Below are 56493 nucleotides of genomic sequence, written 5' to 3' on the forward strand. Positions count from 1 at the left end.
AACACCACGTCTTCGGCGCGCACCGGGTGGCCGTCGTGGAAACGCGCTTGCGGGCGCAGGTAGAAGCGCACCCAACTGTTGTCGTCGGCTTTCTCGATCTTGCTGGCAATCAGGCCGTACTCGGTGAACGGCTCGTCGAGGCTGTGTTTGGTCAGGGTGTCGTAGATCTGGCCGATGTCATCGGCCGGCACGCCTTTGTTGATGAACGGGTTGAGGCTATCGAAGCCGCCGAAACCGGCTTGGCGGAACACGCCGCCCTTGGGCGCATCAGGGTTCACGTAGTCGAAATGCTTGAAATCGGCCGGGTATTTCGGCGGCTCGTTGTACAGGGTCACGGCGTGTTGCGGGGCGGCCCAGGCCAGCCCGGCGAACAGCAAGCCGCCGGCCTGCACGAGCAGGGTGCGAACAGCGTTCATCGATCTTTCTCCGAAGACTTCAGCCACCATGCGCTCAGGCCCAGGGTGTAGGGCGGCGTGGTGACAAAGGCCAACCGGTTGCGGTAGGCCAGACGGTGATAATTGAGGTACCAGTTGGGAATGCTGTAGTGCTGCCAGAGCAGCACGCGGTCGAGCGCTTTGCCAGCGGCGACCTGCTCGTCGCGGGTGCGGGCGGCGAGCAATTGTTCGAGCAGGTGATCGACCACCGGATTGGCGATGCCCGCGTAATTCTTGCTGCCCTTGACGTTCACCTGGCTGGAGTGGAAGTACTGCCACTGCTCAAGGCCCGGGCTCAGGGTCTGGCCGAGGGTCATCGAGATCATGTCGAAATCGAATTGATCGAGGCGCTGTTTGTATTGCGCACGATCAACGGTGCGCAGGCGCGCGTCGATGCCGATGCTGTTGAGGTTTTCGATGTACGGCTGATAGAGCCGCTCCAGGCTCGGGTTGACCAGCAGCAGTTCGAAACGCAGCGGTTGGCCGTCTTTGTCTTGCAGGCGCTGGCCGTGGAGCTTCCAACCGGCCTCGGCGAGCAGGGCCAGCGCCTTGCGCATGGTTTCCCGGGGAATGCCTCGGCCGTCGGTCTTCGGCAGGGTAAACGGCTCGGTGAACAGCCGGGCTGGCAACTGCTCCTTGTAAGGCTTGAGCATCAGCCATTCATGGCCGACCGGCAGGCCGGACGCAGTGAATTCGCTGTTGGGGTAGTAACTGCTTGTGCGCTTGTAGGCATCGCTGAACAGCGCACGGTTGGTCCACTCGAAATCGAACATCAGGCCCAGCGCTTCGCGGGTTTTTACGTCGGCGAACGTCGCGCGGCGGCTGTTCATGAACAGGCCCTGAGTCTGCGTCGGAATCTGATGCGGGATCTGTGCCTTGATCACTTCGCCACGACGTACAGCAGGGAAGTTGTAGCCGTTGACCCAGTTCTTCGCCTGATGCTCGATGTAGATGTCGAACTCACCGGCCTTGAACGCTTCGAAGGCGACATCGCTGTCGCGGTAGAACTCGACGTCCATGCGATCGAAATTGTACTTGCCGCGATTGACCGGCAGATCCTTGCCCCAGTAATCCTTGACCCGCTCGAAAATCAGCTGCCGACCCGGCGTGACCGACGTGATGCGGTACGGCCCGCTGCCCAGCGGTGGTTCGAAGGTGGTGGCTTTGAAGTCGCGGTCTTTCCAGTAATGCTGCGGCAGCACCGGCAACTCGCCCAGGCGCAGGATCAGCAGCGGATTGCCCGAGCGCTTGAACACAAAGCGAATGCGCTGTTTGTTGAGGATGTCGACCCGTAGCACTTCCTGCAAGGCCGTGCGATACAGCGGATGACCGTCCTTGAGCAGCGTTCGATAGGAGAACGCCACGTCGTAGGCGGTGATGGGCGCGCCGTCGTGAAAGCGTGCTTCGGGGCGCAAATTGAAGACGACCCAGCTGCGATCTTCGCTGTACTCCACCGATTGTGCGATCAAACCGTAGCTCGACGCCGGCTCGTCTCCGGACGGCGAATACTGTCCGGTACCAACCATCAGCGGCTCGTTGAGCTCGTTGATGCCGTACTGGAGAAAATTGGCGGTGGTAACCGGGCTGGTGCCCTTGAAGGTGTACGGATTGACCGTATCGAAGGTGCCGAACGCCATCACCCGCAACGTACCGCCTTTGGGCGCTTGCGGGTTGACCCAGTCGAAGTGGGTAAATCTGGCCGGGTACTTGAGCGTGCCGAACTGCGCATAACCATGACTTTCGGTAATCGTTGCGCTTGCGGGTGAGCTCAAGGCCAGGCTGATCAGGAGCAGGGAGAGGGCACGCTTCAAGTCAGATCCGATCCAGCGGCTTGGGCTTTGTGGGCCGTACAGTAACAGCTTGTCTGGACAGGAAAAAGATGCGGGTTAATGCCGGGTTAATCGTTTGCGCGAAGAGCCCCTCACCCTAACCCTCTCCCGGAGGGAGAGGGGGCTGATCGTGGTGTCTGGGCGAATTGCACCGACGTGCGATACCGAGTCGAAGTCAGTTTCTGAAAAGCCCCCGATCGGCTCCCTTTCCCCCTCTCCCCCCTGGGGGAGAGGGCTGGGGTGAGGGGGATGGATCTAAGCACACCACAAAAACTTCATCCAAAAAAAGCCCCTGAAATATCAGGGGCTCTTCAATCAGTGCGGCTGATAAACCGTAAGCATCTGCCCAGGCTTGAGTGCCTTGCCCGCACCCGGGTTCCAACGCTTGAGATGTTGCATCTCGACGTTGAACCGCTTGGCCACCACATACAGGGTGTCGCCGCGCTTGACCTTGTACTGGGTCTGCTGCTTGCTCTCGTCCTTGCCTTTGGTCTTGGTATTCGCCGCGACCACGGTGTTGACCCGGCCGGATTTGCGCGCCGGTGCACGCTTGGTGTTGTCCTGCATGACCAGGGTCTGGCCGACCTTGAGATTCTTGCCGGTCAGCTTGTTCCAGCGCTGCAGATCCTTGACTTCGACCTTGTTGGCCTTGGCGATGGAACCGAGGTTGTCGCCACGCTTGACCCGATAGGCGCGTTTGAGCTGTGCCACTTCCGACGGATCGGCGCCTTCGAACACCGGTTTCAGCGAGCGCGGGCTGATCAGTTCGTCCGGGCGCATGGTCTGCAGACTGGCGGTCAGCAGTTGCGCCTTGGACGTCGGCACCAGCAAGTGCTGCGGACCGTCGATGGTGGTGCGCTGTTTGAACGCGGGGTTGAGCTGGAACAGTTCGTCTTCATCGATGTTCGCCACCGCAGCGACCTTGGACAGGTCCATGCGCTGGTTGATTTCGACGACCTGGAAGTACGGTTCGTTGGCGATCGGGTTGAGGTTGACGCCGTAGGCTTCAGGCGCCAGTACCACTTGCGACAGTGCCAGCAACTTCGGCACATAGGCCTGGGTTTCCGCCGGCAGTGGCAGGTTCCAGTAGTCGGTGGGCAGGCCGAGCTTTTCGTTGCGCTCGATCGCCCGGCTTACGGTGCCTTCACCAGCGTTGTAGGCTGCCAGCGCCAGCAGCCAGTCGCCGTTGAACATGTCGTGCAGGCGGGTCAGGTAATCCATCGCGGCCGTGGTCGAGGCGGTAATGTCGCGACGACCATCATAAAAACGCGTCTGGCGCAGGTTGAAATAACGCCCGGTGGACGGAATGAACTGCCACAGGCCCACCGCATCGGCGCGGGAATAGGCCATCGGGTTGTAGGCGCTCTCGATCACCGGCAGCAGGGCCAGTTCCAGCGGCATGTTGCGCTCTTCGAGGCGTTCGACAATGTAATGAATGTAGAGGCTGCCGCGTTCGCCGGCATTCTCGAGAAAAGAGGGGTTACTGGCGAACCACAGGCGCTGTTGCTCGATGCGCGGATTGACGCCAAGGCCTTCCTGCAACTGGAAGCCCTGACGCATGCGTTCCCAGATGTCCTGGGGCGCCACTGGAGTGGGCTTCTCGGTCAGCCAGATCGGCTTCTGCTTGGCTCGCGCAGCAATGTTCGGCGTATGCGTCGCTTCAGTCTGCGGAGCGTGGCTGGAGCAACCCGCCAGCGTGGCGGACACAGCCACCGCGATGGCTTGTGCCAGGCGGGTCAAAGCATCTGAATTGACGGACTTACGTATGGATGACGACATTGGCTGGAAGTAAGTTCCGGGCAAAAATGTCGGGCGATTCTAGAAAGCGCACCCCCTGCGGTCAACCATTGAGAATTTTTGCCCCGGCCGGCGCGCTTGTCAGAACTTGTCTTTCCATGCCCGCAGAGCCGCAAATACCTCGCTCGGCGCCCGGTTTTGAGCGCCTTCCCGTTCGTCCACTTTTTGTGTAACCAATGTTTCAGAAGTGCGTAAAAACGGATTGGTCAGCTTTTCCAGGGCCAAAGTCGACGGCAATGTCATCACGCCGTTCTGCCGTTGCTGCGTGACCTTTTCCAGACGGGCGGCGACTTCCGGGTTGCCCGGCTCGACGGCGGCGGCAAATTTCAGATTGCTCAAGGTGTATTCATGGGTGCAGTAGACCAGCGTATCTTCCGGCAGGGCCGCAAGACGGCTGAGCGAGCGGTACATCTGCTCGGGTGTGCCTTCGAACAGCCGGCCGCAACCGGCGGCGAACAGGGTGTCGCCGCAGAACAGCAGACCATGGTGGTAATAGGCGATGTGCCCCAGGGTGTGACCGGGTACCGCATAGACGTCGAAGTCCCAGCCGAGCACGCTGACGCTGTCGTTGTCCTTGAGCGCTACGTCGCGCGCCGGGATGCTTTCGCTGGCCGGGCCGTAGACCTTGGCGCCGGTCGCGGCTTTCAGGCGCTCGACGCCGCCGACATGGTCATGGTGATGGTGAGTGATCAGAATATCGCTGAGCACCCAGCCCGGATGCGCGTCAAGCCACGCCTGCACCGGGGTGGCGTCGCCCGGATCGACCACCGCGCAGCGCTGGGTCTGATGATCCTGTAACAACCAGATGTAGTTGTCGGTGAACGCGGGCAGGGCACTGATCTGTATCATCGTCGGAATTCGCCAAGCAGAAAACATTGGCGCATCTTAGTAGTTCCTGGCGCGTTGGAGAATGACATGACCGATAAAGCGTTCGCTCAGGCCGATCCCGACTGGCTGGCATTGATCAGCGCCGCCCGCGAATGGCTGTCGGGGCCGCTCGGGCAATTTCTGCTGGATGAAGAGCGGCGCATGCTCGATGACGAGCTCGGCCGCTTCTTCGGCGGTTATCTGGTGCATTACGGGCCGTCCGCCGAAACCCCGCCGGCCGCGCCGCAAGTGCAGCGCAACGTGCGTCTCGGCGCACCGTTGCCCGGAGTCGAGATCGTTTGCGAAGAGCAGGCCTGGCCGTTGAGCGAGCACGCCGCCGACGTGGTGGTGATGCAGCATGGCCTGGATTTCTGCCTGTCGCCCCACGGTTTGCTGCGTGAAGCAGCGAGCAGCGTGCGCCCCGGCGGGCATCTGCTGATCATCGGCATCAACCCCTGGAGCACTTGGGGGCTGCGGCATTTCTTCGCCAATGATGCCCTGCGCAAGGCGCGCTGCATCTCGCCGTCGCGGGTCGCCGACTGGCTCAATCTGCTGGGCTTCGCGCTGGAGAAACGCCGCTTCGGATGCTATCGTCCGCCGCTCGCGTCACCCAAGTGGCAGAACCGTCTGGCCGGCTGGGAACGCAAGGCCGGTGACTGGCAATTGTCTGGCGGCGGCTTCTATCTGCTGGTGGCGCGCAAGATCGTGGTGGGGCTCAGGCCGTTGCGCCAGGAACGCCGCGAGCCGATGGGCAAGCTGATTCCGCTGCCGATGGCCAAGGTCAACCGCCGCCGCATCGAACCGTAAATCTTCTTTTATTTGTGGCCGGGCTTGTCCCGGCCGCGGTCATTGTCGATCCGCGATTGGCAGGACAGGCATTTTTCTGGAAAGACTGGCATGAGCGAAAGCGTGGAAAGCGTCGACACCGTAGAACTGTTCACCGACGGTGCCTGCAAGGGCAACCCCGGTCCCGGCGGCTGGGGCGCGCTGCTGGTGTGCAAGGGCGTCGAAAAGGAACTGTGGGGCGGCGAGGCCAACACCACCAACAATCGCATGGAGCTGCTCGGCGCGATTCGTGGCCTGGAAGCGCTCAAGCGCCCCTGCGAAGTGCTGCTGGTCACCGACTCGCAATACGTGATGAAAGGCATCAACGAGTGGATGGCCAACTGGAAGAAGCGCGGCTGGAAAACGGCTGCGAAAGAGCCGGTAAAGAATGCCGATCTGTGGAAAGAGCTGGACGAGCAGGTCAACCGCCACAAAGTCACCTGGAAATGGGTGCGCGGGCACATTGGTCATCACGGTAACGAGCGGGCTGACCAATTGGCTAACCGTGGGGTCGATGAAGTTCGCGGTTACAAGCAGAGCTGATTTCGCTTCTAACCGTGGCGTGGCCGTTCGCGAGCAGGCTCGCTCCCACAGGGAAATGTATTCCAGGCCTTGAATTGGAATGCATTCAGTGTGGGAGCGAGCCTGCTCGCGAAGGACCCGCCACGGTCTGACTGAAACACCCCGCCGAGCGTGTTAACATCCGCGCTTTTGCATGATTGACCCGTTGAGAGCTGAGCACTGATGGCCACCAGATCCGTTGTACTCGATACCGAAACCACCGGCATGCCGGTGACCGATGGTCACCGGATCATTGAAATCGGTTGCGTCGAACTGATCGGTCGGCGCCTGACGGGCCGGCATTTCCACGTTTATCTGCAACCGGATCGCGAGAGCGACGAAGGCGCGATCGGTGTGCATGGCATTACCAACGAATTCCTCGTCGGCAAGCCGCGCTTTGCCGAAGTTGCCGATGAGTTCTTCGAGTTCATCCAGGGCGCGCAACTGATCATCCACAACGCGGCGTTCGACGTTGGCTTCATCAACAACGAATTTGCCTTGATGGGCCAGCACGATCGCGCCGATATCACCCAGCATTGCACCATCCTCGATACCCTGATGATGGCCCGGGAACGTCACCCGGGGCAGCGCAACAGCCTCGACGCGTTGTGCAAACGTTACGGCGTCGACAACTCCGGCCGTGAACTCCACGGCGCCTTGCTCGACTCGGAGATTCTCGCCGACGTCTACCTGACCATGACCGGCGGCCAGACCAGCCTGTCGCTGGCTGGCAACGCGTCTGACGGCAATGGCACGGGCGAGGGCGCCGACAACTCGGCTACCGAAATCCGCCGCCTGCCGGTCGATCGCCAGCCAGCACGCATCATCCGGGCGACCGAAGAAGAACTGGCGGCGCATCTGGTGCGGCTGGAAATCATCGCCAAATCGGCGGGAGCGCCGGCGTTGTGGACGCAGATTGCCGAGGCTGATGCGCAGGTCTGAAAGATCGAAAAATCAAAAGATCAGAAGATCAAAAGATCGCAGCCTTCGGCAGCTCCTACGGGGAATGCATTCCATAGTGGGGACCAGGAAGGCAGCGATTTTTTGCATTTGGCGACATGAAGCCAAGTTGCCACCCTCGCCACATTCGTCGCAACCCTCTACCCTGAGTGCACTGGTCAGGTGCAAATCTGCCGCCTCAGGACACTGAGCCTCATGTACAAAGAGTTGAAATTTGCGCTGGCAATCATCCATCGCGACGGTAAGGTCGACACCGTCGGCTGCGTCAAGGAATGAGGACTTTTCCCAGTATGCAACCGGTCATGAATCCGAAATACCCAGGGTTGTCGGTGCGTGTAGCCGACGAAGGTTTTGCGCCGTATATCTGGGGCAGCGACTTCAGTTTCGAGGTCGCTGCCTACGGCGCTGCCGTGATCGGCAAGCCGGTCGAGCAGTGGCCGGTGACGCCAATCGTGCCGTACCGCAAGTGCTACGGCATCGATCCCGAAGAATTCAGCGCCTTTCACAACGCGCCCGACAGTGCGATTTTCATGGCGTACCTGGACGACGAGCCGGTCGGTCACCTGGTGATCAGCACCAACTGGAACGGCTTTGCCCACATCGATGAACTGGCGGTGCACGCCCCGGCCCGCCGCCACGGTGTGGCCAAGGCGTTGCTCGATGTCGCGCAGTTCTGGAGTCGCAAGAAGAAGCTGCCGGGCATCATGCTCGAAACCCAGAACAACAATCTCGGCGCCTGTCGTCTGTATGAGCGTTGCGGTTATGTGATCGGCGGCATCGACCAGTTACGCTATCGCGGCATCGATCCGCATACCGCTGAAGTCGCGTTGTTCTGGTATCGCCTGTTCGATAATCCGCTGGAAAAACCACTCAGCTCGACAACATCGCCTCGGCTTGTTCCGTGACGATCGCCAGCAAGGTCTGAATCGCCGCCGACGGCGCGGCATGTTTGAAGGTCAGGGCGTAGAGGCTGATCGGCACCGCCGGTGACAATGGGCAGACGTCCAGGCCACCGGCGCGGGCGCCCAGAGCGGTGAACGGATCGACGATGGCCAGACCTTCGCCGGCCTCGACCATGCTGCGCATCATCTGATGGGTCTGCACGCGGGTCTGAATGCTCGGTGCCGGGCGCAAGGCCTGAAGTTTGTTTTCCAGCGCCGGGCTCAGTGGATCCTGACCTTCGAGACCGACCATGGCCTGACCGGCCAGATCCACTAGGGAAATGTATTTCTGTTTCGGCTGCAGCCAGCCGTGCGGAGCGAGCAATTGCAGCTTGCCCTGGGCCAGCGGCTGGCAGTGGATATCGGGGTGTTCGGGATCGTGCAGGCTCAGGCCCAGATCGCTTTCGCGCAATAACAGGCTGCGGACGATGTCGCGAGTCGGCGCGCTGAGCAGGCTGCAAGGTGCGTCCGGCAAGCGCCGACGCAGAGTCGCAAGGCTTTGTGGCAGTAATTGTTGAGCCAGCGGCGGGGTGCCGATGATGCGCAGGGGTGGGGCGAGGTATTGCTTGAGGCTGCTGGCCAGACGCTGCACCGGCTCAAGCGCCTCATAAACGTGTGCGATTTCCACTTGCAGGGCGCGCGCTTCGGGGGTCGATTGCAGGCGACCGCGAACGCTGGCGAACAGCATGAACCCCAACTGACTCTCGGCTTCGCGCAAACGCTCTTCGACCTCGGTCACCGGCAGTTGCAGCCATTCGGCGGCGGTGCCCAGGTGACCGGTCTGCAAGAGCGCCTGAATCACTTCGATGTGGCGTAAACGCATGCGTGAAGTCCATGTTCAGCAGGTGGGGTCAGACGCTGAATCCTACCCCAAGTCCGCTCGCATGACTTCTGCTCATAATGCAGGGTTATGAAGCAACGGTTGGCTCGGGTTCGCGGATCAGGGTAATGCCTGATTGAACCAGGAGAAACTCGCTGTCACTGACCTTGTTGACCCGATCGCCAATGGCGAGTTTGTAAATGGGCTCCGAGCCAGTGGATCCGTCTGCAGACGGGTTCGATTCCTGGAATTCATGCACGGAATAAACGCGGCCTTCCGCATCTCTTGCATGAAACTGACCGACGAGTACTGCTGCCATCTGCTTAGAACCTCTGGAGATAAAACGCTTGATTTGCGGCTTTGTAGACCGTCAGCAAGCTCGGTAAGTTTTCCTACATGAAAAAAATATTCCTCGCGCAGGAAAAACCAATGACCACTGGTGAAAATGTCACTGGATCATCTATAACTAGCGACTCTTCCCACGGACCATCGAGAGTCATCCATGAGCAATGTCTACAACGTCGCTGTAGTGGTCGGTAGCCTGCGCAAAGCATCGATCAATCGCAAAGTCGCACTGGCCCTCGCCGAACTGGCACCGGCCAATCTCAAGCTCGAGATTGTCGAAATCGGTGAACTGCCGCTGTACAACGAAGACATCGACGGCGCTTCTCCGCCGGCAGCCTACAGCACTTTCCGTCAGAAAGTGGCGTCATCCGACGCGGTGCTGTTTGTCACCCCCGAGTACAACCGCTCGATCCCGGCACCGTTGAAGAACGCCATCGACGTCGGTTCGCGCCCTTATGGCCAGAGCGCGTGGAGCGGCAAACCCGGCGCGGTGATCAGCGTATCGCCAGGCGCCATCGGTGGCTTCGGCGCCAACCAGCACCTGCGCCAGACCTTTGTTTTCCTCGATATCCATTGCCTGCAACAGCCGGAAGCCTATCTGGGCGGCGCGGGCAACGCGTTTGATGAAGCGGGCAAGCTGAGCGACTCGGTGAAACCGTTCCTGCAGAAATTCATCGATGCGTACGGCCAGTTCGTCGAGCAACACAAGAAATAAACTTACCGAAACTCACTGTGGGAGCGAGCCTGCTCGCGAAGGCGGACTGTCAGATAACAATTTCGCGTCTGACACACCGCTTTCGCGAGCAGGCTCGCTCCCACATTTGTTCGATTTTCACCCGTTTCGCTATTTGAAGGCTTCTGCGAATGCTCGCTGCGTCACTGATTTTCCTGCTGACCATCACCCTCGTTATCTGGCAACCCAAGGGGCTCGGCGTCGGCTGGAGTGCAACGTTGGGCGCCGTGCTGGCGTTGATTTTTGGCGTCGTTCACCTCACGGACATCCCGCTGGTCTGGCAGATCATCTGGAACGCCACCGGCACCTTCGTCGCGCTGATCATCATCAGCCTGTTGCTCGACGAGGCTGGTTTTTTCAACTGGGCGGCGCTGCACGTGGCGCGTTGGGGGCGGGGCAGTGGGCGCAAACTGTTTGCCTTCATGGTGCTGCTCGGCGCGCTGGTCTCGGCGCTGTTCGCCAATGACGGCGCGGCGCTGATTCTCACGCCGATCGTGATTTCAATGCTGCTGGCGCTGCGCTTTTCACCAGCGGCGACGCTGGCCTTCGTCATGGGCGCCGGGTTTATCGCCGATACGGCGAGCCTGCCGCTGGTGGTGTCGAACCTGGTCAACATCGTTTCGGCGGACTTCTTCCATATTGGCTTCAACCGCTATGCCGCAGTGATGGTGCCGGTGAACTTCGTCAGCGTGGCGGCGACGTTGGGCATGTTGCTGTGGTTTTTTCGCCGCGACATCCCGGCCGCTTACGACCCGGAACAACTGGAAAATCCGCAAACCGCGATCCACGACAAAGCGACGTTCTACGCCGGTTGGGCGGTGTTGGTGATCCTGTTGATCGGCTGCTTTGCCCTCGAACCGCTGGGCATTCCGATCAGCGCTATTTCCGCTGTGTGCGCCGCGCTGCTGCTGGGTATCGCTGCGCGCGGCCACAAGATCTCCACGCGCAAAGTGATGAAAGAAGCGCCGTGGCAGATCGTGATTTTCTCGCTGGGCATGTACCTGGTGGTGTACGGCCTGCGCAACGCCGGGCTCACCGGTTACCTCGCCGGGTGGCTGGACGTATTCGCCGGTCACGGCGTGTGGGGCGCGGCCATGGGCACCGGGGTGCTGACGGCGCTGCTGTCGTCGATCATGAACAACTTGCCGACGGTGTTGATCGGCTTGCTGTCGATCGATGCCAGTCAGGCCAGCGGCGTGATCAAAGAAGCGATGATCTACGCCAACGTCATCGGCAGCGACCTGGGGCCGAAGATCACTCCGATCGGCAGCCTGGCGACCTTGCTGTGGCTGCACGTGCTGGAGCGCAAAGGCATCCATATCGGCTGGGGCTATTACTTCCGTGTCGGGATTGTGTTGACGGTGCCGGTGTTACTGGTGACGTTGGCGGCACTGGCGGTGCGGCTTTCGCTGTAGACCGGGGTGGGCCCAATCGCTGGCAAGCCAGCTCCCACAGATTTGTATTCATCGCGAAACCTGTGGGAGCTGGCTTGCCAGCGAAGGGGCCAGTTCAGGCACTACAAATCTCAGGTTTGGCCGGGGACATTCGGCCAAAGATCCGCCACCAGAAACAACCGCTCCGCCTCTTCCCATTCGCCCTGGGCATTCTCGGTCAGGCGTACCAGCAACTGCGCCGGGGCCAGTGCTGGCAGGTCTGCCAGCCACAAACGCAGGTGCTCATCTGTCCAGACCTGATCCGCCGGGTAATGCGCCGGCGCCAGCCACGCATGGCGGGGCAGGGGTTGCCAGCGGCCCGGCGGGCTTTGGTCGACAAATGCCGGCCAGTCCTTCTGATGCAGCCAACTGCCACGCAGATGTTGTGGATGCGCGCCGTTCGGTGAGTCGGCCTGCCCGGGCCACGGATACAGCAGATAACCGCCCAGCCACAACTGCGCGCTGAAGGTTTCGATATCCAGCGCCGCGAGCACCTCGCGGCTTTCCGGGCGCGCCGAGATCGGCAATTGATGCTCGGCCAGATGTGCCAGTTTGCGATCCAGCCGGTCATGACAACCCGGCCCCAGCCACTGCGCGGGATCGCGGCCATCGCCATCCTGCGGGCCAAGGTAGAGCTTGATCGCCAGTTCCAGATGATGCACGCCGTCGCGGTCACGCAGCAGCATGTCGAGTTCGCCGAGGGTGTGCCCAGCGCGGCGGATTGGCAGGTTGGCGGCGATCAGTTCGATGCCCGGCGCATGCGAGACGGCGAACTGCCAAAGACGCTCGTAATACAGACCCAGACGCCGGGTGCGCGCCTGCGACAGCCATTGCAGCAGGCCGTAACTGTCGCGGTCGAGCTGGTGCAGCCAATGTTCGAGGCGCTGCGGGTCGTGCACCCAGTCGCTGCCGGCAAGCGGATGGCGCTGGGGCCACGGCGTGGCGGCGAGCATCGGCGGCGCGAGGATCACCCACGCCAGGTCCCGCACTTCGGGATGGCGTAATCGATGGGGCAATTGCAACAAGTCGGGGAACAGGATCATCTTGCGAGCATAGCCTTAAACCTGAGTGCACCCTTGAGGCTGAAAGGATTTTGTCTATCTGGCGCTTTCGCCCATAATCGGGTTTTCGCGTTTTCGATTGTCCGCAGAGGTCCCATGGAGCAATTTCGTAATATCGGCATCATCGGTCGCCTGGGCAGTTCCCAGGTGCTGGATACCGTCCGCCGACTGAAACGCTTTCTGCTCGACCGTCACCTGCATGTGATCCTCGAAGACACCATCGCTGAAGTCCTGCCCGGCCATGGCCTGCAAACCTCGTCGCGCAAGATGCTCGGCGAAGTTTGTGACATGGTCATCGTCGTCGGCGGCGACGGCAGCCTGCTCGGCGCCGCGCGGGCGCTGGCCAGGCACAATATTCCGGTGCTGGGCATCAACCGCGGGAGCCTTGGCTTCCTCACCGACATTCGCCCCGACGAGCTGGAAATCAAGGTCGCCGAAGTGCTCGACGGCCACTATCTGGTAGAAAACCGCTTCCTGCTGCAAGCCGAAGTGCGTCGCCATGGCGAGGCCATCGGCCAGGGCGATGCGCTCAACGATGTCGTGCTGCACCCGGGCAAATCGACGCGGATGATCGAATTCGAGCTGTATATCGACGGCCAGTTCGTCTGCAGCCAGAAGGCCGACGGCCTGATCGTCGCGACGCCCACCGGCTCCACTGCCTACGCGTTGTCTGCCGGCGGGCCGATCATGCATCCCAAGCTCGACGCTATTGTGATTGTGCCGATGTACCCCCATACCTTGTCGGGACGGCCGATCGTGGTCGATGGCAACAGTGAGCTGAAAATCGTCGTGTCCAAAGATATGCAGATCTACCCGCAGGTGTCCTGCGACGGGCAGAACCACTTCACCTGCGCACCGGGCGACACCATTACCGTGAGCAAGAAAGCGCAGAAGCTGCGCCTGATTCATCCGCTCGATCACAATTACTACGAGGTGTGCCGCACCAAGCTTGGCTGGGGCAGCAAGCTGGGGGGCGGAGGCGACTGATGCTCGATCCCGCGCGCAGTTACGACCTGATCGGTGACGTGCACGGATGCGCCATGACCCTTGAACACTTGCTGGACCGTCTCGGTTATCACAAGCAGGGCGGGGTCTGGCGGCATCCGTCACGCATGGCGGTGTTCGTCGGCGACATCATCGACCGTGGCCCGCGCATTCGCGAGGCGCTGCACATCGTTCACGACATGGTCGAGGCGGGGCAGGCGCTGTGCATCATGGGCAACCACGAATTCAACGCGCTCGGCTGGGTCACCCCGGCGCCACCGGGCAGCGGCAAGCAGTTCGTGCGCGAACACACCAAGCGCCATGCGCGGCTGTTGCAGGAAACCCTGAGCCAATTCGAGGACCATCCCGGTGACTGGCATGACTTCCAGCAGTGGTTCTACGAGTTGCCGCTGTTCGTCGATGCCGGGCGGTTTCGCGTCGTCCACGCCTGCTGGGATGCCGGGCTGATCGAGCCGCTGCGGGCGCTGTTCCCCAATGGCTGCGTCGATGAGCATTTCCTCCAGGCCTCGGCGGTGCCCGGCAGCTTCGCCTGCACTGTGTTCGACCGCTTGCTGCGCGGCACCGACATGCGCCTGCCCGGTGGCCTGACTATGACCAGCGGCGACGGTCTGGTGCGTTCGTTCTTCCGCACCAAGTTCTGGGAAGACGACCCGAAAACCTATGGCGACATCGTGTTCCAGCCCGATGCACTGCCCGAACCTGTCGCGCAGACGCCGCTGACGTCCACTGAAAAGAATTCCCTGCTGCGCTACGGCGTCGACGAGCCGTTGCTGTTCGTCGGCCACTACTGGCGCAGCGGCAAACCGGCGCCGATCCGCCCGAACCTCGCGTGCCTGGATTACAGCGCCGTGCTCTACGGCAAACTGGTGGCCTATCGTCTGGACCAGGAAACGCTCCTGGATCCGCAAAAATTCGTCTGGGTCGATGTCGAGCGGCCGGAGGTGCTGCAATGAGTGCGGTAGCGGTATTGCGCCTGCCGTTGGCGGTGGATCTGAGCGGTTTTGTCAAACTGCTGCAACGCATGCAAGTGCCCCATCGCGTCAGCGAAGAGGCGGGCGAACAGGTGCTGTGGGCACCAGAAGAAATCAGCGAGGACGTGCGTTCCTTGTACGAGCGCTTCCCGGCCGGCGACCCGGATCAGCAACTGGACCTACCCATGGGCCAGACCTTCAAGCGCCCGAGCTTCGCCGAGCAGCTGAAACACGCCAAAGCCACCGGGTTGATTCTGCTGTTGAGCCTGATCGTCGGTGGTCTGACCTTCCTCGGCGAAAACCTCGAGACCTTGCGCTGGCTGACCTTCCTCGATTTCCGCGTGATCGGTGAGTACATCCACTTCACGCCGCTGGCCGACAGCCTCGCGGCGGGGCAGTGGTGGCGGCTGGTCACGCCGATGCTGATCCACTTCGGCATCCTCCATCTGGCCATGAACGGTATGTGGTACTGGGAGCTGGGGCGGCGCATCGAGTCGCGCCAGGGCAGCATCAACCTGATCGGCCTGACGCTGCTGTTCAGTCTGGTGTCCAACTACGGGCAGTTCGTCTGGAGCGGCCCGAGCCTGTTTGGTGGGCTGTCCGGCGTGCTTTACGGGTTGCTCGGGCATTGCTGGATCTTCCAGTTGCTGGCGCCGAACCCGGCCTATCGTTTGCCGCGCGGCGTGCTGGTGATGATGCTGGTGTGGCTGGTGGTGTGCATGTCCGGGCTGATCTCGCTGATCGGTTTCGGCCAGATCGCCAACGCCGCGCACCTGAGCGGGTTACTCATCGGATGCTTTACCGGTTTGTTGGGCGGTTTGTATAACCGCCGTAAACTGGCCGTCTAACATTTTTGTTTCAGCAAAGAGCACGGAGACCCTGATGTCCTCTTTCAACGACATGATCAACAACATCACCCCGGACATCTACGAAAGCCTGAAACTGGCCGTGGAAATCGGTAAATGGTCCGACGGCAACAAGCTCACTGCCGAACAGCGCGAGCTGTCGTTGCAGGCGATGATTGCCTGGGAAATCCAGAACCTGCCGGAAGACCAGCGCACTGGCTACATGGGCCCGCAAGAATGTGCGTCGAAGTCGATCGAAGTGCCGAACATCCTGTTCAAGTCGGATGCCATCCATTGATCGAGATTGGCCGCGGTGCAATCAGCAAAATGTCGGCGCGTCTGGACGGGTCGAACGTGCAGTACGCGTTTCGTCTGGATGACGTCGAGGTGCCGGTCAATCCGTTGATCGGCAGCACGCTGCGTCTGGAGTTTTTGGGGGCGATTCACTGCACCCATTGCGGGCGCAAAACCAAAACCAGTTTCAGTCAGGGCTATTGCTACCCGTGCATGACCAAACTGGCGCAGTGCGACCTGTGCATCATGAGTCCGGAGCGCTGCCACTTCGACGCCGGCACCTGCCGCGATCCGGAGTGGGGCGAGAAATTCTGCATGACCGACCATGTGGTTTACCTGGCCAATTCGTCAGGCATCAAGGTTGGCATCACCCGTGCTACGCAGTTGCCGACCCGCTGGCTCGACCAGGGTGCGAGTCAAGCCTTGCCAATCATGCGTGTATCAACACGCCAGCAATCGGGGTTTGTCGAGGACCTGTTCCGCAGCCAGGTGGCGGACAAGACCAACTGGCGCGCGCTGCTCAAAGGTGATGCGGCGGCGGTGGATCTGGCGCAGGTGCGCGATCAGTTGTTCGAAAGCTGCGCCGAAGGCCTGCAAGGGTTGCAGGAGCGATTCGGCCTACAGGCGATTCAGACGATTGCCGATGTCGAACCGCTGGAAATCCGCTATCCCGTCGAGCAATACCCGGCGAAAATCGTCAGCTTCAACCTGGACAAGAACCCGATTGCCGAAGGCACGCTGCTGGGGATCAAGGGCCAGTACCTGATCTTCGACACCGGCGTGATCAACATTCGTAAATACACGGCTTACCAGCTCGCCGTGCATCAATAAGGATTCCAGCATGCGCACCGAACAACCGAAGATGATTTACCTCAAGGACTATCAGGCGCCCGAGTACCTGATCGACGAAACGCACCTGACCTTCGAGTTGTTCGAGGACCACAGCCTGGTTCACGCGCAACTGGTGATGCGCCGCAACCCGGATCGCGGCGCCGGCCTGCCGCCGCTGGTGCTCGACGGCCAGCAACTGGAGCTGCTGTCGGTGACGCTGGCGGATCAGGAGCTGAGCGCCGCTGACTATCAAGTCTCGGACAGCCACCTGACTCTGCAGCCAACCAGTGAAACGTTCACCCTCGACACCAGCGTGCGCATCCACCCGGAAACCAATACCGCGCTGGAAGGCCTGTACAAGTCCGGCACGATGTTCTGCACCCAGTGCGAGGCCGAAGGCTTTCGCAAGATCACCTATTACCTCGACCGCCCGGACGTGATGAGCAAGTTCACCACCACCGTCGTGGCCGAACAGCACAGCTACCCGGTGCTGCTCTCCAACGGTAACCCGATCGCCTCCGGCCCCGGCGAAGATGGCCGGCACTGGGCGACCTGGGAAGATCCGTTCAAGAAACCGGCGTACCTGTTTGCGCTGGTCGCCGGTGATCTGTGGTGCGTCGAAGACACTTTCACCACCATGAGCCAGCGCAATGTCGCGCTGCGCATTTATGTCGAGCCGGAAAACATCGACAAGTGCCAGCACGCGATGAACAGCCTGAAGAAATCCATGCGCTGGGACGAAGAGGTGTACGGTCGCGAGTACGATCTGGACATCTTCATGATCGTCGCCGTCAACGATTTCAACATGGGCGCGATGGAGAACAAGGGCCTAAACATTTTCAACTCCAGCGCCGTGCTGGCCCGCGCCGAAACCGCGACCGACGCCGCGCACCAGCGGGTCGAGGCGATCGTCGCCCATGAATACTTCCACAACTGGTCGGGCAACCGCGTGACCTGCCGCGACTGGTTCCAGTTGTCGCTCAAGGAAGGCTTCACGGTGTTCCGCGATGCCGGTTTCTCCTCGGACATGAACTCGGCGACGGTCAAGCGCATTCAGGACGTGGCCTATCTGCGTACTCACCAGTTCGCCGAAGATGCCGGGCCGATGGCCCACGCCGTGCGTCCGGACAGCTTCATCGAGATTTCCAACTTCTACACCCTGACCGTGTACGAAAAAGGCTCGGAAGTGGTCGGCATGATCCACACCCTGCTGGGCGCCGAAGGCTTCCGTAAGGGCAGCGATCTGTATTTCGAACGCCACGACGGTCAGGCCGTGACCTGCGACGACTTCGTCAAGGCCATGGAAGATGCCAATGGCGTTGATCTCAGTCAGTTCAAACGCTGGTACAGCCAGGCTGGTACGCCGCGTCTGGCCGTCAGCGAGTCCTACGACGCTGCGGCGAAAACCTACAGTCTGACCTTCCGCCAGAGCTGCCCGCCGACTCCGGACAAGGTGGAAAAACTACCGTTCGTGATTCCGGTCGAGCTCGGGCTGCTTGATAGCCAGGGCAACGAAATCGCCCTGCGTCTGGCTGGTGAAGCTTCGGCACAAGGCACCACTCGGGTGATCTCGGTGACCGACGCCGAGCAGACCTTCACTTTCGTCGACATTAACGCACAGCCGCTGCCGTCGCTGCTGCGTGGCTTCTCGGCGCCAGTGAAATTGAGTTTCCCGTACAACCGCGATCAACTGATGTTCCTGATGCAGCACGACAGCGACGGTTTCAATCGCTGGGATGCCGGTCAGCAATTGTCGGTGCAAGTGCTTCAAGAGTTGATCGGCCAGCATCAGAAAGGCGAGAGCCTGAAGCTCGATCCGCGTTTGGTGTCGGCGCTGCGCACGGTGCTGTCCGACGAGTCGCTGGATCAGGCGATGGTTGCCGAAATGCTCTCGCTGCCGGGTGAGGCTTATCTCACCGAGATCAGCGAAGTGGCCGACGTCGAGGCGATTCATGTCGCGCGCGAATTCGCCCGCAAGCAACTCGCCGAAGGTTTGTTCGAAGCGCTGTGGCTGCGTTATCAGGCCAACCGCGATCTGTCGAAGAAAACTCCGTACGTGGCTGAGGCCGAGCACTTTGCCCGTCGCGCCTTGCAGAACATCGCCCTGTCGTACCTGATGCTCAGCGGCAAGCCGGAAGTGCTGGCGGCGGCGCTGGAGCAATTCGAGACCGCCGACAACATGACCGAGCGCCTGACCGCGCTGGCGGTGCTGGTCAACTCGCCGTTCGAAGAGCAGAAGGCCCTGGCTTTGGCCAGCTTCGCCGAGCACTTCAAGGACAATCCGCTGGTCATGGATCAGTGGTTCAGCGTGCAGGCCGGTAGCACCTTGCCGGGCGGTTTGGCGCGGGTGAAGGCGTTGATGCAGCACCCGGCGTTCAACATCAAGAACCCGAACAAGGTGCGGGCACTGATCGGCGCGTTCGCCGGGCAGAACCTGATCAACTTCCACGCGGCGGACGGTTCCGGTTATCGCTTCCTTGCCGATCTGGTGATCGAACTGAACGGCTTCAACCCGCAGATCGCCTCGCGCCAACTGGCCCCGCTGACCCGCTGGCGCAAATACGACAGCGCGCGTCAGGCGTTGATGAAGGCTGAGCTGGAGCGGATTCTGGCGTCCGGGTCGCTGTCCAGCGATGTGTATGAAGTGGTGAGCAAAAGCCTGGCGTAACGCCGATTAAATGTTGGGGCCTTTAATTGATCGTTCCCATGCTCTGCGTGGGAACGATCAACAAAAAAATGCCGCTCAACGAGCGGCATTTTTATTGACACAACAAACAGCTATTTACGCAGATCAAACCGATCCAGATTCATCACCTTCGTCCAGGCCTTGACGAAATCGTTAACGAAATGCGCCTTCGCGTCGGAACTGGCATAGACCTCGGCCAAGGCGCGCAATTGCGCATTGGAGCCGAACACCAGATCCACCCGCGTCGCCGTCCACTTTGGCGCCCCGGTCTTGCGGTCACGGCCTTCAAACTCATCAGCATCCCGTGACGTTGGGGTCCACTCCACGCCCATGTCCAGCAGGTGGGTGAAGAAGTCATTGCTCAGCGTTTCGGTTTTATCGGTGAACACGCCATGCCGCGTCTGGCCGACATTGGTGTTCAATACCCGCAAACCACCCAGTAGCACGGTCATTTCTGGTGCCGTGAGAGTCAGCAACTGCGCCTTGTCGATCAGCAGGGTTTCTGCCGCAACCGTGTATTTGCCTTTGCTGTAATTGCGGAAGCCATCGGCGATCGGTTCGAGGAAGCCGAACGATTCGACATCGGTCTGCTCCTGCGAAGCATCGACGCGGCCCGGTGAAAACGGCGCCGACACCGAATGCCCGGCGTTCTGCGCGGCTTTTTCCACCCCGGCATTACCGGCCAGGACGATCAGGTCCGCCAACGAGATCTTCTTGCCATTGGCAGCAGAACCGTTGAACTCGTTCTGAATGCTTTCCAGCGTGCTCAGCACTTTGTCCAGTTGTTCGGGCTGGTTGGCCTGCCAGAACTTCTGCGGGGCCAGACGCAAGCGTCCGCCGTTGGCGCCACCGCGCTTGTCCGAACCGCGGAAGGTCGATGCAGCAGCCCACGCGGTCGAAACCAGTTGCGACACTGACAACCCTGAAGCCAGCACCTTGTTTTTCAGCGCCGTGGCGTCGCTGTCATCGATAAGCGGGTGCGTCACATCGGGCAGCGGGTCTTGCCAGAGCAGCTCCTCTTGCGGCATTTCCGGGCCGAGGTAGCGAGAGAGCGGCCCCATGTCCCGATGGATCAGCTTGTACCAGGCGCGGGCAAATGCGTCGGCGAGCTGATCGGGATTGGCCAGGAAACGCCGGGAAATCTGCTCGTATGCAGGATCGAAGCGCAACGCCAGGTCGGAGGTGAGCATGGTCGGCGAGAGCTTCTTGTTCGGATCGTGAGCGTGGGGAACGGTGCCTGCACCCGCGCCGTTTTTCGGTTGCCACTGATTGGCGCCCGCCGGGCTTTTGGTCAGCTCCCACTCGAAGCCGAACAGGTTTTCCAGATAGTTGTTGCTCCACTGCGTTGGCGTGGTGGTCCAGGTCACTTCCAGACCACTGGTGATGGTGTCGGCGCCTTTACCGGTGCCGAAGGCGTTTTTCCAGCCCAGACCCTGTTGCTCCAGACCGGCCGCTTCCGGTTCGGGGCCGACATTGTCAGCCGGACCGGCGCCATGGGTCTTGCCGAACGCGTGGCCGCCGGCGATCAACGCCACGGTTTCTTCGTCGTTCATGGCCATGCGGCCGAAGGTTTCGCGAATGTCCTTGGCCGAGGCCACCGGATCCGGGTTGCCTTCAGGGCCTTCCGGGTTGACGTAGATCAGGCCCATCTGCACGGCGGCGAGGGGATTTTCCAGATTGCGTTCGCCCTGATCGGTGCGGCTTTCTTCACGGCCATGCAAATCGGGCTCAGCCACCAGCGTGCCGTCACCGGGCTCTTGCACTGGGCCATTGCTCTTGCCGTAACGGTTGTCGCCGCCCAGCCACTCGGTTTCCGAACCCCAGTACACATCTTCATCCGGTTCCCAGACATCGGCGCGGCCCCCGGAAAAACCGAAGGTCTTGAAGCCCATGGATTCCAGAGCGACGTTGCCGGTGAGCACGATCAGATCAGCCCAGGAAATATTGCGCCCGTATTTTTGCTTGATCGGCCACAGCAGGCGGCGGGCCTTGTCGAGGCTGACGTTGTCCGGCCAACTGTTGAGCGGGGCGAAGCGTTGCTGCCCGGAGCCGGCGCCACCACGGCCATCGGCGGTGCGATAGGTCCCGGCGCTGTGCCAGGCCATGCGCACGAACAGCGGGCCGTAGTGGCCAAAGTCGGCCGGCCACCAGTCCTGAGAATCAGTCATCAGTGCTTTGATGTCTTGTTTCAGCGCCTGGAAGTCGAGGCTTTTGAAGGCTTTGGCGTAGTCGAAGTCCTGGCCCAGCGGATCGGACTTGGGGGAATGCTGGCTGAGGATTTTCAGATTGAGTTGATTCGGCCACCAGTCACGGTTCGTCGTACCGCCGCCGGCGGCGTGGTTGAACGGGCATTTCGATTCGTTTGCCATGTTCGGATCCCTATCAGGTCTGCGGCCGGCTCGTGCCGACTTCGGACTGGTAAGGCTAGACCCGAGTTGGCAAGTCGGCTAATAGCCGCAGTCTTGGCAGGCGATAGGCAGGCTCTTTTGCTAGCGCGATATCGTGATGAAAAAGCAGCGTTATTTCGAAGCGATCTTAAAAACTGTCAGCTTTGACAGTGGTTGATACCACGCAATCCCAATACGTTGGAGTCAACGCAACGTCACCTTTACCTCAAGGGAATATCGACATGTCTCAGGACGAAACAAGTGACCTTCTGAACAAACGAAATGCTACCGGTAGCTTTGTCGCGTTTCTCGATGACGTTAAATTTTTGGAGAGCAAGTTATGTGTTTATGCAGAGACCGAGACGGAATTTATCATCATCGGAACTGACGATTTTATACACACGGTCGAGTTGTCTGTGCCGAATGCGTTGGAGGGAGATGGTCCTCACACAGTGACTTTTCCAACCATGGGACGGTATTGGAAGGTTGTGATCAATCATTTTGACCAACCTATTATTGAGGGTGAACTCATCGTCACCTTTGCCAATTTTCGCAAAAACGTAGCAGGCACTTTTGCTCTGGATCTGGGAAAAGCCAGGAAAGTGACAGGCAAATTCGATCTTACACTCGATACCCCGAAGCAAAGTGACAGGCGAGTGCAGCCTTTATAAATAAAGACGTCAACTCGATTGCGCGGTGTCGTCCTCGGGCACGTCATCAAGAATGTCATCCTGCCCCGGCAGTTCAGTGATCACGCTGAAGTCCGATACTTCAACCGCGCCATTGCCATAGCCCAGCAAATGAAACGAGAAGGCTTTGCGCGGCTGCGGGTTTTCAAAGCTGAAATCCATCTCCAGCGGCTGATCCGCCGTGGCGACCATTTCTGCTGGCAGGCCCAGTTGCACGTCCTGTTCAAATTCCTTGGCCTTGAGCTGAATGTACGCCGCCTGCTGCGGATCGACCGAGCGCACGGTCAGGCGCACGCGGGTGTGCGAGCCTTTGGGCATTTCCAGGTATTGCGCGCCGATCAGGTTGTCAGCCCAGTCATCCTTGATCTGCGCTTGCAGAGGGATGATGTTGTTGCTGCCGAACTGGTAGCGATGATTGAGCGGTGTGCGCAGCAAGGACAGGTCCAGCGCCTCGGCGCGCGCGGCGATTTGCCGGGCCGGGTGGCCGCTGTAGGTGCCTTTGTATGTGGCACTTTCGGCGATGAAGCCGGTGCTTTGGTAATAGCGGCAGCGGCGCGGCAGATCGCACTCGGAGAAGATGCCCTGACCGTTGTGGTAGCGCAGTTTGCCGTTGGTGAACGACATGATTTCGCGCCCGGAGTCGTAGTCGCGAAACAGCGACCGCCCGCTCAGCGCGGTCGGCACCGGTAGGTCGAAATAGTCGAGGATCGAGGTGCTCAGATCGACGTGGCCGTAGACCCCGGCATTCAGACGCGGCAGTTGCGCCTGCTCCGGTGCCAGCGTCAGGTTGAAACCCCACGAGGAGGCCAGCCGCACGCCGTCGATGCCATGGGATTCATCCGAGGTGATCACCACCAGTGTGTCCTTGAGAACGCCCTGGCGCTCCAGCCCTGAAAGAAATTCATCCAGCGCATCGTCGAGATAACCGACGGCAGCCTGCTTGGGCGTCTCATAACGCTGCAGATAATCCTCCGGTGCGGAGTAGGGCTGATGGGTGCCGACCGTCAGCAGAGTCAACATCCACGGCTGCTTTTGCTTTTTCAACTGGCCGACGTAATCCAGCGCACCTTCAAAAAACGCCTTGTCATCCTTGCCCCACGGGAACTCCAGATAGTTGCTGTTGCTGAACCATTCCAGGCCGTGGGTCGCATCGAAACCGATGTGCGGCATGATCTTGTCTTTGGCCATGAAGCGCAGGCCGGCGCCCTGCAAGTAATGAGTGCTGAAACCGTGTTCGCGCAGCTGCGCCGGCAGGCAGGCCTGATTGCGCTCGTTGAGGGTGAGCATTTCCACGCCTTTGGGCGTGCCGTTGTTGAGCTTATCGTAGTCACCGCACAGCATGGCGTACAAACCGCGAATGGTCTGATGGGTGTGCAGCACGTAATCCGGTGTGTTCATGCCGCGCTCGGCCCAGCGGCTGAGGTTGGGCATCAGGTCTTCCTGGTAATGACTGCCGATCGCCTCGCGGTTGGCGCGGATGTAGGCGCCGGGAATGCCTTCCAGGGCAATGATCAGCACATTGCGCGCCTGACCCGGCGCGGCGAGCAGCTTCTGGCCAATGAGATCGACGTCGGTGAGCCCGGCCATCGCCGGTGTCGGTTCTTCGACGTCGCCGTCCAGCCACTCCTCGGCCTGGATCTGCAGGTCGGCCACTTCGCTGGCGAGCAATTGATGCGGCAGGTTGTACAAACGCCAGGCATCGCCGTCATTCGGCCACAGGTTTTGCGCGCCCCAGTGCGCGGCGAACAAAGCGATCGGCGCGGCCCAGGCAGCGCGCGGCAATGCCGGCCGAGCCAGACCGCGCCCTATAAATTGGGCCAGCAGCCAGAAAACCAACGCACCCAGCAAAGCAATGGCCAGGGCAGGGTGCGCAAGTCCGCCGCCAGTGGAGTTCTCGACGAACTGCGGGTCGATCAGGTAGTGAACATCCGAAGGCGTCGGCAGGCGGCCGACGGCGCTGACCAATTCTGCCGTGGCGATCGCCAGCAGCGCCCAAAACACCAGCACCGGCAAGGCCAGCCACCACATACGGCGATGCAGCGCTACCACCAGCAGACTACCCACGGCCAGATCCGACAAAAAGCCCAGCGGTGTCGACCAGCCCAACGCTGCACGCAGGCACACCGGCACGATCATTACCAAAACGATTAGAGAAAGAAGGCGGGCATTCGGCCGCCGCAGCCAGTTGAAAAGAGCGCTCACAAAAAAGGCCTGCTTGTCATCAAAGGGTCAAAAAAGTGTGGGTGATGATATCAAGGGCAGGAAGGCTGATCGGCTTTTTAAACCTGCGGCCGGCGATCCCCGAAACGGCGCGTGCCCATAGCGGGCGTGGGTTGTGGGGCGCAGTGCCATTTTTCCCGAGGGCAGTTTTTTGTTTCAGACTGTTGTAGGTTCATCCACTGCTCCTGAATTCCAGCAGCAGACGTCAAATCGCTCAGTGCTATCGATATGCGATAAGGGTATTTAATTTCTATTTTTTATAGCTATAAAGTCAGGCCTTTCAGCCCACCCCCATGCTGCGAGGTTGTCATGGCCACACCGTTCAAACGTTCTGCGCTGACTCTGTTGGCCGCTACTCTGGCAGCGGGTGCGCTGTTCAGTAGCGGCGCCCAAGCCGAGGGCAAGATCAGCATCGCCCAGCAATTCGGCATCGGTTACCTGATTCTCGATGTCGTACGCGATCAACAGCTGATCGAGAAACACGGTAAGGCTCAGGGTCTGGACATCAAGGTCGACTGGAACAGCATTTCCGGCGCCACGGCGATGAACGAGGCGCTGCTGACCGGAGCGCTGGATGTGGTCTCGGCCGGCGTGCCGCCGATGCTTAGTGTGTGGGACCGCACCAAGGGCAAACAGAACGTCAAAGCCATCGCCGCGCTGGGCTCGATGCCTAATTACCTGCTGACCAACAATCCGAATATCAAAACCCTCAAGGACTTCAGCGACAAGGACCGTATCGCCGTGCCGGCCGCAGGCGTGGGTTTTCAGTCGCGCACCCTGCAAATTGAAACCGCGAAAGAATTCGGTGATGACCAGTTCAAGAAATTCGATAACATTTCAGTCAGCCTGCCGCACCCGGACGCCACCGCCGCGCTGATCGCCGGCGGCTCGGAAATCAATTCGCATTTCTCCAGCCCACCGTTTCAGTACCAGGCTCTGCAAAACCCCAACGTGCACAAAGTGCTGAGTTCCTACGACATCCTCGGCGGCCCGGCGACGTTCAACGTGCTCTACACCACGGAAAAATTCCACGACGAAAACCCGAAAACCTACAAGGCGTTCTACGACGCACTGGCCGAAGCCGAGCAGATCATCAAAGCCGACAAGCCCGCCGCTGCCCAAGCCTACATCCGAGTAGAGCAATCGAAATTGCCGCTGGCTCTGGTCGAGCAAATCGTCAAAGATCCGGAAATCGACTTCACCGTCGTACCGCAACGCACGTTTATATATGCCGAGAAATTGCAGGAACTGGGTGTGTTGAAAAACAAGGCGGCGAGCTGGAAGGATTACTTCTTTGAAGAGGCGCATGGTGGTGCGGGGAGTTGAGGGATTGGACATCACCCAGAATTAATGTGGGAGCGAGCCTGCTCGCGAAAGTAGAGTTTCAGCCACAGATGATTTGACTGACCTGACGCCTTCGCGAGCAGGCTCGCTCCCACAGGTTTAGCGGCGTAAGCCTTCTTCCGGCCAATAAAAAACGGGGCGGCCCGATCATCGATCAGGCCGCCCCGTTTATGTGTCGGGCGAACAGTCTTTCCGTCAGCGATCAATGCATCTTGCTGTGATCGTGGCCGCCCATGTTGGTCAGCGCGCGAACCGGTGCTTTGACTTCGATGGTTTCTTTCTCGCCCTTGGTGTTTTCCACTGTCAGGGTCAGCGGCACGCTGTCGCCTTCCTTCAACTGACCGCTCAGGCCCATCAGCATGACGTGGTAGCCGTTCGGGTCGAAGCTCACGGCTTTGCCGGCAGGCAGCTCAACGGACTTCACCCGGCCCATGGTCATCACATCGTTCTTCATGCTCATTTCATGAATCTGAACGTCCTTGGCCACTGGCGAGGCAACGCTGAGCAGCTTGCTGTCGGTGTCGGCAGTGACGGTCATGAACGCGCCGCTGGCGGACTGGGTCGGCACGGTGGCACGGACCCAGGCATCGTCGACTTTGGTCTGCGCCGACACCTGGAAGGCCAGGCCGAGCAGGGACAGTGCACATACGGTGCGTTTGAGGTGATTCAGAACGGGATGCATCAGCAGACCTCCATAACAGTAAGCAAATCTTCCGTGCACTCTTGGGCTGTCAGCGAAGTGGACAGGCCCAGGCGCAACTCACCACGCGAGTCGTAGACGTAGCTGGTGGACGTATGGGAGATGGTATAGGTGTCGCCGGCCGGGACCTTCTCGTAGAACACGTCGAATTCCTTGGCGGTGGCCTTGGTTTCCTCAAGTGTGCCGTACAGCGCGACGAAGCTCGGATCGAAGGCTTTGACGTAGGCGTCGAGGATCTGCGGCGTGTCGCGCTCAGGGTCAAGGGTGATGAACACCACTTGCAGGCGGTCGCCGTCGCGGCCCATGAGTTTCTTGATCTGCGCGGCGCGGGCCAGGGTGGTGGGGCAAACGGCCGGGCACTGGGTGAAGCCGAAGAAGATCATCGGCATCATCCCGCGAAAGCTCGACAGCGACATGGTTTCGCCTTCGGGGTTCTTCAGCTTGAAGGTGCGTCCGAGGATCTTGTCGCTCAGATCCTTGCCGTACTTGTACGACAGTTGGCCACGTGTGTCGCAACCGGCGAGCAGGCCGAGCCCGAGCACGCCCATTCCCGCAAGTACCTTGCGGCGAGTCAACAAAGCCGTCATCTAATACCGCCTTTTGCAGCCCGCGAGTCGGCAGGACTGGCGGGGGGTTAACCGTAAAAGCGCCGCATGATAGCAAACTGAGGCTGATCGCCGGCTGCCGATCGCCGCGCGGTGCGGGATCGGACGACAAAAGGTGTAAGAAGAAATGACGAATAAGCGATGCGTTCGCCGCGACCAAACTTGATTTAAATAGTATGACGATTGGAGGCGAGCGCAGAAACACGTACTCTTGCCGCTGCGCTGCAAAGACCAAAACAACAACAGGAGTCTGTAATGCAACCGATTCGTCTCGGCCTGGTGGGCTACGGCAAGATCGCCCAGGATCAACACGTCCCCGCCATCCTCGCCAACCCGGCGTTCCAGTTGGTGGCGGTCGCTACCCAAGGCAAACCTTGCGTCGGCGTGGAAAACTTCCAGTCGCTGGGCGAACTGCTCGAAAACGGCCCGACTGTCGACGCAATTGCGTTCTGCACGCCGCCACAGGGGCGCTTCGCACTGGTGCAACAGGCGTTGGCGGCCGGCAAGCACGTGCTGGTGGAAAAACCGCCCTGTGCGACATTGGGCGAGGCCATGGCCCTGGTCGATCAAGTCGCCGAACAAGGCGTCAGCGCTTTGTTCGCCTGGCACTCGCGCTACGCACCGGGCATCGCCGCCGCCCGCGACTGGCTTGCCAGCCGCACCCTGCAAAGCGTGCAGATCGACTGGAAGGAAGACGTACGCAAGTGGCATCCGGGTCAGGCATGGATCTGGCAACCGGGCGGCCTCGGCGTCTTCGACCCGGGCATCAACGCCTTGTCGATCATCACCCACCTGCTGACGCTGCCGCTGTTCGTCGAAGCCGCCGAACTGCGCGTGCCGAGCAACTGCCAGTCGCCGATTGCTGCCTCGATCAAAATGTCCGATGCGCGTCGGCTCGACGTGCGTGCCGAGTTCGATTTCGACCATGGCCACGATGAACTGTGGAGCATCGAAATTCGCTGCGTCGAAGGCGTCCTGCGTCTGGACAATGGCGGCGCGGTGCTAAGCATCGACGGCGTGAAGCAAAGCGTGTCGGAGGAGGGCGAGTACGCAGCGGTCTACCGCCACTTCCAGCAATTGATCAGCGACAAGGCCAGCGACCTGGATCTGCAACCGTTGCGCCTGGTGGCGGACAGTTTCTTTGTCGGTAGTCGGGCGTTGGTTGAGCCGTTTTACGATTGAAGTGGATTGTCCGGTTTGAGTGGACGGTGAAACACTTTTCAGCCGATTTATCCCTTTGCTGTGCGTCAGTAATCTGTACCCAACTTGAACGCAACAACAAAACTTCAAACTTGAAAAGGGACGCACACCATGACCACTCCAACCTACAACCGCCTGAACAAAGACGACGCTATCGTGCTGCTGGTAGATCACCAGACCGGTCTGATCTCGCTGGTGCAGGACTTCTCGCCGAACGAGTTCAAGAACAACGTGCTGGCGCTGGCGGATCTGGCCAAGTTCTTCGACCTGCCAACCATCCTCACCACCAGCTTCGAACAAGGCCCGAACGGCCCGCTGGTACCGGAGCTGAAAGAGATGTTCCCGGACGCGCCGTACATCGCTCGCCCAGGTCAGATCAACGCTTGGGACAACGAAGATTTCGTCAAGGCGATCAAAGCCACCGGGCGCAAGCAGATCATCATCGCCGGTGTCGTGACGGATGTGTGTGTAGCGTTCCCGACCCTGTCGGCGCTGGCGGAAGGTTTTGATGTGTTCGTAGTGACTGATGCGTCCGGCACCTTCAACACGACCGTGCAGCAAGCCGCGTGGAGCCGCATGACTCAGGCTGGCGCGCAGATGATGAACTGGTTCTCTGTAGCCTGCGAACTGCACCGGGACTGGCGCAACGATATTGAAGGCCTGGGCAATCTGCTGTCGCAGCGTATTCCCAACTACCGCAACCTGATGAACAGCTACTCGGCGCTGACGCAGCAGAAGTAAGCCTCCTACACAACGCAAAAGCCTGCTTTAAACAGCAGGTTTTTTGCGTTCAGGGCCGGCCGGCGAGTCACCGTTCGTCCATTGCCGGGCACTTGTCACGCGCCGGCATTTCACACGTTCAGGTGTCTATCGCTGAATCACATCGGAGACCGACATGGACATTGATGAAAACGCACCGGGCAACCAGTCGCAACAAGCCGTGACGCGCACCACCGACAACGAGACCGGGCACGATCCCAAGCGGGAAAATCCCGAGGTGCCTTTGCCGCCGGACGATGAGGCACCGGTCGAGGAAGATATGTCAGATGTGGATGCGGCCAACTCGGTGTCAACCGAACATCCGCCGTCACGCTGATCGAGCGATTTAATCGATGCCTCCCACTCTGGAATTAGAGTGAGAGGCTCTCCCGCGCACCCTTATGCAGTTCAGTCACCGACATCGTGAAAACCAGTATCGACCGGCCAGGGTTGGAATATCCGTGCGCTAAATTCCCGGTGGGAGCGAGCCTGCTCGCGAAGACGGCGGCACATCCAGCATCTTTGCCGACTGACCCGCGCTTTCGCGAGCAGGCTCGCTCCTACAGTTGATTGTGATTCATCTGGTCTCAGTAAGGGCTCGCGGTCGGGCGCACGATCAGTTCGCTGACGTCGACATCCGCCGGTTGTTCGACGGCATACGCAATCGCGCGGGCGATGGCTTCGGCGGGGATGGCGATCTTGCGGAATGACTTCATCTCTTCGCGGCCGCCTTCATCGGAAATGCTCTCGGCCAGTTCCGATTCGGTCACGCCCGGTGCGATGACGGTGACGCGGATATCGCCGCCCACTTCCTGGCGCAAGCCTTCGGAAATCGCCCGTACGGCGTATTTTGTCGCGCAGTACACCGCCGCAGTAGGGCTGACCGCGTAAGCACCGATCGAGGCGATGTTGATGATCTGCCCGGCGCGCTGGCGCTGCATCAAGGGCAGACTGGCGGCAATGCCGTGGAGCACGCCACGGATGTTGACGTCGATCATGCGGTTCCACTCATCGATCTTCAGCGCATCCAGCCGTGACAACGGCATGACCCCGGCGTTGTTGACCAGCACATCGACGCGGCCGTAATGCTCGACGGCAAAATCGACGAAGCGCTGCACATCCTGCTGATCGGTGACGTCCAGTGCGCGGAACTGCGCGTGGCCACCGGCGCCGTTGATCTCTTCGGCAATCACGGCCAGACGCTCGGTGCGCCGTGCGCCCAACACCACTTTGGCGCCACGTTCGGCGAGCAGGCGTGCGGTGGCTTCGCCGATGCCGCTGCTGGCGCCGGTAATCACGATCACTTTGTCTTGAATGTTCAGCATGATGTCGTCCTCTTCTGTGTGCCCGTGAGTGGGCCTGGAAGAAGATTAAGTGCGGCGGCTCATGGGCTATTAATCGATTCCTCCTCGGGATTTGCCCAATTCTGCTGCATCGCTTTTCGACAGGTTTTCAGGCCCCGCGTGGCGCGTCCCGGTAGGCACTCGGAGTGACCCCGACTTCACGGCGGAACACCTGGGAAAAGTGGCTGGGGCTGGAGTAGCCGACTTCCAGGCCAATGTCGATCACGCTGCGTGCGGTCTCCAGCAACAGATGACGCGCGCGGCTCATGCGCAGGCGGATGAAGTATTGCGAGGGCGATAAACCGGTGGCGCGCTTGAAGGTGCGGCTGAAGTGGTAGTCGCTCAGCTCAGCGACTGCGGCCAGATCACCGAGGCTGAAATCTTCCGCCAGATGCGCATTCATGGCTTCGATCACCCGGCGCAGTTTGTAGGCGGGCAGGGCGTTGTCGCGGCGCGGGTTGCTGTCGGGGTCGAGGTAATGACGCAGCAGATGGATCGCCAACGCCTGAGCCAGGCTGTGCACCAGCAGTGCACTGGGTTGGCGCTGTCCGGTCAGTTCGATGCGCAGTTGCTCAAGAATGAAGCTGACCTGCTCGTCACGCGCACCCGACACATCGACAAACGTCACTGCACCGGCCTGTTCGCCGAACGCTTCGCGCGCCGCGTGTTCGATCAAGCCCAGACCAAGATAAAGGTGCATGACTTCGAAGACCTCGCAACCTTCGGTCTGCCAGCGCATTTCATAAGGTTCGCGGGTGTTGGTCAGGAAGAAGTCGCCCGCCGTGACCTGGCTCGCCTGCCATTCTCCACCCAACGAGCGTTCTTCGACCCGGGCAGTGCCGGCCAGTACCAGCACCAGCAGCGGTTCGGCCACGCACGGCACGCGGATCGGCTCAAGCAGGGTTTGATGGCGGAACAGCTGCACCACCGCATCCTTGATCTGCGGCCGCGGCGTGGTCGTTTCCGCAACACCGGGCAGATGCTCCGGCATGGCTTCGGCGGCGATGCGCGCGGGCTGGCTGATTGTCGGTGTAGCGGGGCTGGAAGAGGGCACAGGACGCTCCATGAAAAGCTTCGGCTGCGAATGATTTTGAAGGTTAGGGCGGGCGAACGAGAAACTCCAGCGCAAAACCCCGACAGTCCCGGCAATCACCCGAAAGCCCGGCGGCGGACAGTGCGCGACAGTGAAGCCGTGTTCACGACCGCGCCATCAGGCGCAACACCGATTCGCTATCGAGGAGTTAAAACCATGACTGATTTCAACCACAACCTGCCCCAAGAAGTCGCCGGTAAAGTTGCACTGGTCACTGGCGCGGCCAGTGGTATCGGCAAAGCGATTGCGCTGATGCTGCACGCTCGCGGCGCCAAGGTGATTGCCGAAGACCTCAACCCGGCTGTCGAAGAACTGGCTCGTCCCGATCTGGTGCCGCTGGTGGCGGACATCACCGAGGACGGCGCCGCCGAACGCGCAGTAGGCCTTGCCGTCGAGCAGTTCGGGCGCCTGGATATTCTGGTCAACAACGCCGGGATCATCATCAACAAAGCCGTGATCGACATGAGCCGCGACGACTGGGAAAAGATCCAGGCAGTGAATGCCACGGCAGCCTTCCTGCACTGTCGCGAAGCGGTGAAAGCGATGATCCCGAACAAGTCCGGTGCAATCGTCAATATCGCCTCCTATGCCTCGTACTTTGCCTTCCCGACCATCGCCGCCTACACCGCTTCCAAAGGTGCGCTGGCACAACTGACCCGCACGCTGGCCCTGGAAGTCATCGAGCACGGCATTCGCGTCAACGCGATCGGCGTCGGCGATGTGGTGACCAATATTCTCAACGATGTGGTCGAGGACGGCCCGGGCTTCCTCGCGCAGCACGGCGAAGCAGCGCCAATCGGTCGGGCGGCGCAGCCGGAAGAGATCGCCGAGATCGTGACCTTTCTGGTCTCCGACCGCGCCAGTTTCATGGTCGGCTCGGTAGTCATGGCCGATGGCGGCATGACGGTAACGGCAGGCTGATAGCAGTGCGGCAAACCATGGGCACGTCAGATGATGTGCCCATGGTTTACCCCGATCTGACCGACGCAGAATCAGGCAAATCTGCAGCATCTTTGATCTAGTCGCCGCTGGGTAAAACTGGCTAATCTTCCTGGGCAGTTGACCTACCTTCGTCTGCTTTCGAGGCCCTTTGCATGGATAACCACGACGCTTCCATCCTCCACGACACGGCGGTGTATCGCGCCGAGCTGGTGCGCTTGCTGACTCAGCGCTTCGATGCGCCAGGCACCTACGAAACCGCGATTGCGCCGCTGCACGTGATCCGTCTCGATGGGCCGTCCGAGCTGATCCATGTCGTGCACCGCCCGGCGCTGTGCCTGATCGTGCAGGGCCGAAAGGAAGTCGGGCTGGGCGACGAACGTTTCCTCTACGACCCGTTGAATTACCTGGTGGTGTCGGTGACGTTGCCGGTGTCGGGACGGGTGATTGAAGCCTCACCCGAGGCGCCGTATTTTTGCGTACGGCTGGACTTCGATCCCGCGCAACTGACGCAACTGATTGCCGAGTCGCCGCTGACCGGCATGCCGCAAGACGCCGGGCGCGGCATGTTTCTCGACAAGATCGACGTGACATTGCTCGACACCATGCTGCGTCTGGTGCGCCTGCTGGATAACCCGCGCGACATCGGCATGCTCGCACCGATGGTGTTGCGTGAGCTGTATTACCGCCTGCTGCGCGGCCAGCACGGGCATCTGCTGTATGAAATCGCCGTCAGCGATTCGCAGACCCACCGGGTCACGCGGGCCATCGACTGGCTGAACAAGAATTTCACTGAACCGCTGCGCATCGACGCGCTGGCGCAGGTGGCCAATCTGAGCAATTCGGCGCTGCATCACCGCTTCAAAGCCGTCACCGCCATGAGCCCGCTGCAATATCAAAAACAGCTGCGCCTGCAAGAGGCGCGGCGGCTGATCATCAATGAAGGGCTGGACGTCTCGAGCGCCTGCTACCGCGTCGGCTACGAAAGCGCTTCGCAGTTCAGCCGCGAATACAACCGCCAGTTCGGCTGCCCGCCGTCCAAGGAACTCAGCCGCCTGCGTCAGACCGGCTGATTACCGCGGGTGTCCCGCCCATTCCTCACGAAACCCCAGCAGAAAATCCACAAACGCCCGCACCCGCTGCGGCACGTAGCGGCCGTGCGGGTAGAGCAGGGTGTAGGGGCGCGAACGTCCGGCGTACGGCTGCAGCACTTCAATCAGGCGGCCATCGGCGAGTTCCTGCTCGACGATGAACCGGTAAGTCTGAAACAGCCCTGCGCCGTGCTTGGCCAGCGTCACACCGCCGAGCACATCGTCGGAGCAGGAATAGCCACCGTCGGAAATCACTTCCAGGTCCCGGCCGTTTTCCTGAAACAGCCAGGAAATCCGCCGCCCGCTGCTGGGCAATTCGAACTGGATGCACTCATGCGCAATGAGATCGTCGAGGGTCTGCGGCGTGCCGGCTCTATGCAGATATTCGGGGGCGGCGACCACCACCAGGGCGGCGTCTTCCAGCAAGCGCGCGATCAGGGTCGAGTCCGGTTGCGCGCGTACGCGTATCGCCAGGTCGTAGCCTTCTTCAACGAAGTCGATATTGCGATTGCCCAAGTGCACGTCGACCGTGACCTCGGGGTACAACGCGCGAAATTTCGGCAGCAGCGGCAGGATGCGGTGATGCCCGTAGGTGGTCGGCAGGCTGATGCGCAGTCGCCCCGACGGCGATGTCTGCGCGCCCATGACTTCCTGCTGCGCTTCGACCAGTTGCGTCAGGGCCTGGCTGCATTGTTCGAAGAAGCTCCGTCCGGCGTCGGTGAGGCGAATGCTGCGCGTAGTACGGGCGAACAGTCGCGAACCCAGGCGTTGCTCCAGACGCAGAATCGACCGGCTCACCGCAGCGGGCGTGACCCCGGCCAGTTGCGCGGCGGCGGTGAAGCTGCCGGCTTCGGCGGCCAGGCAGAACAGTTCGATACTGCCTAACTGCAAATCTTCAAAATGGCGTTTCATTGTGGCTCGCACCGAGGATCGACGGACGTTCATCCTCTGTGTACCACAACCAACGACGCCGCCGGTATCCACCGGCGGCGTTGCAGGGTTTCGATCAATGGCCGGCGCTCTGGCCACCGTCGACATGCAGGATCTCGCCAGTGACGAAATTCGCCCCGTCGAGGTAGAGGATCGCTTGCACGATGTCGTCGATTTCACCCATGTGGCCGACCGGGTGCAGGCTGCCCAGCGCCTGATGGGTTTCCTCAGCGTGCATCGGCGTTTTGATGATGCCCGGCGACACGGCGTTGACCCGGATGCCGCGCTTGGCGTACTCGATCGCCAGGGATTTGGTCGCGGCGTTGATGCCACCCTTGGTCAGCGACGCCAAAACCGAAGGCACGCCGTCGATTGCATGATCGACCAGGCTGGTGGTGACGCTGACGACGTGGCCGCTGCCGTGTTTTTCCATCTCGGCGATGGCCAGTTGCGAGATGTAGAAGAAGCCGCTCATGTTGGTCGCCACGACCTGGGCATAGTCCGCCTGGCTGTAAGCGGTGAACGGCTTGGCCAGAAAGATCCCGGCATTGTTGACCAGCGTATCGACGCGACCGAAGCGGGCAACGGCGGCACGAATCACGCGCTCGGCGGTTTGCGGATCGGCAATGTCGCCGGCAACGGTCAGGACATCCGGGTCACTCGACTCTTTGATCGAGCGCGAGGTTGCGACCACTTGATGGCCAAGGGCGCGAAAGCCTTCGACCAGACCTGCACCAATGCCTTGCGAGGCGCCGGTGATGACAACTACTTTTTTCGATGTGCTCATGATGATTTCCTCTGTCGCTGGCCCGTCAGGATGGCGGGTGGCTGTTGGAGGAGACTTTAGGAAGTTGCGTGGAGTTGATAAATGGGGGCTGAGGAACATCATTTGTACTGTGGTGTATCTAATCAGAGCGGGCCTCGAATGATTGTCCGGTTTGAGTGGACGGTGAAACGCTTTTCAGCTGATTTATCCCTTTGCTGTGCGTCAGTAATCTGTACCCAACTTGAACGCAACAACAAAACTCAAAACTTGAAAAGGGACGCACACCATGACCACTCCAACCTACAACCGCCTGAACAAAGACGACGCTATCGTGCTGCTGGTTGACCACCAGACCGGTCTGATCTCGCTGGTGCAGGACTTCTCGCCGAACGAGTTCAAGAACAACGTGCTGGCGCTGGCGGATCTGGCCAAGTTCTTCGACCTGCCGACCATCCTCACCACCAGCTTCGAACAAGGCCCGAACGGCCCGCTGGTACCGGAGTTGAAAGAGATGTTCCCGGACGCGCCGTACATCGCTCGCCCAGGTCAGATCAACGCTTGGGACAACGAAGATTTCGTCAAGGCGATCAAGACCACCGGGCGCAAGCAGATCATCATTGCCGGTGTGGTGACGGATGTCTGTGTAGCGTTCCCGACCCTGTCGGCGCTGGCGGAAGGTTTTGATGTGTTCGTGGTGACTGATGCGTCCGGCACTTTCAACACCACCGTGCAGCAAGCCGCGTGGAGCCGCATGACTCAGGCTGGCGCGCAGATGATGAACTGGTTCTCTGTAGCCTGTGAGCTGCACCGCGATTGGCGCAACGACATTGAAGGTCTGGGTAACCTGCTGTCGCAGCGCATCCCCAACTACCGCAACCTGATGAACAGCTACTCGGCGCTGACGCAGCAGAAGTAAGTTCACCACCCACGAAAAAGCCTGCTTTTAACAGCAGGCTTTTTTTCCGACGGCTGCGGCCAACTTGGTTGCTCTGTAGCTTGACCCACCGCTTTCGCGAGCAGGCTCGCTCCCACAGTGGACCGTGTTCCCTCAGGAGAAATGCAATTTCCTGTGGGAGCGAGCCTGCTCGCGAAGACGGCGGCACAGTCACCCGAGCAATTCACTGATCCACTGCATCTCTTGCTTCAGCGCAAGAATTTTGTCCTCCGGCAGCGCTTGTTGCGCTCGCGTAAACTGCCCCAACGTCTTCTGCCGCTGCTTCAGCCTGCGTTGCCATTTGTGCAGAAATGCCGGGCAGCGCGCCTGCAGATGCAGCGGTCCGAAAAACAGTTCCCTGGCGTTGTAAGTCAGCGGTTCAATGGCTGGCTCGGCAACGATGATTTCATAGTCGAAACGGTTTTCGTGCAGCACTTCTTCGCAAACGATCCGGTAACTGTTATCCATCAACCACTGGCGCAGCGCTTGCTCGCCGCCGTTGGGCTGCAGGATCAATCGTTCGTGGCCGCTGAGATGGGCTTTACCACTGTCGAAAATATCGCGAATGGTTTCGCCACCCATGCCGCACAGGGTGATGGCGCTGATGGCGTCGTCAGGTTTGATTGCCGCCAGACCATCGGCCAGGCGCACGCTGATCTGGCCGAGCAGGTCGTTGTCATTGACAGTGCGTTGCGCCGCGTGGAACGGCGTCAACGCGACCTCGCCAGCGACCGCTGCTGTTATCAGGCCCCGGCGCAGCAAGGCCACCGGCAGGTAAGCATGATCGGAGCCGATATCGGCCAGTCTCGCGCCGAGCGGCACATGGGCGGCGACGCGCTCAAGACGCATGGACAATGTCTGTTGGTTCAACGCAAACCCCTGTTCACCCTGCGGTGGAAAAAGGGGTGCGACTCTGGCGAGCAACGCTGGCGCTGTCAATTACGTGATGGAATTACTCGAACCATCGGCAGCACGGCGCTGCCGATGGGCGCTTGCGCTTAGCCGGCGAGCGTTGCGTTGTCGATGACGAAGCGGTATTTCACATCGCCCTTGAGCATACGCTCGTAGGACTCGTTGATCTGATCGGCGCGGATCAACTCGATGTCGGAGACGATGCCGTGCTCGGCGCAGAAATCCAGCATTTCCTGGGTTTCAGGGATGCCGCCGATCATTGAACCGGCAATGGTGCGCCGCTTGGTGATCAGGTTGAACACGTTCGGCGACGGATGCGGCGAGGCAGGCGCACCGACCAGGGTCAACGCGCCGTCGCGCTTGAGCAGGACGAGGAAGGCGTCGAGATCGTGCGGGGCTGCGACGGTATTGAGGATGAAGTCGAAACTCTTGGTGTGTGCCGCCATTTCTTCAGCATTGCGTGACACCACCACTTCGTCCGCGCCCAGTGCCTTGGCCGCTTCACGCTTGGATTCGGAAGTGGTGAATGCGACCACGTGGGCGCCCATGGCGTGGGCCAGTTTGATGCCCATGTGGCCCAGGCCGCCGATGCCGACCACGCCGACTTTCTTGCCGGGGCCAGCGTGCCACTGGCGCAGCGGCGAGTAGGTGGTAATGCCGGCGCAGAGCAGCGGCGCGACGGCGGCCAGTTGCGCCTCGGGATGACGGATGCGCAACACATAGCGCTCGTGCACGACGATGTTTTGCGAATAGCCGCCGAGGGTCCAGCCCGGTGCGTCCGGGGTCGGGAAATTGTAGGTGCCGATCATGCCGTCGCAGTAATTTTCCAGGCCGGATTCGCAGTCATCGCAGTGCTGGCAGCTGTCGACGATGCAGCCGACACCGACCAGATCGCCGACCTTGTAGTCCTTGACGTGATCGCCGACCGCCGAGACGCGGCCGACGATTTCGTGGCCCGGGACGCAAGGGAATTGCGTGCCGGCCCATTCCGCGCGCACCTGGTGCAGGTCGGAATGGCAGATGCCGCAGAAGGCGATATCGATCTGCACGTCGTGCGCCGCCGGAGCACGGCGGTTGATCTGCATGGGCTCAAGGGGTTTGTCGCCAGCGTGGGCGCCGTAGGCTTGTACGAGCATGTGAGCATCCTCCATGGGGTTGTCGGACGCCCATTGTTGCGCCTGGGTCGGAGCGCGAAGTAGTGCATTTCTGTGAAATGCTTGCCTGATTCTGCCGTCCGCTGCAAAGACAAAAGGCAACCGTAGAGACGGCTGCCTTTCGAGGCTCAACGCGGATTGGGCTGATCGTCCATCTCGGCGTTATCGGTTTCCTGACGTACGCGCTCCGGATCCAGCCCGGTACTGTCATCGTCCAGCGGGATTTCGCCTTCGTTGTCGGGCAGTTCGTCGATGCCGCGTTCCTTCATCGGATCGACCTCGGTACGCCCCGGACTCAGCGGGTCGGGCGTGGTTGGGAGCGGATCGTCACCTTGCTTGCCTTGATCGTTATTCATCTCACACCTCGTCATGGCCGTTTTCTACGGCTTGTGCAGATTGGAGGTGCGGGTGATTTTCGCCGTTCGATTTTTTTGCCTGCCTTCGGTCGCCTCGCAAAAAAGCGGAATTTCTCCGACGCGCGCCGCTCCATAAACCTACAGCCAGAGGCGAGGACGCAATGATGAGCAGCTCATTCAAAGTCGGCGATGCGGTGCGCTGGAATTCCGAGGCCGGCGAGATCCACGGCAAAGTGGTCAAGGTGCACACCCGCGACACCGAGTTCATGGGCCGCCACCGGCCAGCCTCGAAAGACGCGCCGCAATACGAGGTCAAGAGCGACAAGACCGGCCACCTGGCCATGCATCACGGCGACGCGCTGAAGCACGCTTAGAAACGTGCCAGTTGGTAGGCGTCGGCATTCGGCAACTCGCCGGCCGCGCCTGAGACCATCTGCCCGATCATCTCCGCCGTCACCGCCGCCTGCGTCAGGCCCAGATGCTGATGACCGAAGGCAAGCAAGACCTTGCCGGCGCAAACCTGATCAATCACTGGCAGCGAATCCGGCAGCGACGGGCGAAAGCCCATCCACGGTGTGGCGCCATCAGCGTTCAGGTCCTTGCGAAACAGGCCTTGGCTCAGGCGCTGCAACTGCCAGGCGCGCGCCATGTTCGCCGGCCGCTCCAGTCCGGCGAATTCGACCGTGCCGGCCAGGCGCAGCCCATCGCGCATCGGCGTCATGATGAATTTGCGTTCCAGCGAGGTGACGGGGAAGGGCAGGCGATCATGCTCGTTGGGCAGCATCAGGTGATAGCCACGTTCGGTGTCCAACGGTACTTGCTTGCCAGTCAGCGCGGCGGTGAGTTTCGCCGAATGCGCACCGCAGGCCAGTAACACGCGGCTGGCCGTTACGCCGCCATTGCCGGTCATCAACAAGACACCGTTTTCCTGCACGTAGCCGCCCTGAACCTGCTGTTTGAGAAAACTCACGCCGCTGCTGCGAGCCGACTCGACCAGCGCACACACCACGCGATAAGGGTCAAGGAAATGCCCGGTTCGCGGGAAAAACAGTCCGCCCCGAATCTGTTCGCTGAGCTGCGGCGCCGTTTCGCGGATCGCCCCCGCTTGCCAATAGTCCACCGGCACCTGCTGCTGATGCAGTCGCGCCTGCAAGGCTTCGATGGCCTGCCGGGATTCAGGTTTTTCGAAGACCAGTAACGAGCCGTCAACCTTGAGCAGATCGGTGCGCTGGATATCGCTGAGCAAGCGCTGCCACGCGTCGAGGCTGCTTTCATTGAGCGCGCGCAAGCCGGCGACGGTTTTCTGAAAAGGCTCGGGCCGCAGATTCAGCAACAAGCGGGTGAACCACGGCAGGGCGCGCGGCAGGTACTTCCAGTCCAGGCGTAGCGGTCCCATCGGGTCCATCAACATGGCCGGCAAGCGCTTGAGGATCGACACGTCAGCGATAGGAAAGACTTGCTCGGTGGCCAGATGCCCGGCGTTGCCGAACGAAGCGCCATGGCCCGGTTCCTGCTGATCGATGACCACCACCCGCAGGCCCTGGCGCGCCAGACGCAGTGCGCAAGCGACGCCGATGATCCCCGCGCCGACCACGGCGATGTCGTGCGAAGGGTTATTCGCCATGGTGTGTCGCTTCCCGTTGGCCATCGAGCAAGCGCCGAAGGTTGAGCGGATTGGTCTGTTGCAGCGCCGTCGGCAGCAGGCTGTCGGGGAAATCCTGATAGCACACCGGCCGCAGGAAACGCAGGATCGCCGCAGTGCCCACCGAGGTGCTGCGCGCGTCCGAGGTTGCCGGGTAAGGCCCGCCATGCACCATTGCATCGCAGACTTCCACGCCGGTCGGCCAGCCATTGACCAGCAAGCGCCCGGCCTTGCGCTCCAGGGTAGGCAACAACGCGCGCGCCAGTGCAAGGTCGGCGTCGTCCATGTGCAAGGTCGCGGTCAGTTGACCTTCCAGATGTTCGCAGACCTGACGAATTTCCTCGTCACTGCTGCATTGCACGATCAGCGCTGTCGCGCCGAAGACCTCGGCTTGCAAGCTTTGATCGGCAAGAAAATCCGCTGCATCGGTGCTGAAGACATGCGTCTGACACTGATTCGGGCCGCCGCCGACTTGGCCAACCGCTACCGCGCGCGCACGGGGATTGTCTTGCAAAGCCGTCGCGCCTGCTTGATAGGCGCCGAAGATGCCGGGCGTGAGCATGGTTTGCGCCGCGCTGCGCGGGATCAGTTCCGCTATCGCGCCGAGAAACCCGTCGAGCGCCGGGCCTTTGCGGGCAATCAGCAATCCCGGGTTGGTGCAGAACTGCCCGGCGCCCAGTGTCAGCGACGCGACAAATCCTTCGGCCAACGCCTGCGCCCGATTTTCCAGCGCGGCAGGAAACAGCACTACCGGGTTGATCGAGCTCATTTCCGCATACACCGGAATCGGCTCCGGCCGCACTTGCGCGGCTTTCATCAAGGCCAGTCCACCAGCCCGCGAGCCGGTGAAGCCAGCGGCTTTGATGCGCCAATCACTGACCAATGCGATGCCGACTTCGTACCCCGAATCGAACAACAAGGAAAACACGCCTTCGGGCAGAGCGCAGGCCCTGACCGCTTGCGCCACTGCGCGGCCGACCAGTTCGCTGGTGCCGGGATGCGCGCTGTGCGCCTTGACGATCACCGGGCAACCAACCGCCAATGCCGCAGCGGTGTCGCCACCGGCCACGGAAAATGCCAGGGGAAAGTTGCTCGCACCAAACACCGCGACCGGCCCCAAGGCAATCTGTCGTTGCCGCAGGTCGGCGCGCGGCAGCGGTTGGCGTTGTGGTTGCGCACTGTCGACGCGCACGTCCAGCCACTCACCCGCGCGCACCGTACGGGCGAACAGGCGCAATTGCGAGCAGGTGCGGCCGCGTTCGCCCTGAAGGCGTGTAGGCGGCAGACCGGTTTCGGCCTGGGCGCGTTCGATCAGTTCATCGCCAAGGTTTTCGATGTGCTCGGCAATGCTTTCGAGAAATGCCGCACGGCTGCTCAGGCTGGTTTCGCAATACGCGTCTTGCGCCGCCCAGGCCAGGGCGCAGGCTTGTTCCACCTGTTCGGCTGATGCCCCGGCATACTGCGGTTCAAGTGCCTGGTTGGTCGCCGGATCAATCGCGCGAAAGGCTGGACGATTACCGGTCACGGCTTGCTGGCCGATCAGCATGTTGCCCGTCAGAGTCATGGTGTCTTCCTGTGAAATGAGCGAGGCCTGCCGCGAATCGTGATGACTCGCGGCAGGTGGTGGTCAGGCGAAGTTCTGTTCGGCAGACCAGTTCTCGTACCAGTGACGGAACAGCGAATATTGCTTCTCGGCATAGCGCCGTTGCGAGTCGCTCAGCGCATCGGTTTCGTTGAAGTGCAGGGTGTATTCCTTGTCGCCGTTGAGCACCATCAAGTGCTTGTAATACAGCACCAGATCACAGCCTTCGTCGAACGATGACAGCACTGCCAATGCCGATTCCAGCTCCCGCGCCTGACGCCGGGCCTTGGCATCGCCTTGCGCGGCCTGCTTGCTCAGCGCGACCAGTTGCAGCACTTCGCGGGGCAGGGCGTTGCCGATACCGGTGATGGCGCCGGTAGCGTTGCAGTTGACGAAACCGTGCACCACTTGCGTGTCGACGCCGACCATCAGCGTCACGTCGTCATCCTTGGAGGTGATGTTCTCGGCCGCGTAGCGCAGGTCCGCGCCGCCGCCGAATTCCTTGAAGCCGATCAGGTTCGGGTATTCACGGCGCAGTTCGAAAAACAGATCGGCGCGGGTGGCGAAGCCGTAGTAAGGGCTGTTGTAGATCACCGCCGGCAAGTTCGGCGCGGCTTGCAGGATGGCGGCGAAGTGGGCCTTTTGCGCGGTGGCTGAAGCGCCACGGGACAGCACGCGCGGAATGACCATCAAGCCTTGCGCGCCGACTTTCGCCGCATGCGCTGCGTGGGAAACCGCTTCACGGGTATTCACTGCACCAGTGCCGACGATGGTCGGCACCCCGGCAGCGACCAGGCGCGCCACGCCTTCCTGGCGCTCGGCTTCAGTCAGCAGCGGCCAGTCGCCCATCGAGCCGCAGTAGACCACGGCGCTCATGCCGACATCGATCAGCTCGCGTCCCTTGGCCACCAGCGCATCGAAATCAGGTTTGCGCTGGGCGGTGCACGGGGTCATCAGGGCCGGCATGCAACCGGTGAAGATGTTGTCGCTCATGATTCAACTCCTTGGCATTTCGTTTGATTCGTAGTGAAAAAACGGCGTGGCGGCTCAGATGCCCCACGCGAACGGGTCGCTGTCGTCGATCAGCAAGGTGCTGTCGGCGGTCATGTAGGCGCGGCCGGTGATGAACGGGCGAATGCGTTCACCTTCCCATTCGAAGCGGCCTTCGAACTGGCTGCCGGTAATGCTCGCCTGGATCCATGGCGCGCCCGCTTGCAACTTGTCGTCGGCGGCCAGGCAGGCAAGTTTGGCGCTGGTGCCGGTGCCGCACGGTGAGCGGTCGTAGGCTTTGCCGGGACACATGACGAAGTTGCGGCTGTCGGCCTGATCGTCATCGGCGAACAGTTCGATGTGGTCGATGACCGCACCGTCTTCGCCAAAAATGCCTTGGTCTTCCAGCGCCTTGAGCATCGCCCACGTGTACGCGATCAGGTGTTCGACGTTGTCCATGGTCAACGTCTGGCCGTGCTCGGAGACCAGGTAAAACCAGTTGCCGCCATAGGCGATATCGCCGACCACGCGGCCAAAACCGGGTACGTCCACCGACACCTGTTTGCGATAACGGTAAGCGGGCACGTTGCACAGGGTGACCGAGCCATCGTCGTGCAGCGTCGCGCTGACTTGCCCCACCGGTGTGTCGATCTTGTGCACGCCCGGCTGGATTTTCCCCAGGTGCTGCAACGAATTGATCAGGCCAATGGTGCCGTGGCCGCACATGCCCAGGTATCCGGCGTTGTTGAAGAAGATCACCCCGCAGGTGGCATCAGGCGACACCGGCGGGCAATACAGCGCGCCGACCAGCACATCGTTGCCGCGCGGTTCGAGCAGACAGGCGCGGCGCCACTGATCGTGCTGGCTGCGCAGGGCGTCGCGTTTCTCGACCATGCTGTTGCCGGACAACTCGGGGAAACCGCTCATCACCAGCCGTGTCGGTTCGCCGCCGGTGTGGGAATCAATGACGTGTACTCGTTTCATGAAGAGATCCCGTTGGATGATTTCAGTAGGCGCCGGCAGGGCGGGCGTTGACGGTGGGCGAGGGCGCAGGGCTGTCGCTTTCTTCGTCCTCGTCGTCCAGGCGCAGCAGATGGGCAGGCACGCCGGTCGCTGCGCCCCAGTAGTAAATACCGGTGGCGCAAGCGGCGACGACAAGGGTGTCGAACGGATGAGCGAGGATGCCGAGGCCACCGAAGGTGCCGAGTTTCGACAGCACGATAGTCACCGCGTAGAACGCGATCAGCCACGCCGATGAGCGCACCTGACGCGCCAGACTCAGGTGTGCGGTCGGCACAAAGCGGCCACAGAACAGATAGATGACAAACATCAGGATTTGCAGGCCGAGCAGCCACGACACAGTGTTCCAGCCCGACCAGTAAACGATCAGCGCGGCGATGATGAACGACACCGGCCCGAGCAGGCCCATGCTCCTGACCCGGAACGGGCGCGGCATGTCCGGCGCATTGCGCCGCAACGCCGCAACCGACACCGGCGCCACCGCATAGCTCAACACCAGCGCGGCGGAGACCACGTTGATCAGCGCTTCCCACGATGGAAACGGCAAGGTCCAGAACACCGACAGGGCGAAAGTCAGCCACAGCGCCGGCCGCGGGATGCCGGACTTTTCATCGATGTTGGTGAAGACCTTGAAGAAGGTGCCGGTCTGCGCCCAGCCGTAGATCACTCGCGGCGTGGCGTTCATGTAGATGTTGCCGCAGCCGCTCGGCGAAATGACCGCATCGGCGACCACCAGATACGCCAGCCAGCCCACACCGAGCGCCAGGGCGATGTCGCGATAGGGCAGGGCGAATTCCTTGCTGATACCGGCCCAGCCGTTGGCGAGCATTTCCGTCGGGATGCTGCCGAGAAAAGCCATTTGCAGCAGCACGTAAATCAAGGTCGACAGCAGTACCGAAAGAATCAGCGCGATGGGAATGGTGCGCTGTGGATTCTTCACTTCGCTGGCGACGGAAATGATCGGCGTCAGGCCCAGATAGGCAAAGATGATCCCGCCGGCGGAGACCGCCATCTCCACGCCGGACAGGCCGAATGGAGCGAATCCCTGAACCTGGAAGTTCTCCGGTTTGAAGAAGGTGAACAGCACGCCGATCACCAGCAGCGGCACGATGAATTTGAACACGCTGACCAGATTGTTGGCCTTGGCGAAGGTCTTTACGCTGCGGTAGTTGAGCAGGAAAAACACGCAGAGCAGGCCGAACTGCACCAGCCAGCCGAGGATCGTCGGATCGCCACTGCCAGCCTTGGTCAATCCGGGAAACCATGCCGCCGCGTATTGGCGCGAGGCGACCACTTCGATCGCCACCAGACTGGAAAACGCAATCAGCGTAATGAAACCCATCAGGTAGCCGAGCAGCGGACCGTGGGAATAAACCGGGTAGCGCACCACGCCGCCGGCACGGGGCAATGCGGCGCCCAGTTCGCAGTAGACGATACCCAGCAGCAACACGGCGAAACCGCCCAGCAGCCAGGAGAAAATCCCCGCCGGCCCGGCAATCGCCGAGACATGGCTGGCGGCGAACAACCAGCCTGAGCCGAAGATCGCGCCGAGTCCGATAAAGGTGAGGTCGATCAATGAAAGCTGTTTTTTGAACTTGCCTTGGCCTGACATGGCATCGCCTTCTTGTGAGTTATTGGATAGGCAGTTGTGTCACGGGGACGAGCAGACTTTGCACCGCCCGGCAGTGGCGGCGATTGATGTTTTATGCAGGGATCGATGACGAATTCAGCACAATGGCGCCGATGAATGCGCGGCCTCGACAGGGCCGCGACGTTGCTGCAATCTGCTGGCGAGTGACATTTGCGGTGGTTCAACTCGAGGGGAAGTCTTTGATGCAGTCAGCGTTTTCGATCCTGTGCCAGGGCACTGACGGCTTGCGTGCGCAGACCCTCGAAGAGATGGTCGCGGGTGCCGCGCAGCTGTTGCCGATACTCGATGTGATCCCCAACGCGGCGATCTTCATCAAGGATCTGCAAGCGCGTTATGTGCTGGCCAACCGTACGCTGGTGCAGCGTTGTGGCTTGAAGGACCTGCGCCCGTTGCTCGGCAAAACCAGTGCGCAGGTGTTCCCGGCGCAGTTGGGGCCGGGTTATACCGAGCAGGATCGCAAGGTGCTGGAGGAAGGTTTCGTGTTGGAGGATCAGCTCGAACTGCATCTGTATGGCAGTCGCGAACCGGGCTGGTGCCTGACCCACAAGAGGCCGATCTACAACCGTGACGGGACGATCATCGGTCTGGTGGGGATCTCGGTGGATCTGCAGTCAGCCAGCGAAACCCATCCGGCTTTCGAGCGCCTGGCGGCTGTCGATGAATACATTCGCGGCAACTTCAATCGGCGGGTGACGCTGGGTGAACTGACGCGGATCGCCGGGATTTCCGTGGCGCAACTGGAGCGCTATTGCAAACGCGTTTTCCACCTGACACCACGGCAGATGATTCAGAAAGTCCGCCTGGAACATGCGCATCGATTGCTGCACAGCGACTTGCCGATTACCGAGGTGGCGCTGCAATGCGGCTACACCGATCACAGCGCTTTCACCCGTCAGTTCAAAGCCTCGACCGGGTTTACACCACGCGAATACCGGCAAGCCACCGGGCATTAGACCAACACGGCCAGCCAGGCCGAGAGCAGCAGAAGAAGGGCCAGTGCCGCGTTCATGCGCTTGAACGCTTGCGGTGAGCTGAGCAACCGCGCGCTGCCAACGCCGAGAAGTGCCCAGAGCGTCATGCACGGCAACGACACCAGCAGAAACGCCAGCGACAACACCAACAGGCGCAGCGTCTTGTCGCCGCCGCCGACGAATACGCTGACCACCGCCACAGCCATCATCCATACCTTGGGGTTGACCAGTTGCAGCAGCGCCGCGCCGAATACGCTCAAGCTTTGTTCATGCGATTTCGGGTCCAGGGATGGCGGCGGGCTGCGAAAGATCTGCCACGCCAGCCAGCTCAACCAGAGCACGCCAGCCCAAGCCATGGCTTGCTGCACGCGCGGAAAGCGCAGCAGGGTTTCACCAGCACCGAGCCCGACCACCAGCACGATCAACGCGGCCGCCGCACACGCGCCAAAAATGATCGGCAGCGTGGCAATCAATCCGCGCCGCGAGCTGTGGCTCAACACCAGAATATTGGTCGGCCCCGGCGTGATCGAGGCAACGAAAGCAAACAGTAGAAAGGGCAGTAAAGAAGCCATGGTGCAAACTCCTGAAAGTCGAAACAGGACACCATGATCGTCAGACGGAGGGCGTCAGTCTGGAAGATTTGAGCAGCGTTTGCGGTAGTCCGCCGGGGTCAGTTGATAGGCGCGTCGGAACCAGCGACCGAGATGACTCTGATCGGCAAAACCGAGCACGCTGGCCACCTGCGCTGGCGTCTCGCCGCGCGCGAGCAATTGCCGCGCCTTGGCCAGGCGCAACTGGATCAGGTAAGCGTGGGGTGCCAGACCGAAAGCGGCCGTGAACGCGCGGGTCAGGCGAAAGCGATCAACGCCACAGGCTTGCGCAAGGTCGTCGAGGCCGATGTCTTCATAGGTGTGGGCATGCAGATAGTCCCGCGCGACCTGAGCAACCAGTGGCAGGCGCGGATCGAAGTCCTGACGCTTGCGCCAGTCGAGGTGGCGGGTGAGGGACGCCAGCAGGCCATCCAGCGCAGTCTGCCGGACGATGCGCAGATCGCCGTCATGCAAAGCATGGAAGGCTTGCACGATCGCCGTCGACAGGCGCGGATCGTGGCTCAGGGTGTCGGCAAATCCTGGCTGACTGTCGGCGGGCGCCTCTTCGAACAGCGCGTGCAGTTCGCGCTCCAGCCAGTGCGGATCGAGGTACAGCATCGAGTAGGTGAAGCCATCCTCGGTCGGTGCATGGCCATCGTGGATCTCTCCTGGTTCAAGCAGGAACACATGCCCCGGGGTACTGCGATGACGTATACGACGGCAATTGAACTGCTGCACGCCCTGCTCGGTAACGCCCACGAGGAAACTGTCATGCCAGTGCGGATCGTAGGCATGCCCACGGAAATGCGCACGAATCGACTCGATCCCGGTATCGACATCCTGGGAGAGAGAGATCCAGTTGCGTTTGTCCATGGGAGGATTCCATAGGGCGGTTGAGCAGGGGCGTTTCTAAAATACCGCGTGGGGGAGAAGAGTGTTTAGAAGATTTGTGCAGGGGCGCAGGGGGATCGAGTCAGGCAATGTGCCTTGGATGGGAGGGGGACCAGAAAACACAGACGAAAAAAAACCGCCTTCGCGGGGCGGTTTTTCAATCCTCGGTTTGGAGCCGAGGCCATGTGCTTCACTAGCCACACCAACATGTCCGCGCATGGTATTAAGTTTCTCCCGTCAGTGCAACGTAGGTTTAGCGTGATGTGGGAGGTTTTTTCGGAGCGGCCAGCGCATGCAACTGAATTCAGATCTGTCAATAAACATTGTCAGAAATACGATTTTACAAAGGTTCAGGCGTAGCCGCAGGATAACCTTGGTTACTCGGGTTTTCTCTTCTGATTTCTGCGTTAAGATGCCTGCGCTCATCTTGTTGGTAGAGCAGTGAGGTTTGGCTGGGGGGCGCAAAAGGTTTCACGCCCTCTGACGCGGATTCGCACCCGCGCCGGAATGTTGTCTCGGAGGGATTTCAACCGGCCGCCTCACTAGCCACACCAGCATGTAGGCTGAAGGCACGCATGGTCCGGTAAGTTTGCTGGAGGTTTGGCCGCCAGCCCTGGAGGCCAAAACGTATGAAGCTTTTGCTGCGTACGCTGAGCCTTGTATGGAGATTGTTGAAAGCCTTGCGCTTTTACGAGTTCCTGCGAGATCACTTTGACGACTTGAAATAAGGGTCGTCTGAGTGGGAAAGACCCGCTTCGGTTTCGATCGATTCGGGTCTTTTTTTTGCTTGCCTAAAGCTGTCATAAATACGATTTGTCAGTTTTTTGCTTTAGACGTTGTAGGGCGTTTCGTTTGGACGCGTAAGCACCAGCTTAACGGTTAGGTAAGCAGCTGCTTTTACTCAACTCATCATTGATTGCGTCAATAACAACCATTAAGTCAATGAAGTTCTCATATCCACGGTGCAGCGTAAGATCGGCTCCATACCCAACCACTGCACCTCGGAGCACACCATCATGAAACGCCAGACTATCCTCGGTATCGCTTTCTCGGTTTTTGCACTGAACGCCTTCGCCGCCACCGAAACCGACCCACTTTTCAGCGACGCGGTGGCCGCTACTCAAACGGACCGCTTGTTCAGCGACGCAGTAGCCGCCACCGAAACCGACCCGCTATTCAGCGACGCAGTTGCCGCCACCGAAACCGATCCACTGTTCAGCGATGCAGTAGCCTCTGACGGTTCCGATCATCTGCAAGGCAATCGGGTCGCCGAAGGTGGCGCTGACCGTCTGCTCGAACGTCGCACCGCTTGAGCGCAACCATGAGCATCGATAACGAATGCCGCCTCAACCACAGGCGGCATTCGTTCTGTTCATGCATCAGAACTCTGCTCTAAACCGCACTCGGCAACACAGCCTTGTCCCGATCGCGGCCCTTGAACGTCGCCCAGAAACACAGCAGCACCGCCACGGAAAAACCGGCTGGAAATAGCCAGATACTTCTCCAGTCATGGCCCGCACTCGAAGTGAAGTGGTCAGTAATCCGTCCCGCAATCCAGAAGCCAATCAACATGCCCAACCCGTACGTGGCCAAGGTGATCAGACCTTGCGCCGAACTGCGGAAGCGTTCCGGTGCTTTTGCATCGGTGTAGATCTGCCCGGACACGAAGAAGAAGTCATAGCACACGCCGTGCAGGGCAATGCCGATCAGCAGCATGAATGCCTGATCGTCGTTATTGCCGAAGGCAAACAGCACGTAACGCAACGCCCAGGCAGCCATGCCGACCAGCAGGGCGATCTTGATGCCGAAACGATGGATGAACAGCGGCAACAGCAACATGAACAGCACTTCCGACACCTGACCGATGGCCATCTTCGCTGTCGGGTTGGTCACGCCGATCTCCGCGAGAAACGGGTTGGCGTTCTGGTAATAGAAGGCCAGCGGAATGCAGATCAGGATCGAGGCGAGAAAGAACACCAGATAGCTGCGATCCTTGAGCAAACCCCACGCATCGACGCCGAGCATCTGCTTCAGGCTTGATGAGCCGGCTGCGGTTTTCAGCGGCGCGGTGTTCGGCAGACTGAAGCTGTAAAGCCCCAACAGCAGTGATGCGACGGCGGACATCAGGAACGTATTGCGCAAGCCTCCCGCCGCGATGCTTTGCTGCGAGTCCCAGGCGAACACGAAGCTGATCACCACACCGGCGACAATCCAGCCCACTGTGCCCCATACGCGAATGCGCGAGAACTCCAGCGCCGGGTCTTTGATCTGGCGGAACGCCACGGCGTTCACCAGCGCCAATGTCGGCATGTAGACCATCATGTAGGCGAGCACATAGGGATAAAACGCGCTGAAGTCTGCGGCGCGATAGAGCTGATAGAGCAGCACCGCGCCCAGCAGATGCAGCACCGCCAGAATGCGTTCGGCATTGAAAAACCGGTCGGCAATCAAGCCAATGACAAACGGCGCCAGAATCGCACCCCATGATTGCGTGGCGAAGGCCATGCCGACCTGGCCGCCGCTGGCAGCGAGCGTGGTGGCCAGAAAAGTGCCGAGGGTGACGAACCAGCCGCCCCAGATAAAGAACTGCAAAAACATCATCACGCTCAGTCGCGCATTCATTACGTTCATTTCAGATCACCGTATTGTTTTTATGTCGGTAACGCGGATGAATCAGTCGTCGGTCAGGCCGAGCAGGCGCCGGTTGGAAGCGGCATCGGCGCTGACCCCGGCGAAATCGTCGAAGGCCTTGGCGGTCTTGCGGATCATGTGTCGCTCGATGAACGCCGCGCCTTCCGCCGCGCCCTGTGCAGAGTCTTTCAGGCAGCATTCCCACTCCAGCACGGCCCAGCCGTTGAAGTCGTATTGGCACAATTTGCTGAAGATCGATTTGAAATCGATCTGGCCGTCGCCCAGCGAGCGGAAGCGCCCGGGACGCTCGACCCAGCCCTGATAGCCGCCGTAGACGCCGGAGCGCGCATCGGGGCGGAACTCGGCATCCTTGACGTGGAACATGCGGATGCGTTGGTGGTAACGGTCGATGAAGCCGAGGTAATCCATTTGCTGCAGCAGCAGGTGGCTCGGGTCATAGAGAATTGCGGCGCGGGGGTGATGATTCACCGCCTCAAGAAACTGCTCGAACGACGCGCCGTCATGCAAGTCTTCGCCGGGATGGATTTCGTAGCACAGATCAACGCCGGCCTCTTCGAAGCAATCGAGGATCGGCAGCCAGCGCTTGCCCAGTTCGGCGAAACCTTGCTCGACCAAACCGGCCGGACGTTGCGGCCATGGATAGACGTAGGGCCAGAGCAGGGCGCCGGAGAAGGTCGCATGGGCCTTGAGTCCGAGACGCTGGCTGGCACGGGCCGCCAGTTTCAACTGCTCGATGGCCCACTCGGTGCGCTCCTGCGGCTTGCCGCGCAGCGCTGGCGGGGCGAAGTCGTCGAACAGACTGTCGAACGCCGGATGCACAGCGACCAATTGCCCTTGCAAGTGCGTCGACAACTCGCTGATCACTACACCCGCGCGGGCGCAGACGGCGATGAGTTCGTCGCAGTAATCCTGGCTCTCAGCGGCGCGCTGCAAATCGATGAAACGCGTGCCGAGGGTCGGTACCTGAATGGCTTTGTAGCCTTGCGAGGCTGCCCATTCGGCGATGTTGGCGAGCGTGTCGAAAGGCGCTTGGTCGGCGATGAATTGCGCGAGGAAAATCCCCGGACCTTTCAGGCCAGTCAAATTTTGCTGATCACTGTTCATTGTGCTGGGCTCCTGTCAGTGGGCCGGGTATCTCGCTCCACTTTTCATTGCCAAGGTGATTGGCGATGGCGGTTTCAATGAAGGCCATGCCGCGCAGGCCGGTCTCGATGCCCGGTATGCCCGGGGCCTGATGGCCTTCGACGTCTTGAACAATCGCCTCGGCGAGATCGCCGTACAGGTTGGCCATCGCTTCCAGATAACCCTCGGGATGCCCGGCGGGCAGGCGCATGCGCTGACTGGCAGCGTCACACAACCACGGCTGACCGACTCCGGATCGCAGAATACGCATCGGTTCATTCAACGGTCGATGAATCAGACTGGCCGGCTCTTCCTGACGCCATTCCAGCCCACCCTTGTCACCGTAGACGCGGATCTTCAGCGGGTTTTCCTCACCGGCGCAGACCTGGCTGGCGAGCAATACACCACTGGCGCCGTCGCTCATTTTGAACAGCATCGCCACATCGTCATCCAGTTGCCGACCCTCGACATGCGAACCGAGCATTGCGCTGATGAACTGGATCGACTGGCCGGCAACGAACTCGGCGAGGGAAAACGCATGGGTGCCGATGTCGCCAATGCAGCCGCCGATCCCGGATTGCGCCGGATCGTCGCGCCAGCCGGCCTGCTTGTTGCCTTGCCCGGCGACATCGGTGCTGAGCCAGCCTTGCGGGTACTCGACGATGACTTTGCGCACGTGCCCGAGCACGCCGCTGGCGACCATTTCGCGGGCCTGCCAGACCATCGCGTAACCGAGGTAGGTGTGCGCCAGCCCGTAAATTCGCTGGCTGTTGATCACCACCGAATGCAGCGCCTGCACCTCGGCAAGGTTCAGCGCCGCGGGTTTCTCGCTGAATACGTGAAAACCGGCGCTCAATGCCTCACGGGCAATCGGTGCGTGCAGATGATTGGGGGTGACGATGACCAGCAGTTGCATGCGTTGCTCGGCGGGCAGGGCGGCCTCGCGGGTAAGCAGGGTTTGCCAATCGTCGTAACAACGTTCGGCGGACAATCCCAGGGTCGCAGCGGTGCGCTGATTATTCTCCGAGTCGCGGCTGAACGCGCCGCAGACCAGTTCGAAGCGTCCGTCGAGGCCGGCGGCTTGCCGGTGGGCGCGGGCGATGAATGAACCTTCACCGCCTCCGACAAAACCCATTCTTGTTTTTTTTGCGGCAGCGTACATGGCGGTCGTCTCGGTAGCTGGATGCAATGCTGATGAGTGATGTAACCGGTTACATAGTGGGCGAAATCTAGGCTTGAATTAGCCGGGTGTCAAATGCCAGCGGATGATCGACAGCGTTTCGATCGCTCGTCGCCTGCGGTAAGCTCCGCGCCTGATCGGCATGAAACAACGAGGTGGTTTTGTCCAATATTCGCGAAGTGGCTCGGCTGGCCGGGGTTTCCGTGGCGACGGTTTCGAGGACTTTGAAATCGCCCGAGCGTGTGCTCGCGCCAACCCGTGAGCGCGTCATGGCCGCCGTGGAGCAGGCCGGCTATCGGCCGAACCTGATGGCCGTGCAGTTTCGCTCGCGGCGCACCGGCAATCTGGTGATTCTGGTGCCGACCATCGCCAATACCTTCTTTGCCCGGGTCATCAGCGGCGCGCAGCAAGCGGCGCAGGCGGCTGGCTATCGCTTGCTGCTCTGCGACACTCAGGGCCGGGAAGAACTGGAGCGACAATTCGCCGAGCTGGTGTACGCCTATCAGGCCGACGGGGTGATTCAGTTGCGCGCCTACGATCCTTTCGAAAACGCTCCGGCCGACGCCGATGTGCCGCCGATCGTGAACGCCTGCGAAGTGCTCAAGGCCGGACGTTATCCAACCATCAGCCTGGACAACGTTGCCGCCGCCAAAGCCATGACCGAACATCTGATCGCATTGGGGCACCGACGCATCGGCCTGATCAAGGGCTCGAAAAACAGCCCGCTGACTCTGGATCGACTGGCGGGTTACGAAGCGGCACTGCGCGAAGCCGGGATTGCCATCGATGAAGCACTGATCTGCCATGGCAATTTCAGCCTCGAGGCCGGTTTTGCCGGCGCGCAAAAGATGCTCGCATTGGCCGAACGACCGAGTGCGCTGTTCTGTGAAAACGATGAAATGGCCATTGGTGCATTCAAGCGCATCCGGCAGGCTGGGCTGCGTGTGCCCGAAGATATTTCAGTGGTGGGTTTCGATGACATTCCCATGGCTGCGTTCTGCGATCCGCCGCTGACCACCATCTCGCAACCAGCCGAGGCCTTCGGGGCCAAGGCGGTCGAGATGCTGATTGCCCTGATCGAAAAGCGGCCGCTGGCAGAAAGGCATGTCGTCCTGCCGTTCGAGCTGACGCCACGCAGCAGCACGGCCCGCATCGACAACACGGGCAAGCGCTAACCTGATCACGCCGCTGGCGGTTTCGCCAGCGCAATCCCCGCTGCGCCCAACCGCTTCAACACTTCAAACAACAAATCGCTCTTGGTCAGCCCGACAATCCTCGGGCTGCCCACATAGCCGGTGACCGTGAGGGTTATGCCGTCCGGGGACAACTTGCTGAAACGCACGAATGGCGCCGGTTTATCGAGGATGGTTTCGTTCTCGTGATACGCATCCAGCAGCAGTTGTTTGACCTGCTCAGGATCGATATCCAGCGGAAACACCAGCTCCAGCGATGCCACGCCCTGAGCGCTGCCGCCGAGGGTAACGTTGCGCAGGTTCTGCGAGATCAGCTGCGAGTTGGGCACGATCACGATCGAGCGGTCGCTGAGCTGGATTTCCGTGGCGCGCACGTTGATCCGGCGGATGTCGCCCTCGACGCCGCTGATGCTGATCAGGTCGCCGACCTTGACCGGGCGCTCGGTGAGCAGAATCAGGCCGGAGACGAAGTTCTTGACGATCTCCTGCAAGCCAAAGCCGATACCGACGGATAGCGCACTGACGATCCACGCCAGATTGGTCCACTGCACGCCCAGCGACGACAGCGTCAGCAGAATCACGAAGGCGTAGCCGATATTGGAGAACAGCGTGCTCAGCGACGCGCACATGCCCGGGTCCATGTCGGTCTTGGGCAGGAATTCGTTGTCGAGCCAGCGGCTCAATGTACGGATCAGCCAGATGCCGATCAGCAGCGCCAGCAGCGCATTGAGCAGGTGCCCGGGGACGATATTCAGCTTGCGCAAACCGGCGCCGCCAAGAATCGACATGATGTTGGTGACCAGTTGGCCGAGCGTGGTGCCGATGCCGCCGACAAACAACGAAATCAGCGCCATCAGCATCAGGCCGGCGCGGCTGACGCCGGACAACAGGATCGACGTTTGCTCAAGGCGTCGATCGCTGACCCCGAGCAATTGCTTGAGCGCCTGGCCGCTCGCGTGTTTCGGTGAAAACAAGTGTTCACATGCGTCCTTGACCAACTGAATGAGCAAATAGAAGCCCGACAGCACGACGTAGCTCCACACCAGTTCATAACTGATGAACCGCGCCAGCGAAACATAGCCGGCAAGCAGGGCAATGGCGGTCACAAACATCGAGACGCTGGCGACGCTGTAGATCAGCCCGGCGAACACGCTGTTCGTCGCCGAAGCGTCGTTGGCGGCGACCAAGGCCTTGCGCACTTTGCCCACGCGCACCAGCATCGTGCCGATGATCGCCAGCACCACCATGGAAATCACGCCGCGCCCGGCCATCACGATGTGGCTGCTCATGCCTGTGGCATTGGCGACTTGCACCAGCGTCACCAACACCAGCAACGCGCAGGCGAGGATTCGCGGATAAGGCTTGAGGGCCAGCGCCACTGGATCAGCAATTGCCGGCAGGCGCCACGACGGGTGCTCGGTGGACAGCAATGCACGGCTGAGCCCGGTGATCAGCACGCAGGCATAGACGACTTTTTCGAACTCTTCGGAGAAGGTTTCCAGCACCGGCGGCAGGGCGTCGTGGCGGGTGCAGGCGTAGAACAGCAGCTTCAGGGCGATGGCGGTGGTGATGAAGGTCGCTATGGCTGAGGCGAAGGCCAAGGCACTGCGGCGCAGTCGGCCCTCCGCCACGCGATGAATGCAGAACCAGGTCAGCCCGCGCTCAGCCAGACGTCGGCCGAAGGTCCAGATCAGCAGCGCCAGCAGCACCAGTACGCAGGTGTAAAACCGCTCGCCCGGCGCCCAGACCGTGGCCCATACGTCAGCCACCTGCTCGACGAACAGTCGCAGGCGCTGGCGGTCGTCCTCGCTTGGATTGATCAGTGGCGCCCAGAACTGCGGACTCAACACACTGCGCGTGCTCAGGGTCAGTTCGCTTTCCAGTAGCGTGCGGCGGATGCCGGCGATTTGCGTGATCAGGTCGGCGGCATTCTGTTTCAGTGCGGCGAGGCTTTTCAGGGTGCCGTCGACCTTGCTTTTCTGTTCCGCCAGCGCAGCCCGTTGCGCGACGATATCGGCTTGCTCGGCAGCCACCTCAGCGTCTGGAGCGGTGCCGAGCACGCCCAGTTGCACCGCCAGTTGCGCCTGTTGCGGCAACAGCGCTGCCGACAACCGATCGACATCGAGAATGAACGCCTGCACCCGATCCTGCGGGCCTTCGAGCTGGTTGTAATTGTTCGCTGCCGAGATCTGCTGCTTGAGCCCGTCGAGGCGTTGTTGCAGGGCTTGCAGATCGCTTTGCGAAATCACAGGTAGCGGCGCTGCGCCTGAGTTCGCCGGCGCGGCAAGGTCCGCTGCCCACGGCGCAGCGCTGCCCGGCATCAGCAGCAGCAACAGAACCAAAAACAAC

General features: G+C 60.7%; 53 protein-coding genes (2 of these 53 running past the window's edge). 24 read left to right on the top strand and 29 right to left on the bottom strand.

All coding sequences use genetic code 11. The annotated features are described in order from the left end of the window. The 4 genes from AB4N41_RS18935 to gloB all read right to left on the bottom strand — a co-directional run. Positions 1–416, bottom strand: partial view of an extracellular solute-binding protein gene (locus AB4N41_RS18935; RefSeq protein WP_252883565.1) — the beginning only. It extends 1426 nt beyond the left edge of the window; only the first 416 of its 1842 coding nucleotides appear in the window; it begins with the start codon at positions 414–416; the stop codon falls past the left edge of the window. Continuing rightward, a complete protein-coding gene (locus AB4N41_RS18940; protein ID WP_460067293.1) occupies positions 413–2245 on the bottom strand; it encodes an extracellular solute-binding protein in 1833 nt (610 codons plus the stop codon). Before AB4N41_RS18940 ends, AB4N41_RS18935 begins: the two co-directional genes overlap by 4 nt. 333 nt (positions 2246–2578) lie before the next feature. Then, entirely contained in the window at positions 2579–4042 is a 1464-nt protein-coding gene (locus AB4N41_RS18945; protein ID WP_041480626.1) for a transglycosylase SLT domain-containing protein, read from the bottom strand. 99 nt (positions 4043–4141) lie between these two features. Beyond that, complete coding sequence (gene gloB / locus AB4N41_RS18950) at positions 4142–4909, bottom strand: hydroxyacylglutathione hydrolase (protein ID WP_056786790.1); 768 nt, start codon at positions 4907–4909, stop codon at positions 4142–4144. Positions 4910–4975: 66 nt separating this feature from the next. Between gloB and AB4N41_RS18955 the strand changes: the two genes are divergently transcribed. From AB4N41_RS18955 to AB4N41_RS18970, 4 genes are all read left to right on the top strand, one after another. Next, positions 4976–5734 carry a class I SAM-dependent methyltransferase gene (locus AB4N41_RS18955; protein WP_041480625.1) on the top strand — a complete coding sequence of 253 codons (759 nt, stop codon included), beginning with the start codon at positions 4976–4978 and terminating at the stop codon, positions 5732–5734. Between the two features lie 90 nt (positions 5735–5824). Continuing rightward, entirely contained in the window at positions 5825–6295 is a 471-nt protein-coding gene (gene rnhA, locus AB4N41_RS18960; protein WP_007910572.1) for a ribonuclease HI, read from the top strand. A gap of 201 nt (positions 6296–6496) precedes the next feature. Then, positions 6497–7255, top strand: a complete 759-nt coding sequence (dnaQ, locus tag AB4N41_RS18965) for a DNA polymerase III subunit epsilon (protein ID WP_041480624.1) — start codon at positions 6497–6499, stop codon at positions 7253–7255. A 308-nt stretch (positions 7256–7563) separates the two neighbouring features. Beyond that, positions 7564–8178, top strand: a complete 615-nt coding sequence (locus tag AB4N41_RS18970) for a GNAT family N-acetyltransferase (protein ID WP_016774208.1) — start codon at positions 7564–7566, stop codon at positions 8176–8178. Here AB4N41_RS18970 and AB4N41_RS18975 read toward each other — a convergent pair. Further along, complete coding sequence (locus AB4N41_RS18975; RefSeq protein ID WP_041480623.1) at positions 8144–9037, bottom strand: LysR substrate-binding domain-containing protein; 894 nt, start codon at positions 9035–9037, stop codon at positions 8144–8146. The genes AB4N41_RS18970 and AB4N41_RS18975 overlap by 35 nt on opposite strands. Positions 9038–9122: 85 nt before the next feature. Continuing rightward, positions 9123–9353 (bottom strand): hypothetical protein, encoded by a 231-nt coding sequence (locus tag AB4N41_RS18980; protein ID WP_041480622.1) that lies wholly within the window; start codon positions 9351–9353, stop codon positions 9123–9125. Between the two features lie 183 nt (positions 9354–9536). Between AB4N41_RS18980 and AB4N41_RS18985 the strand changes: the two genes are divergently transcribed. Together AB4N41_RS18985 and AB4N41_RS18990 are read left to right on the top strand one after the other, a co-directional pair. Next, a complete protein-coding gene (locus AB4N41_RS18985) occupies positions 9537–10094 on the top strand; it encodes an NADPH-dependent FMN reductase (protein ID WP_024012496.1) in 558 nt (185 codons plus the stop codon). 149 nt (positions 10095–10243) lie between these two features. Continuing rightward, positions 10244–11527: an arsenic transporter gene (locus AB4N41_RS18990; RefSeq protein WP_110599012.1), complete on the top strand. Its 1284-nt coding sequence runs from the start codon at positions 10244–10246 to the stop codon at positions 11525–11527. Positions 11528–11637: 110 nt separating this feature from the next. Here the strand turns inward: AB4N41_RS18990 and AB4N41_RS18995 are convergent, their stop codons facing one another. Further along, on the bottom strand, positions 11638–12588 hold the full coding sequence (locus AB4N41_RS18995; RefSeq protein WP_252877868.1) for a DUF1853 family protein: 951 nt from the start codon (positions 12586–12588) through the stop codon (positions 11638–11640). A gap of 114 nt (positions 12589–12702) precedes the next feature. Between AB4N41_RS18995 and AB4N41_RS19000 the strand changes: the two genes are divergently transcribed. From AB4N41_RS19000 to pepN, 6 genes are read left to right on the top strand one after another with little or no spacing between them, the layout of a single operon-like run. Next, positions 12703–13593 carry an NAD(+) kinase gene (locus AB4N41_RS19000; protein WP_041480619.1) on the top strand — a complete coding sequence of 297 codons (891 nt, stop codon included), beginning with the start codon at positions 12703–12705 and terminating at the stop codon, positions 13591–13593. Next, positions 13593–14564, top strand: coding sequence for a metallophosphoesterase (locus AB4N41_RS19005; RefSeq protein WP_252877869.1), 972 nt, complete (start codon positions 13593–13595; stop codon positions 14562–14564). The genes AB4N41_RS19000 and AB4N41_RS19005 overlap by 1 nt, the downstream gene beginning before the upstream one ends. Beyond that, the gene (locus AB4N41_RS19010) at positions 14561–15430 is read left to right on the top strand and encodes a rhomboid family intramembrane serine protease (protein WP_252877870.1); all 870 of its coding nucleotides are present in this window, start codon (positions 14561–14563) and stop codon (positions 15428–15430) included. The genes AB4N41_RS19005 and AB4N41_RS19010 overlap by 4 nt, the downstream gene beginning before the upstream one ends. A gap of 34 nt (positions 15431–15464) precedes the next feature. Beyond that, on the top strand, positions 15465–15725 hold the full coding sequence (locus AB4N41_RS19015; RefSeq protein WP_016774215.1) for a YeaC family protein: 261 nt from the start codon (positions 15465–15467) through the stop codon (positions 15723–15725). Then, the gene (locus AB4N41_RS19020) at positions 15722–16552 is read left to right on the top strand and encodes a DUF2797 domain-containing protein (RefSeq protein WP_186569239.1); all 831 of its coding nucleotides are present in this window, start codon (positions 15722–15724) and stop codon (positions 16550–16552) included. Before AB4N41_RS19015 ends, AB4N41_RS19020 begins: the two co-directional genes overlap by 4 nt. Before the next feature lie 10 nt (positions 16553–16562). Beyond that, entirely contained in the window at positions 16563–19220 is a 2658-nt protein-coding gene (gene pepN, locus AB4N41_RS19025) for an aminopeptidase N (RefSeq protein ID WP_460137894.1), read from the top strand. A 110-nt stretch (positions 19221–19330) separates the two neighbouring features. On the opposite strand, the gene katG is transcribed toward pepN, so the two are convergent. Further along, positions 19331–21607: a catalase/peroxidase HPI gene (gene katG / locus AB4N41_RS19030; RefSeq protein WP_460137896.1), complete on the bottom strand. Its 2277-nt coding sequence runs from the start codon at positions 21605–21607 to the stop codon at positions 19331–19333. A 260-nt stretch (positions 21608–21867) separates the two neighbouring features. Here katG and AB4N41_RS19035 point away from each other — a divergent pair, with 260 nt between their 5' ends. After that, the gene (locus tag AB4N41_RS19035) at positions 21868–22296 is read left to right on the top strand and encodes a hypothetical protein (RefSeq protein WP_460137897.1); all 429 of its coding nucleotides are present in this window, start codon (positions 21868–21870) and stop codon (positions 22294–22296) included. Positions 22297–22305: 9 nt separating this feature from the next. Here AB4N41_RS19035 and AB4N41_RS19040 read toward each other — a convergent pair whose 3' ends face one another. Beyond that, positions 22306–24516: an LTA synthase family protein gene (locus AB4N41_RS19040; RefSeq protein ID WP_460137898.1), complete on the bottom strand. Its 2211-nt coding sequence runs from the start codon at positions 24514–24516 to the stop codon at positions 22306–22308. 327 nt (positions 24517–24843) lie between these two features. On the opposite strand from AB4N41_RS19040, the gene AB4N41_RS19045 reads away from it, so the two are divergent. After that, positions 24844–25860, top strand: coding sequence for an ABC transporter substrate-binding protein (locus AB4N41_RS19045; RefSeq protein ID WP_460137899.1), 1017 nt, complete (start codon positions 24844–24846; stop codon positions 25858–25860). Between the two features lie 220 nt (positions 25861–26080). On the opposite strand, the gene AB4N41_RS19050 is transcribed toward AB4N41_RS19045, so the two are convergent. Continuing rightward, positions 26081–26560, bottom strand: a complete 480-nt coding sequence (locus AB4N41_RS19050) for a copper chaperone PCu(A)C (RefSeq protein WP_460137900.1) — start codon at positions 26558–26560, stop codon at positions 26081–26083. Beyond that, positions 26560–27165, bottom strand: coding sequence for an SCO family protein (locus AB4N41_RS19055; protein WP_016774221.1), 606 nt, complete (start codon positions 27163–27165; stop codon positions 26560–26562). Before AB4N41_RS19055 ends, AB4N41_RS19050 begins: the two co-directional genes overlap by 1 nt. A 273-nt stretch (positions 27166–27438) precedes the next feature. Between AB4N41_RS19055 and AB4N41_RS19060 the strand changes: the two genes are divergently transcribed. The 3 genes from AB4N41_RS19060 (at position 27439) to AB4N41_RS19070 (ending at position 29479) form a co-directional block, all read left to right on the top strand. Then, entirely contained in the window at positions 27439–28365 is a 927-nt protein-coding gene (locus AB4N41_RS19060; protein ID WP_460137901.1) for a Gfo/Idh/MocA family protein, read from the top strand. Positions 28366–28494: 129 nt separating this feature from the next. After that, positions 28495–29124, top strand: coding sequence for an isochorismate family cysteine hydrolase YcaC (gene ycaC / locus AB4N41_RS19065; protein WP_016774235.1), 630 nt, complete (start codon positions 28495–28497; stop codon positions 29122–29124). 154 nt (positions 29125–29278) lie between these two features. After that, positions 29279–29479, top strand: coding sequence for a hypothetical protein (locus AB4N41_RS19070; RefSeq protein ID WP_016774226.1), 201 nt, complete (start codon positions 29279–29281; stop codon positions 29477–29479). Positions 29480–29729: 250 nt separating this feature from the next. Here the strand turns inward: AB4N41_RS19070 and AB4N41_RS19075 are convergent, their stop codons facing one another. Both AB4N41_RS19075 and AB4N41_RS19080 read right to left on the bottom strand, forming a co-directional pair. Further along, positions 29730–30467, bottom strand: coding sequence for an SDR family oxidoreductase (locus tag AB4N41_RS19075; protein ID WP_252877878.1), 738 nt, complete (start codon positions 30465–30467; stop codon positions 29730–29732). A gap of 127 nt (positions 30468–30594) precedes the next feature. Continuing rightward, positions 30595–31476: a helix-turn-helix domain-containing protein gene (locus AB4N41_RS19080; protein WP_252878169.1), complete on the bottom strand. Its 882-nt coding sequence runs from the start codon at positions 31474–31476 to the stop codon at positions 30595–30597. A 258-nt stretch (positions 31477–31734) separates the two neighbouring features. On the opposite strand from AB4N41_RS19080, the gene AB4N41_RS19085 reads away from it, so the two are divergent. Both AB4N41_RS19085 and AB4N41_RS19090 read left to right on the top strand, forming a co-directional pair. Next, positions 31735–32499 (top strand): SDR family NAD(P)-dependent oxidoreductase, encoded by a 765-nt coding sequence (locus AB4N41_RS19085; RefSeq protein ID WP_252877879.1) that lies wholly within the window; start codon positions 31735–31737, stop codon positions 32497–32499. 173 nt (positions 32500–32672) lie between these two features. Further along, positions 32673–33590, top strand: a complete 918-nt coding sequence (locus AB4N41_RS19090; RefSeq protein ID WP_095179591.1) for an AraC family transcriptional regulator — start codon at positions 32673–32675, stop codon at positions 33588–33590. Here AB4N41_RS19090 and AB4N41_RS19095 read toward each other — a convergent pair whose 3' ends face one another. Together AB4N41_RS19095 and AB4N41_RS19100 are read right to left on the bottom strand one after the other, a co-directional pair. Beyond that, positions 33591–34520, bottom strand: a complete 930-nt coding sequence (locus tag AB4N41_RS19095; protein ID WP_252877880.1) for a LysR family transcriptional regulator — start codon at positions 34518–34520, stop codon at positions 33591–33593. Between the two features lie 94 nt (positions 34521–34614). Further along, a complete protein-coding gene (locus AB4N41_RS19100; RefSeq protein WP_016774234.1) occupies positions 34615–35325 on the bottom strand; it encodes an SDR family NAD(P)-dependent oxidoreductase in 711 nt (236 codons plus the stop codon). 265 nt (positions 35326–35590) lie between these two features. On the opposite strand from AB4N41_RS19100, the gene ycaC (AB4N41_RS19105) reads away from it, so the two are divergent. Beyond that, complete coding sequence (ycaC, locus tag AB4N41_RS19105; RefSeq protein ID WP_252877881.1) at positions 35591–36220, top strand: isochorismate family cysteine hydrolase YcaC; 630 nt, start codon at positions 35591–35593, stop codon at positions 36218–36220. A 189-nt stretch (positions 36221–36409) separates the two neighbouring features. On the opposite strand, the gene AB4N41_RS19110 is transcribed toward ycaC (AB4N41_RS19105), so the two are convergent. The 3 genes from AB4N41_RS19110 to AB4N41_RS19120 all read right to left on the bottom strand — a co-directional run bounded on the left by AB4N41_RS19110 (position 36410) and on the right by AB4N41_RS19120 (position 38660). Next, positions 36410–37108, bottom strand: a complete 699-nt coding sequence (locus AB4N41_RS19110; protein WP_290127541.1) for a tRNA (adenine(22)-N(1))-methyltransferase — start codon at positions 37106–37108, stop codon at positions 36410–36412. 128 nt (positions 37109–37236) lie between these two features. Next, on the bottom strand, positions 37237–38286 hold the full coding sequence (locus AB4N41_RS19115) for an NAD(P)-dependent alcohol dehydrogenase (RefSeq protein WP_056784726.1): 1050 nt from the start codon (positions 38284–38286) through the stop codon (positions 37237–37239). 146 nt (positions 38287–38432) lie between these two features. Next, positions 38433–38660 (bottom strand): hypothetical protein, encoded by a 228-nt coding sequence (locus tag AB4N41_RS19120; protein ID WP_056784730.1) that lies wholly within the window; start codon positions 38658–38660, stop codon positions 38433–38435. A gap of 164 nt (positions 38661–38824) precedes the next feature. Between AB4N41_RS19120 and AB4N41_RS19125 the strand changes: the two genes are divergently transcribed. Next, a complete protein-coding gene (locus tag AB4N41_RS19125) occupies positions 38825–39034 on the top strand; it encodes a hypervirulence associated TUDOR domain-containing protein (protein WP_051600414.1) in 210 nt (69 codons plus the stop codon). On the opposite strand, the gene AB4N41_RS19130 is transcribed toward AB4N41_RS19125, so the two are convergent. From AB4N41_RS19130 to AB4N41_RS19150, 5 genes are all read right to left on the bottom strand, one after another. Then, on the bottom strand, positions 39031–40284 hold the full coding sequence (locus AB4N41_RS19130; RefSeq protein ID WP_252877883.1) for an NAD(P)/FAD-dependent oxidoreductase: 1254 nt from the start codon (positions 40282–40284) through the stop codon (positions 39031–39033). The two genes, AB4N41_RS19125 and AB4N41_RS19130, sit on opposite strands and share 4 nt — an antisense overlap. Next, positions 40274–41866 (bottom strand): aldehyde dehydrogenase (NADP(+)), encoded by a 1593-nt coding sequence (locus AB4N41_RS19135; RefSeq protein ID WP_252877884.1) that lies wholly within the window; start codon positions 41864–41866, stop codon positions 40274–40276. Before AB4N41_RS19135 ends, AB4N41_RS19130 begins: the two co-directional genes overlap by 11 nt. 63 nt (positions 41867–41929) lie before the next feature. Then, positions 41930–42877: a dihydrodipicolinate synthase family protein gene (locus tag AB4N41_RS19140; protein ID WP_252877885.1), complete on the bottom strand. Its 948-nt coding sequence runs from the start codon at positions 42875–42877 to the stop codon at positions 41930–41932. A gap of 54 nt (positions 42878–42931) precedes the next feature. Next, on the bottom strand, positions 42932–43858 hold the full coding sequence (locus AB4N41_RS19145) for a 4-hydroxyproline epimerase (protein ID WP_252877886.1): 927 nt from the start codon (positions 43856–43858) through the stop codon (positions 42932–42934). 22 nt (positions 43859–43880) lie between these two features. Further along, on the bottom strand, positions 43881–45506 hold the full coding sequence (locus tag AB4N41_RS19150; protein WP_460137902.1) for an APC family permease: 1626 nt from the start codon (positions 45504–45506) through the stop codon (positions 43881–43883). Positions 45507–45727: 221 nt separating this feature from the next. Between AB4N41_RS19150 and AB4N41_RS19155 the strand changes: the two genes are divergently transcribed. Beyond that, positions 45728–46498 (top strand): AraC family transcriptional regulator, encoded by a 771-nt coding sequence (locus AB4N41_RS19155; RefSeq protein ID WP_110599539.1) that lies wholly within the window; start codon positions 45728–45730, stop codon positions 46496–46498. Here AB4N41_RS19155 and AB4N41_RS19160 read toward each other — a convergent pair. Together AB4N41_RS19160 and AB4N41_RS19165 are read right to left on the bottom strand one after the other, a co-directional pair. Then, positions 46495–47088, bottom strand: coding sequence for a LysE family translocator (locus tag AB4N41_RS19160; RefSeq protein WP_252869224.1), 594 nt, complete (start codon positions 47086–47088; stop codon positions 46495–46497). The two genes, AB4N41_RS19155 and AB4N41_RS19160, sit on opposite strands and share 4 nt — an antisense overlap. Before the next feature lie 54 nt (positions 47089–47142). Next, positions 47143–47979, bottom strand: coding sequence for an AraC family transcriptional regulator (locus tag AB4N41_RS19165; protein ID WP_252877888.1), 837 nt, complete (start codon positions 47977–47979; stop codon positions 47143–47145). A gap of 1034 nt (positions 47980–49013) precedes the next feature. Between AB4N41_RS19165 and AB4N41_RS19170 the strand changes: the two genes are divergently transcribed. Beyond that, positions 49014–49310 (top strand): hypothetical protein, encoded by a 297-nt coding sequence (locus AB4N41_RS19170; RefSeq protein WP_042609596.1) that lies wholly within the window; start codon positions 49014–49016, stop codon positions 49308–49310. A 79-nt stretch (positions 49311–49389) separates the two neighbouring features. Here AB4N41_RS19170 and AB4N41_RS19175 read toward each other — a convergent pair whose 3' ends face one another. From AB4N41_RS19175 to AB4N41_RS19185, 3 genes are read right to left on the bottom strand one after another with little or no spacing between them, the layout of a single operon-like run. Next, on the bottom strand, positions 49390–50628 hold the full coding sequence (locus tag AB4N41_RS19175; protein WP_236169558.1) for a nucleoside permease: 1239 nt from the start codon (positions 50626–50628) through the stop codon (positions 49390–49392). Positions 50629–50670: 42 nt separating this feature from the next. Further along, on the bottom strand, positions 50671–51753 hold the full coding sequence (locus AB4N41_RS19180; protein ID WP_252877889.1) for a sugar phosphate isomerase/epimerase family protein: 1083 nt from the start codon (positions 51751–51753) through the stop codon (positions 50671–50673). Beyond that, positions 51743–52906 carry a Gfo/Idh/MocA family protein gene (locus AB4N41_RS19185; RefSeq protein WP_435405990.1) on the bottom strand — a complete coding sequence of 388 codons (1164 nt, stop codon included), beginning with the start codon at positions 52904–52906 and terminating at the stop codon, positions 51743–51745. Before AB4N41_RS19185 ends, AB4N41_RS19180 begins: the two co-directional genes overlap by 11 nt. Before the next feature lie 206 nt (positions 52907–53112). Between AB4N41_RS19185 and AB4N41_RS19190 the strand changes: the two genes are divergently transcribed. Continuing rightward, on the top strand, positions 53113–54126 hold the full coding sequence (locus tag AB4N41_RS19190; RefSeq protein ID WP_056786798.1) for a LacI family DNA-binding transcriptional regulator: 1014 nt from the start codon (positions 53113–53115) through the stop codon (positions 54124–54126). A gap of 5 nt (positions 54127–54131) precedes the next feature. On the opposite strand, the gene AB4N41_RS19195 is transcribed toward AB4N41_RS19190, so the two are convergent. Beyond that, a protein-coding gene (locus AB4N41_RS19195) for a DUF3772 domain-containing protein (RefSeq protein WP_236169561.1) crosses the window boundary here: on the bottom strand, positions 54132–56493 show its 3' portion. The gene runs 20 nt beyond the window's last position; the window shows 2362 of its 2382 coding nt (coding positions 21–2382); the start codon falls outside the window, past its right edge; its stop codon occupies positions 54132–54134.

This window comes from Pseudomonas sp. S2_A10 (assembly GCF_054668465.1).

What these genes read in the sequence shown, in the direction of transcription:
- AB4N41_RS18945 (WP_041480626.1), bottom strand. Translation starts at nt 4,042, where the DNA reads ATGTCGTCATCCATACGTAAGTCCGTCAATTCAGATGCTTTGACCCGC.
- gloB (WP_056786790.1), bottom strand. Translation starts at nt 4,909, where the DNA reads ATGATACAGATCAGTGCCCTGCCCGCGTTCACCGACAACTACATCTGG.
- AB4N41_RS18955 (WP_041480625.1), top strand. Translation starts at nt 4,976, where the DNA reads ATGACCGATAAAGCGTTCGCTCAGGCCGATCCCGACTGGCTGGCATTG.
- rnhA (WP_007910572.1), top strand. Translation starts at nt 5,825, where the DNA reads ATGAGCGAAAGCGTGGAAAGCGTCGACACCGTAGAACTGTTCACCGAC.
- dnaQ (WP_041480624.1), top strand. Translation starts at nt 6,497, where the DNA reads ATGGCCACCAGATCCGTTGTACTCGATACCGAAACCACCGGCATGCCG.
- AB4N41_RS18970 (WP_016774208.1), top strand. Translation starts at nt 7,564, where the DNA reads ATGCAACCGGTCATGAATCCGAAATACCCAGGGTTGTCGGTGCGTGTA.
- AB4N41_RS18975 (WP_041480623.1), bottom strand. Translation starts at nt 9,037, where the DNA reads ATGCGTTTACGCCACATCGAAGTGATTCAGGCGCTCTTGCAGACCGGT.
- AB4N41_RS18980 (WP_041480622.1), bottom strand. Translation starts at nt 9,353, where the DNA reads ATGGCAGCAGTACTCGTCGGTCAGTTTCATGCAAGAGATGCGGAAGGC.
- AB4N41_RS18985 (WP_024012496.1), top strand. Translation starts at nt 9,537, where the DNA reads ATGAGCAATGTCTACAACGTCGCTGTAGTGGTCGGTAGCCTGCGCAAA.
- AB4N41_RS18990 (WP_110599012.1), top strand. Translation starts at nt 10,244, where the DNA reads ATGCTCGCTGCGTCACTGATTTTCCTGCTGACCATCACCCTCGTTATC.
- AB4N41_RS18995 (WP_252877868.1), bottom strand. Translation starts at nt 12,588, where the DNA reads ATGATCCTGTTCCCCGACTTGTTGCAATTGCCCCATCGATTACGCCAT.
- AB4N41_RS19000 (WP_041480619.1), top strand. Translation starts at nt 12,703, where the DNA reads ATGGAGCAATTTCGTAATATCGGCATCATCGGTCGCCTGGGCAGTTCC.
- AB4N41_RS19005 (WP_252877869.1), top strand. Translation starts at nt 13,593, where the DNA reads ATGCTCGATCCCGCGCGCAGTTACGACCTGATCGGTGACGTGCACGGA.
- AB4N41_RS19010 (WP_252877870.1), top strand. Translation starts at nt 14,561, where the DNA reads ATGAGTGCGGTAGCGGTATTGCGCCTGCCGTTGGCGGTGGATCTGAGC.
- AB4N41_RS19015 (WP_016774215.1), top strand. Translation starts at nt 15,465, where the DNA reads ATGTCCTCTTTCAACGACATGATCAACAACATCACCCCGGACATCTAC.
- pepN (WP_460137894.1), top strand. Translation starts at nt 16,563, where the DNA reads ATGCGCACCGAACAACCGAAGATGATTTACCTCAAGGACTATCAGGCG.
- katG (WP_460137896.1), bottom strand. Translation starts at nt 21,607, where the DNA reads ATGGCAAACGAATCGAAATGCCCGTTCAACCACGCCGCCGGCGGCGGT.
- AB4N41_RS19035 (WP_460137897.1), top strand. Translation starts at nt 21,868, where the DNA reads ATGTCTCAGGACGAAACAAGTGACCTTCTGAACAAACGAAATGCTACC.
- AB4N41_RS19045 (WP_460137899.1), top strand. Translation starts at nt 24,844, where the DNA reads ATGGCCACACCGTTCAAACGTTCTGCGCTGACTCTGTTGGCCGCTACT.
- AB4N41_RS19050 (WP_460137900.1), bottom strand. Translation starts at nt 26,560, where the DNA reads ATGCATCCCGTTCTGAATCACCTCAAACGCACCGTATGTGCACTGTCC.
- AB4N41_RS19055 (WP_016774221.1), bottom strand. Translation starts at nt 27,165, where the DNA reads ATGACGGCTTTGTTGACTCGCCGCAAGGTACTTGCGGGAATGGGCGTG.
- AB4N41_RS19060 (WP_460137901.1), top strand. Translation starts at nt 27,439, where the DNA reads ATGCAACCGATTCGTCTCGGCCTGGTGGGCTACGGCAAGATCGCCCAG.
- ycaC (WP_016774235.1), top strand. Translation starts at nt 28,495, where the DNA reads ATGACCACTCCAACCTACAACCGCCTGAACAAAGACGACGCTATCGTG.
- AB4N41_RS19070 (WP_016774226.1), top strand. Translation starts at nt 29,279, where the DNA reads ATGGACATTGATGAAAACGCACCGGGCAACCAGTCGCAACAAGCCGTG.
- AB4N41_RS19075 (WP_252877878.1), bottom strand. Translation starts at nt 30,467, where the DNA reads ATGCTGAACATTCAAGACAAAGTGATCGTGATTACCGGCGCCAGCAGC.
- AB4N41_RS19080 (WP_252878169.1), bottom strand. Translation starts at nt 31,476, where the DNA reads ATGCCGGAGCATCTGCCCGGTGTTGCGGAAACGACCACGCCGCGGCCG.
- AB4N41_RS19085 (WP_252877879.1), top strand. Translation starts at nt 31,735, where the DNA reads ATGACTGATTTCAACCACAACCTGCCCCAAGAAGTCGCCGGTAAAGTT.
- AB4N41_RS19090 (WP_095179591.1), top strand. Translation starts at nt 32,673, where the DNA reads ATGGATAACCACGACGCTTCCATCCTCCACGACACGGCGGTGTATCGC.
- AB4N41_RS19095 (WP_252877880.1), bottom strand. Translation starts at nt 34,520, where the DNA reads ATGAAACGCCATTTTGAAGATTTGCAGTTAGGCAGTATCGAACTGTTC.
- AB4N41_RS19100 (WP_016774234.1), bottom strand. Translation starts at nt 35,325, where the DNA reads ATGAGCACATCGAAAAAAGTAGTTGTCATCACCGGCGCCTCGCAAGGC.
- ycaC (WP_252877881.1), top strand. Translation starts at nt 35,591, where the DNA reads ATGACCACTCCAACCTACAACCGCCTGAACAAAGACGACGCTATCGTG.
- AB4N41_RS19115 (WP_056784726.1), bottom strand. Translation starts at nt 38,286, where the DNA reads ATGCTCGTACAAGCCTACGGCGCCCACGCTGGCGACAAACCCCTTGAG.
- AB4N41_RS19120 (WP_056784730.1), bottom strand. Translation starts at nt 38,660, where the DNA reads ATGAATAACGATCAAGGCAAGCAAGGTGACGATCCGCTCCCAACCACG.
- AB4N41_RS19125 (WP_051600414.1), top strand. Translation starts at nt 38,825, where the DNA reads ATGAGCAGCTCATTCAAAGTCGGCGATGCGGTGCGCTGGAATTCCGAG.
- AB4N41_RS19130 (WP_252877883.1), bottom strand. Translation starts at nt 40,284, where the DNA reads ATGGCGAATAACCCTTCGCACGACATCGCCGTGGTCGGCGCGGGGATC.
- AB4N41_RS19135 (WP_252877884.1), bottom strand. Translation starts at nt 41,866, where the DNA reads ATGACTCTGACGGGCAACATGCTGATCGGCCAGCAAGCCGTGACCGGT.
- AB4N41_RS19140 (WP_252877885.1), bottom strand. Translation starts at nt 42,877, where the DNA reads ATGAGCGACAACATCTTCACCGGTTGCATGCCGGCCCTGATGACCCCG.
- AB4N41_RS19145 (WP_252877886.1), bottom strand. Translation starts at nt 43,858, where the DNA reads ATGAAACGAGTACACGTCATTGATTCCCACACCGGCGGCGAACCGACA.
- AB4N41_RS19150 (WP_460137902.1), bottom strand. Translation starts at nt 45,506, where the DNA reads ATGTCAGGCCAAGGCAAGTTCAAAAAACAGCTTTCATTGATCGACCTC.
- AB4N41_RS19155 (WP_110599539.1), top strand. Translation starts at nt 45,728, where the DNA reads ATGCAGTCAGCGTTTTCGATCCTGTGCCAGGGCACTGACGGCTTGCGT.
- AB4N41_RS19160 (WP_252869224.1), bottom strand. Translation starts at nt 47,088, where the DNA reads ATGGCTTCTTTACTGCCCTTTCTACTGTTTGCTTTCGTTGCCTCGATC.
- AB4N41_RS19165 (WP_252877888.1), bottom strand. Translation starts at nt 47,979, where the DNA reads ATGGACAAACGCAACTGGATCTCTCTCTCCCAGGATGTCGATACCGGG.
- AB4N41_RS19170 (WP_042609596.1), top strand. Translation starts at nt 49,014, where the DNA reads ATGAAACGCCAGACTATCCTCGGTATCGCTTTCTCGGTTTTTGCACTG.
- AB4N41_RS19175 (WP_236169558.1), bottom strand. Translation starts at nt 50,628, where the DNA reads ATGAACGTAATGAATGCGCGACTGAGCGTGATGATGTTTTTGCAGTTC.
- AB4N41_RS19180 (WP_252877889.1), bottom strand. Translation starts at nt 51,753, where the DNA reads ATGAACAGTGATCAGCAAAATTTGACTGGCCTGAAAGGTCCGGGGATT.
- AB4N41_RS19185 (WP_435405990.1), bottom strand. Translation starts at nt 52,906, where the DNA reads ATGGGTTTTGTCGGAGGCGGTGAAGGTTCATTCATCGCCCGCGCCCAC.